The following is a 57,671-nucleotide window of genomic DNA, read 5'->3' on the forward strand; positions in this document are numbered from 1 at the left end:
AGGTAGCGCGGGAACATCGGCATCCGTGAGGAGAGGACGAGGCTCGCCGCCAGCGGGACGAAGATCATGAAAAGGAGGAGGAGCGCCCCGTTCCGGTCCTCGCGCCAGGTATAGGCGACGCCGAGCAGGAAGAGGAGGAGGAAGGGAACCAGGACGGCGATGCTGTGTCCCGATGCCTCGAGAAGGGTCTGGTAGACGACGTCGAGCCCCTGCATGCCGAACGTCGGGTCGGACGACGTTCTCGCGAGAAAGAGGTTCACAGTCACGATGAGCAGAGGGAGGGCGGCAACGACGAAGGCAACGAGCCCGAGGGCAGGGCCGCTCGCGTTCCTGGCGTCTTTTCGGATCTCGCCGGCGCGGGCGACCAGGGCATGGAGGACGAGGACGGCGACCGGCACGATGGCGTAGAAGTGCATCCAGAACGCGACCGCGGAGAAGATCCCGAAGAGGACCCAGGAGCGGGTCTCGTTCGATCTGCTCGCCCGCACGTAGGAGAGCAGGGCGAGGGAGAAGAAGAAGAGCATGGGGGTGTACGCCCGGGCCTCCTGGGAGTAGAATATGTGAAAGGGCGAGAACGCGAGGAGGGCGGCGGCGATGAGCCCGACGTTTCTGTCCTTAAACTCGGAGCCGATGTAGTATACGACCGGGATCGTCAGGACGCCAAGGAGCGCGGGGAGAAACCTGAGCACGAACTCGCTCTCCCCGAAGACGAGTATCCCGTGCTCCAGCCAGTAGAAGAGCGGCGGGTTGAACTCTCCGCCCGCAGTGCTCTCCCAGATGCCGGCAAGCGACTGCCGGGCAAACGAGAGGGTCGCAGCCTCGTCGAGCCAGAGCGAGTTGCCGGCGAGGTTGTAGAACCGCAGCAGGGCACCGATGACGGTCAGGCCCAGGAGGTACCAGAGCGCCGCGCCGTTTTCCTGAGTGCCGTGCCGGGTTTTTGCGCTCATGCCGCCCCGAATAAACGTCCCGGTGTCCCTGTGCTGTACCTCATGCCGCTCCGGTGCTGTCATCGACCGAGCGGTAGAGATACGAGTGCCGATAAAAAGGTTCCCCCGCCCGGAGTGCATGATTGGCTTCTCCCGGGAATGTCGGCGGCTCTCTTTCTCCGCTCCGGTCACGCGTCTTCAGAGATCATGTCGTGAAACCGGCCGGCTTCCAACGACATTTTCTGCCGGTTAATAACTATCGAATAAAATATTTCTTCGAATATGCAAGAGTAAAAACATAAATATCCCCCTGGATAATCCCTCTACGATGAGCAAGGTGTATAAATCGCTCTTTGCAGCTGCGGTGATGATCCTGGTCCTCGCATCCGCCGGGTGCGCGGAGATGCCGGCGGCTAGCGATCCGGGCTGGTCCGGGGACCTTTCGCCGGAAGAGGGCGGAGAGGACGACGACCCCGGATACCTGACCCCGGCAACCCCGTATCCGACTGCAACGAACGGTATGGCCGGCCCCACGCTCAGCAGGCCGACGGAGGTCCCGCCGACGCAGGACCCCTACGTGACGCTCTTTAACAAAACAATAGAGTTCAGTCCCGCTCACCTGAGGGATGCCTACTCCTTCAACCTGACCGCGCCCCCGCTCATCATCGACTTCGACGTTGAGCCCAAGATGGTCACGCGGGAGAAGTATACCACCAGCGATTACGGCAAGAAGAAGGACATCGTCGTCAAACAGGAATATCCGAGCGAGGACTCGTGGTTTACGGTGACCGTCAGGGAGCGTGAGTCCGGCGAGATTGTGGCCGAGGACGGGTTCGGAAAAGGTTTCGGCACGGCGACCGATAAGCGAATCTTCGTGGGCAAGTTCGGGGATTACCTGATCGAGCTCTCCGGGAACGAGGCAAAGGTGCACATAAAGATGCGCGCGGGGGGCATTTAGGCCCCCCGGCCCTCACCGTCGGACGGATTTTTACCGGCCGAACTCCGGCACCTGCGGTCTTTGCCGTGGCGTTCCGATCGCCCGGCGAGCAATCCTTTTTAACCTGGACGACCTAGTTGTTAGGGGTAAGACACATATTCTCGTGTCCCGGTAGGGTAGTGGATATCCTAGAAGCCTGCGGAGCTTTTGACCCGGGTTCAAGTCCCGGCCGGGGCGTTTTTCGCTTTTCATCGTGACCGTAGATCGGTGTCTCGTCCGGCCAGGCGGTGCTCCACTGCATATACCGGACGATGGACGTTACAATTCCAAATAGTCAATATTAATACCCTTTCACACCATCGGATAATTGTATGGAGAATTTTCAGCGCACGGAACGCTCTCCGCCACCAGGGAGCACGTCCTCGCTGATACCAATCCGAACGCAGATATCCGGCTTTTTTGGGCAGGTGATGACGGGATGAGAGGTGCTTCGTGCAGCAGGCCGCTGCCGCGGGGTGCGGGCGCATTGCGACCCCGGGGAGGGGGATAACATGACGATCCGACCCTACGTGCCGGAGCCGCTGCCCCCGTCCGGCATCGACTGGGAGACCCATATCCCCCGGATTGCGTCGGCAAACCGCGCCCTCGCCCGCTACGACGGCATCCTCCAGGCGATCCCGAACCCGGGGCTCCTCCTCTCCCCGCTCCTGACGCAGGAGGCGGTGCTGTCTTCAAGGATCGAGGGGACGCAGGCATCGCTCGAGGACGTCCTGCGGTTCGAGGCGAACCCGAAGGAGCCGGTCGGCGATGCGTCGCTTGCCGACATCCGGGAGATCATCAACTACCGGGAGGCGCTGAATGCTGCGGTGGACGCCCTCAAGGCCGGGCGGCTGGACACCGGCCTCGTCTGCGACCTGCACCGGGTTCTCCTGGCCGGCAGCCGGGGCATGGACCGGGAGCCGGGGTGCATCCGCACGATCCAGAACTTCATCGGGCGGGATGCGCATATCGAGCACGCGATCTTCGTCCCGCCGGCGCCGGCGGATCTTCCCGGGGCGCTCGCGGACTGGGAGGCCTACCTGCACCGCGAGGAGAAAGACGTCCTCGTCCAGCTCTCCGTCCTGAAGGCGCAGTTCGAACTCATCCACCCGTTCTGCGACGGCAACGGCCGTGTCGGCCGGATGCTCGTCCCGCTGATCATGTACGAGAAGGGGCTGATCGGAAGCCCGATGTTCTATATCAGCGCCTACCTCGAGCGGAACCGGCCGGTCTACTACGAGCGGCTGCTCGCGATCTCGGGGGACGGGGACTGGAACGGCTGGATCGGGTTCTTCCTCCACGCTATCGAGGAGCAGGCCGGGGCGAACGGCCGGAAAGCAAAGGCGATCCTCGATCTCTACGACGAGATGAAGCGGACGGTGCCGGAGGTGACCCGCTCGCAGTACGCGACCGCCGCGATCGATGCGCTCTTTAAGACGCCGGTCTTCAGTTCGGCCGAGTTTTACGACCAGGCGGCAATACCGCGGAGGGCGGCGGAGCGGGTCCTCCAGCAGCTCCGGGAACACGGGATCATCGCCGTCCTCGCGGAGGGCGGGGGAAGGCGTGCCGCGACCTACGTCTTTCCGCGCCTGATTGCCATCACCGAGGGGGACCGGTTGTGAATACCCCGGTACCTGCGAGCCGTCCTGTGGATCGATTCGCCATGCAACGTTGTATGCACCGGCGTATTCCATGCCCCGGGGGTTTTAGGGCAACCATGACCCGCAGCGGAATTTGTGCGACACCCATGACCCACAACCGATCTTGTGCGACATAGAACACACTTTTGTGTCGCACAAAAGAGGTAGTGCGACACCGCCGCCGCACAACGATCGGGGCCCGGGGCGGGGCGATCGGGCCGGATCCTGGCACTGGAGGGATGGCGGGCGGAGAAGGTGGGGGAAGAACGACTGGCCGAAGGTGTGACGTTCCTCCGGAATGCGACTGCCCGTAGGGTGCGACGGACAACGTCCGGAGCTTGAGCACCCGCAAGGGTGGGAGCAGGAGCGTGAGCACCGGAGTTTGAGCACCGGAGGTTGCGAGAGAAGAGGAACTCGACGATCAGCGCCGGGGCCGGGGGGGTGGTCGTGAAGGTGCTCGGCGGGGGTGAGGTGCCCTGTGAGATTTGATACTGGAGAGTTCCAGACCGGAGGATCAGTACTTCCGGGAGATATTTTTGTACCCGATCTCGACTACGAATATCACTAGTTTGTTGTCCTCGATTGTCAGGATGCAGCGGTACTGGCCGATTCTGTACGAGTAGAGGGGGACGGCAAACGATCCTTCGAGTTTCCTGACATGGTTGTAGAGGTCCGCCTTGATCTTTTTGAGGGACGTGTGGATTCTCACCGCCATGTCCCGGGGGAGTCCGGCAACGTCTTTTTGCGCACCGGGGGAGTAGATGAGGGCGTACATTACAGGCCCAGGGTTCTATCCATCTCTTCTTCGGTCACGTATCGTCCCGCCTGGAAATCCGCCACGGCCTCCTCTATTCGTCCAAGCGTCTCTTCGGAGAGCGGCTCCGTATCGATGGCCGTCTCGGTCAGGCGCCGGATTACATCGCTGTAGGTCTCGCGGGGATGCCGTTTGAGCGTATTGAGGCGGCGTTTGAGCTCTGTATCGATCTTGATGGTGGCGGTCCGGGGCATACCTAGGTGTATGATGGTATACCAAGATACAGGTGATGGAGGATCGAGGGTGTGTCCGTGGGCGGTGTGGGAGTTACTTCAGCATCCCGTCCCGCCAGAAGAAGGTCTTGCCGGGGTCCCGTTCGTATTTTTCAATTTAGCAGGTAGTGTCATGATCGGGAGAATACTTGGATGACCTCTATTTCCTTAGGATTAAGGATCCAGCCATGACATTTGTCAACTATAGCTGAACTTGTATGATTCTAGCCTCAAGTTCATCCAGTTGCCACCGTTTGACAGGGTTCTGAATCTTTTCGCAGATCATGATACCTTCAGAGGGGCTATAATAGACATGGTAGATGAAATATCTGTCACCGGATTCTTTAGCCAGATCCCACTCATTCTTAGATATCATGAACGCATCTCGTGGTTTAATTGATGATTTCACTTCGATATAGATTTCCTTACCACTTTCAACGACCTTGATATCGTGGCCATATCCTCTATCATTACTTTTACGGGCTTTATTGTGCCAAACAACTTCAATCGCGATATCGCCATTATGAGAGAGGACAAAACCATCTTCGGTGTCGCTCATAGACGCACCAGGATAGCGTTTTTGCATCTTCTGTTTGAGATCCTGGTATACAACTTCCTCACCCCAGTGACCAATCTTGATCCGCTTATCCTCCTTATACCGCTCTGATTCGTGGATCTTTTCTTCAGACCCTGGCCTTTCAGGCAATTTCGTCATCTTCAAATCATTGAGGTTACCCTTTCTTTGGCGAGGAGAGAAGGTGACATGGACTAATCGGACTAATTCCGGGTCTTTGCTAGTTAATATATCTATATTCTCATTTTCCAACTCAAATGAGCGGTCTTCGACATTTCGATGTTTCGATGGCTCTTCGGGGTGCAATAGCGTTCTAGGTTGCCCCGATTGCGATCGGGAGGGGATCCCACCTAAACCGCTATCGTTATCTCTTGAGGGAGGTGCTGGTGGGCTACTAGGACTTGGTGGAATAGACAACGGTTCTACATTATCTGAGTTAGAGGGAATTTCTTCAGGTGACAAGCAGTTTTTTGACGTAGTTCTGGGATTGGATGAAGTATCAGGTTCTCTCTCCAAGGGTTTTTCTGTCGGTTTGACCAACGTTGAGGTATCCTGCACCTGATCTATCGCAGTTAGTGAAGTAAACCATTTGACCTCACTATATGGCAATTGCGGGATCTTTACGGAGTCAAGGAACTTTTCAACGCTCTCTGAATTTGGATGCGTAAACAGATGACATATAAATATATCAAGATCTTTAATAGGACCAAAGAATTTCCCGAACTCGATAGGGATTTGGGATTGATCGATTTTGTCGATGTAGAGAGTGTTTCCATCAAGTAAAACATCTCTGGTAGTTTTTACAGTCCGATTTCTAAGAATGTACTCTACATTGATGCGATCAAGCAACACACATCGAATGTCTTTTAGATTAATCAGTTTATGACCACTCTTTAAACAATCGTAATCCTCTGGGTGTTTATTGTAGAGATATCGCAGAATATAGGGGGTTAAATCCTGTATACGCCGAGTCAATTCTGGTGCATCCTTGTGAGCCAGATGACCGCCATCTGTAAGGACGCATTTCACTGACTCCGACAGTTTTGAGATCTTTGCATGCTTGACGAAATGTTCTAGATCCCGGAGATCTGTGATATCTACTGCCAGGAATGCAATGTCTTCCCATTCGACAAACAGGTCATAGAGCGCAGGATCATCATTAACAAAAATGTCACCATCGTTACGCCAGAACTGCTTTTTGTTAACCCACAACAGGGACTTACCAGTAAAATCCTTCCACCATGAAGCATTTGAATTTCCCGCGTTTTGTTTTAAAAGTCTATTAAATTCTTTGTAGATTGTGATAATCTTTCTTTCATCAACCTCCGCTCGCTCCACGTTTGCTGAAATTTGCTCGAGGGTTGTTACGAGATCCTCGGAGGCAGGACTTACTTTCACAACCAGACCGTCAATAAACAGGCTACGGCACTCCGAATACCAGGTTCTCAATGAGGGTAAGTGTTCTTTGAGATTGTCAAATTGACAGTCCCAGAACACGTCATCCGCAGAGAAATATTTCTGATCAGTTTCAGGGATAAAAATTAAACGTTCTTCCCGAAATGCATGCAGGACTGGAAACGGACTCTGTTTCGGTTGAGGGATTAAGTAACTTCCCGAATACTTTCGTTTAGGGATCAAATCTTGGAGAAGTGAATAGAGATATTTAAACTCTTCAACGTTCTCGGATCCAGAACGCACCATCCTATCAATCACTTCGGTTATCTCGTTGATGCCTACGCTTGTCCGTATCTCTACATCGTTGAGGAATTTAGTATGTTGCTTTAGATCTACATCAAAACCAATGTACTTTACGGAATTTTCAAGAGTCCTCCTAATATCACTGCTATTCAAAAAAAGGCCTTTTAAGGGGGCAAAAGTTCCGTCCGTGGCAGTAACCCATGGGAACGTCTTCAGCTTAAGAAGGAAGGTTGTTTGTGTTTTATCATACTTCCATCCATGCTCACCCAGATAACGGTAGTAATATCTGCATTCAAGGTACCCTCGATAGTCATCCCAGTTATCCAAAAACAGCTTAAATAGCATAAAACTGATGTCTCTCTGCTGTGCTGGAGCAGACTTACAAAAACAGCCAAAAATACGATCTAAATCTGTGCTAATGTAATCGTCCTCGATAAAATATGCCGATTCCGTATTCTTCCATCCACTGGAACTCCATGGTGTGTTTTTAAGATCATACCGATAGATTCTTTTCTTTGTCACCACATTATTGGCCTTCTCTCCACCTTCATAACGTTCTGTCTCAGGATCAAGTGAAACAGAGATGCCCTCATGAACACGAAGGGCCATCACAAATTCCTTCCAAGAGGATTCGACCTCCATCTTTCTTTTACGATAGGGCTCAATTTGTTTCTGGATCTGCGACCGCTTTTTTGCTCTTCTTCCCTTCTTCGGTTTTGACTCCGCCAGGACCTGTTGGATTTTTGCATCGATATTTTTCAAATCGCTCCTGATATAACAGGGATGGAGGGAATTCTCCAGGAAGAAGGTCTCTCCGGCAGCAGCCATAGTAGAAGAGAGATGATATCTGCTTTCGTAGTCATCAGACAGATAGATTTGATCAGGATGTCTGTAGTCACCCTGGCCCTGTTTGCCATTAACTCTAAGATAAATCGCTTTTCCGATGGTTCCAATAAGTCCTTCAACTTTCTGTAGTCGCTCAAAATGATCTTTGATGAAATGGATATGGCCCTGCAGAATTCCAGGAGGTTTCTTTTTCCAAGTCTCTCTATGGTATTGAGGCAAAATATGCTGATTGATGATATTGCTTGGATCGGGATTGACTATGTTTAACTTTTTAAGAAATTCGATGAGATCCTTTGCATCTTCCTCGGCCCTGACAGCATTTCTAATGTCAGCATCAAGCACCCTGAGTGTGCCTTCGAGATCTGACTCAAATCCATATTTTTTCCCGGTCCTTTCAAGATATAAAAAGATTTGACCGTTGTTTGCTGAGCAGTAATCCCCGTTTTCGAGTTTAATGATAGGTAATTGGATGATGTCATCCAAAGTTAAGTTTCCCGACTTTGCCACTTCCAGTTGCTGTGCACAATATCGGTACAGCATTATAAGCCATTCATTGGAATGTTTCTTTACCCATTCTGGATGTTTAAGGCATTCCTCGAGGTGCTTAGGTGTGAAATCCGCGATGCCGAGCAAGTCACGTAATTCTCTTTTCAGATAAAAGGTATTTGCAACATATTCTTTCCCAAAGTTAGATCGAAGTTCATTGTTGGAAACAAGATCTTTAAGGTCATCTTCTGCATAATAGACATCGCAGGGCTTTTTCCACGAACCTGATTCGGTAAGAATGCATTCAACACCACTTAATGCCTGAAATGCTTGATGCATGAGTGGGTTGAAGAACTCATCAGTAATCTCTTCGGGGAGCGAGAGATGTTTGAGGAAACTCGTGCTCAGTTTTTTATCGTGCTTAAACTTCCCAATGGCTTTAATTAAAACATCGGGTATCTTAGAGCGTAACCATTGATTCCACCGTGAATCCTGTAAAATATCTTCCCGGTTTGAAGTGAGAAGAAAATCTGCTTGAACTATAAAATTAAAACCACACTTTTTTACAGGGAGGAATGCAAAAATATCAGGCTTTGACACGTTTTGGATATTAATAGGATGTCCACCCTCACTCACCGGGAATGCGAGGACTATTTCAGTGCTTCTGATATCCTCTCTCCGGGGCTCCTGATCGATTATCTCCTGTGGCACCTTGAATGTAGCACGGATTACCCACCAGTACTGACTCTGGTCCTGGTAATCAATCGTAACAAGACCTTCACTCCCCGATTTCGTTACCGCTTTGAGGTTATCATTGATTTCGTCGATAATTTCTATACGTTGTAATTTGCGCAGGAAGAGAATGAGTGTCGGATCAATCTCGTCAAACAAGTTTAACCGTTCACGAGCGTCAGCACGAAGAGGGAGGATAATATTCGTTACTTTTGGATTTGCGTACTCCGGAATTGAAGGCAACCAATATGGCACAATGTAGCCAAGGTCACCCCCATCTGAACGTCTGAACTCAAACTGGAATCCATTCGAGATGATTTTTGGGGAGTCACTGATTTTAAAAACAGATTTGAAGCCAATGCCCTTCTCACCAATGTATCCCTCACTCTTTTTTTTAGCCTTGATAGTCTGTCCAACGCTGCAAATTCTCTCAACGTCTTCGGCAGTGAATCCAATCTCATTATTATATATAACCAATGTATCTGGTTTTATGGAAAACACAATCGAAGGCTGAACGGCTGGATCGTAGGTATTGTCCTCAGCATTTTGGATGAGTTCCATGACGAAATGGGTTTTCTTTCTATAGAGATCTTCAGATAGTTTTTGCAGGGCACTATCGAGATCCCGGTTTTTTTTGTTCCAAGCATTTTTAGTTCTGCGATTCCTAAGACCTTTTAACCTGTGCCCCGTATTCTCATTATGAATTTGCTCGACAATCCTTTTGACATTCCGAGAAGAATACACACCCGATCACTAAACGAAAGTGTGTGAAGCACCATATAAGGCTTTGCAAACCATCTATGCCCAATCAGAATCAGTCATCACCAACAAGCCTCGTACCTCCTCCAAGAACGATGCAACTAGCAATCTAGTCAGTTTCCAATACCTTTACGAAGATCTTTTTGCGGTTAATCTACGGATGTAATCCTTCTTCAGAGAACAACTTCAGAATCTTTGCAGATGGATATGTGGACAATGAAGCAATCCCATTGGCGAGTTCTATGGGTAGGAGCGCTCCCTCATACCGATTGCTCAAAATTGTCAGGAGCGTGGCAAATATTCTCTCCCATCCGATGAGATCTTCCGATCGGGGGTTTTGAGTGTACAAACCAAATGGGACATTCAGAACCATCATATGGTAATTGTTCAGCTTAACAAAGACTTTTGCACCATAGTTTGTATCCTTCCCATACGGGGCCCCATTTTCTGGGCGGCATTGGATGTGTCTCTTGATGTAGAGGTCTTGCAGGATAAGATAACTCATCGTTGGTGCATCTTTACCTATGAACTGCAGGTGATCGTAGAATGTCCCCGACTTTTCCTGTCCAATGATATGGATAGGATAGCCGTTCTCTTGGGCATAGGCAAGGAATAACCGAATTGGCTCAACGAGTTTTGAATACTGGGCACGAATTGAAAGAGGGCCATCTTTTAGGAAGAGGCACTCTGTCAACAACTCGCGGTGGTTCTCCCAAAACAATCTGATCGCGGTGAATAGAAGAAGTGTCTCATGCAGGATCATATAGGTGGAGGCAATTGTCGGTGAAACTGCTTCTTCGCCCATTTCAAGATGGAAACCAAGAAAGTCAGTAATATACACTTCCTTTCCGCACGTGGGACACCTCCCGCATTCAGCATCGTAAGGTAAAGTGGTCAGATGTTTACTTCCTTCATGCCCATGCGGACATTCAAATTCGGGCAGACTCCTCTTAGTTTCCCCCCATTTCCTGTATGCAAGCCACTTGAGGGTCTCGAGGATTTGACCATTCATTCCAGGGGAGGTATCACAGATAGATTTGTAGATCGTTTGACGAACCGTATCGTAGATATTACTCCCTTCACTCCATGTGTTTCGTAGCGGGAGCAATGTTGCATGGAATATTACCGACTCTCGCAGGATGTCACGTAAAACAAATGGATGTGGGTTTTCCTTATCCACCCTTGCGAGTGCATGAGTATCAAGTTTTATCATGGCTGTTTTGATGAATGCTATGGAGGAGTAAGGAACGGAATCATGGTCAATCCTCTGCAGAGATCCGTCCACTGCAAAGATATACTTGAGTGGTTCTCCAGGATCTAGCATCTCTTGCCATTCCACGGTCAGGCATTCATCAGGCACATACTGGCGTTTGAAACTCTCAAGTAACTCGTTAACCAGCGAGTAATCAAGTATATCCAGGTGACCCAGTCGGCTGGCATGTTCTCCTGGAAGTCGTGATCCCTGCTGATATGGCATTTATGCACACCTTCGTGAAGACGGCTGGGGAGTGAACTTGTTTGCCTGAACAGGTATCACAAAACGGTGCGACCGAGTGAGCATCCGCACATACCCCTGCGTTTTTGTTTGAAGTATATCTTCGATGAGATCTTCGTATGCTACATTCAGATTTGCGAGTTTAGTGACCTCTGGCCTTGAGGAGATATGAGTGACAAAGAAATTCTCTGTTTGTGCAAGAAGATCCCGGCTAATGGTTGACGGAGATTGTGTGGAATATACCATACCGAGGTGATACTTTGCTCCTTCTTTTGCTATTCGGCTGTAAATATCAACAATTTTCTGTTCATCAGCAGGGAACAGATTATGGGCCTCCTCGAAGTATAGTTGAATATAATGATCGTTGAGCGCGTTTGACGAGAACAGATCAACCTGATGGGCAAAGATCTCCTCCGAAAGCCATCGCGAGAAATAGTTCATTACTTCAGGGTGTGCGTTGCTCAAATCAAGAATGACAGTCTGCCCCTGAACGACAAGTCTGATTATCTCGGTCACAAAGTTTGTAGCGTTCGGATCGTGGTAGATCCTATAGCGCTGGATTTTCCTCGGGCCGCTGGCGGACCTGGATCGCGGAGCCAAGAATCCAAGCAGCGCTTCGTCATCGGAGTCAAAGAGGTTGTGATCCCCAGAGGTTGAACGAAGCCTGTCACCTTCGCGATCTTGTTGCGCAAAGAGCTCAAATTCGTGTGCGAGTTCTTCAAGAGTGCTTATCGATGGGGGCGGGGTTTGGTCCACCGATTGATACACAGCGGTTCGTGTCCGTCGTGCAAACCGTGGATTTACGCCCCCTAACTCCCGAATTGTTTCCATGTTCGGGGTGAAACCAGCCCGATGGAGGATTGCCCAGTACATCAGGATCTTTCTTCGAGCACGGATCTGATCTCCTGGGTTCTCCATCCCTTCAATCTGTTCAAATGAGGGGATTTCTACTGAAAGGAAACTGCTGACGTAGTCAGAGGGATGTCGCTCCTGTTCGCGTATAAAGGTGTTGAGGATGTGATGCGAAAGATCGGGATGTGCATAGAAGTCTAATCGAAGCGGGCGTGATGGTGTATTGGCCTTGGGTGTAATGGCATAGATCTGGCAATCGTCAGCATGTGCAGTTGCCAGAGATGCACTGTCGTCCTGAGGGTTATCGTTGGCATACTCACCGTTAATGTCGAAAATGACCTGCCCCACAGTATGTGTCCGAGGGTCTTCCTCTGTGGGTGTCCTTCGGGTTGTTAGGATGACGCTCTCGGCAATGATCTTTACAATATTGCTTTTACCTGTGCGGGTTTTCCCAAACATGGCAGTTCTAGTGCCTTTGAAGTCGTTTGTGGATATTGCCACGGGAACTGTGTGCATAGTCTGCCCCGGCAATGGCAACCGACATTCGGTCAATCGCAGTGTTCCAATATCGCACCTGTTTTCCTGCGGGACCGTAGCGTTTATGATGAGATCGAGGAGTTCATCGCTGGGAGCATATACGAGGTATTTGTGGGCGCTCACGATGTTATTGAGGTCTCCGGAAAGTTCAACCGCATTCGGTCGGTCAGGGTGAGGGTAATACATTCCAAGGACTGCCGTCTTCAATGCACCCCACTGAAGCTCGCTTTGGGTGAATACATCCAGTTCAGGCATGGACTTTTTGTGCAACTCAAAGTAGGTCTGTTGCTTTTCCTGCTTCAGTGGTTCATCCGCTGTTTCAAGAACCCGTAGCAGGGAGAAATGAGGAGGATATTTCTCGTACTCGGCAGGGACCATGATGAGAAGTGAGTTCCGGGGGATGCCACCCACAGCCTTTTTGAAGGCATCCGATGTGATGATGGTTGCCGTAGTGTAGCCGATTTCAAGTACGTATCCCACAAATCGGGAACCCTCATAATCCCCGCTCGTGACCTTTCGTTTTTCTTCCACTAGGAAATCCGAGAGTCTCCGTAGCGGGTGCTCCTGCATTGCCGCACTGCTGCAGAATGCCTGCATATTCATCATGAGGACACCTCGTTTACGTGGTAGATCACCATTTCCCCAGGATCCGTTGTTATCTGTCCGGGGCTCGAACCGGTTCCTCTGTCGAGCCGGTACATAGAGTAGTCGTCGTATAGCGCGAGAATGTCCGGATGAGACGAGTTTGTCATGACCCACTGTACTCCACGCTCTGTAGCCTCACGAAGGCACGATGCAAGCCTCTTGTGATCCTCGAAGTTGAACTCGCCGAACATGTAATGAGCATGCAGCTGTTCACGTTCACCCGGGCGGTATGGGGGGTCAAGGTAGAGAAAATCCCCTTCACGGCATGAGGCAATGGTTTCCTCAAAATCGCAGCAAAGTAGAACTGCGTGCTGGAGTCGCTGTGCCACCGCACAAAGATCATCAGGCCCTATCACCCAACGTCGTTCTTGGCCTCCATATCCCACGTTAAATTCGCCGTTGTTGTTATGACGCCACATGCCTTTGAAGCAGGTTCGGTTCAGGTAGAGGGTTCGTGCGGCTCGCTCCAGAAGGTGAAGGTCATCACGGTTCAGGCTCCTTATTTTATAGTATCCTGCCTTATTTGCCGGATACCTGCTGTAGAGTTCCCAGACGACATCCGGGTTTTTTCTGATACCCAGATACAGATCGATTAACTCTCTATTGATATCAGCAAGGATCGCCTTTTCTGGATTTACATGGAAGAAGACTGAACCGCCCCCTAGAAAGGGTTCGACATATGTCCGGATGGATTGAGGCTCAAGAGGGAGGAGATGAGAGAAGTGACATACATACCTCTGTTTCCCCCCAGGATAGCGTAATAATGAAATATTTTTCTCTATACTGGCTGTCTGGGTTAGCATAAGCAAGGGCTCCTTTTATATGTCATATAGCAAATGTGCTTGACTAATGGTGATTATGTAGAGTCGGCATAAAAAGGATTCGTAACGGCCCCAGCAGATGAATGTGTCGTTATCGAGTGTCCGTTTACGTCTTTGTTGTGCGTATTAGGGTTTTGCAGCGTCCAAGACTGTTTGGTAGTCCTCTTCAGGAATCACCCGCATCGCCTGTCGTATATGCCCGGTCCACATCGTTTTATTGGTAATAAATTTCAGCTTTGGGATGAGCGGCTTGAACTCCACTGGGAGGTCGAAAACGTTTACGGGCTTCAGTTTTATCCGGTATGGGAAGACCTCGTCACCCATCTGCTCGGGTGCGACAAACACCTTCGTTCGCTCCTCATAGGGCTCTGATACTACCTCGAATGCTCCGGTCACAGCGGATGGCAGCAGCGTGTCCCCCTCTTTCTGCTGTGATACATAGATGAGGACCGTGTCGCCAGGCTTCACCCGTTCAATAATGCTCTTATTGCGCTGAGGGACACCCCAGATATTCTTCTTCCGGGTGATCTCCCAGTTTGTCCGGTTGGATATTGCGAGCCAACGTGTCATGCAGAGTGATTGTAAGAAAATGACGTAAATGTTTGGTTTGATAGTTCTCATGAGAGAACGAATTCAAACAACTCACTAATGAAGTTCGATTGATAAAGGGAAAGGACATGGTGCTTCTTCCGCTGCTCTTTCGTTTTGTAAAGAGACGTCTCAGCCACCGTGCCCGGCTGGCTCACGGAGATGATGAAGGAGTCGAGTGATATTCCGCATTCAATGCCTTTATTCCTGTACGTTGCATTGACTTTCCGCTCGATCTCCTTGATATCCTCTGCAAGTTGCACCTTTTCATCTTCAGGCCCGGGACTGAACACCATCCCATGCGGCTCAAGGAAGACGATATGCTGCTTGCTGGCGTCGACCACCCACATGATGAAATCCGGGTAGAACCACGAATATTTGTAAAAACCTACGCCGGTTTTCGGGATGTTGCGAAGCAGATAGATCTTTTTTCCGTCGAAGAGATCTGCATGGTCATTGATGTAGTTCTTAATCCCCTGCACCAGTTTTTCTTCACCCTCATTGAGCCCTTCCGGGGAGATTGCGGCGATTTTACTCGAAGCCTTACTGGTTTTTGCGAGCAGCGGCTGATACAGGTGGTTCTGGAAGAAGACATTGGTGACGAACTTGGTGTTCTCGTCCGCATAGATCCGATCGACCTGCCGGGCAAGCGCATCGATTGCCTCGATTACGTCCGTCTCGTTTTCCCGCATTTTTACGACGTACTCCTTGAACTCGAAATTGCCATGTGACTCCGAAAGGCGCTCGATCCAGATGTTCTCCATCATCCATGCGTTCTTCTGCCGGCTGTACGCAGCCTGGAGCGCCTTTTTCAGGACAAGCACGATGACGTCCTGCAGTTTCTGCACGTCCCCAAATGACTCAGGGTTGATAACATGGTCGGCACAGTACAGGGTGTAGCGCCCGGGGTCTTCTATGGTCTCCCGTAACAGGGTTTTGTCGAAGACCATGTTCTTCCAGCCCTTGCTGCTCTTGTGCTCGAGGAGGGTGAAGTACACCGCGTCCCAGTCAACGAGATCCAGGTAGCGCGGGTCGATTGAGACGGGGTCGGGGCGGGAGTCGGCTTCCAAACCTTCGTAATACACGCTGTCCTCACTCTCCACTTTGGCGAGGAGATCAACCTTTACCGGGACGATGTGATCTCCAGTCAGGACGAACCGTCGTTTCCTCTCGAATCCGGTCTTCTCCCAGTGGGGAATGAGCAGACCTTCGCTGAGGTGATCCTCGCAGACCTTGATTGCAATATGTCGTTCGACGGTCTTGTAATCATCAACGCCTTCGATGGTGAGGAACTCGCGCAGGTAGCCGATGTACTTGGCGTCGACCCCGAAGATGTTGAGCGTCTCCAGGAGCGGGAGATCCAGGGGTTGATCCCCGGCATCGTTGGTGCTGCGTTTGAGGGAATTGTTCCTGCCCTTGAGCCGGACCCCGCGCCCGAAGAGCTGGATGATCTCGGTGCCTTCGCTCTTCCCGATGTTGATGAGCCCCATGCAGGAGACCCGGTAGCAGTCCCAGCCTTCGATGAACTTTTTCGCACCGATGAGCACGTTCACGGTGGAGTCCGGGGCGTCGATGGCGCGGAAAAGTGATGGATGATCGATTCTCTCGATACCAATCTGCGGCTCATGCCCTTCGACAAGTTTTATGAACTTCGTTGCGTCTCCAACGTAGATGTCCCCAAAGAAGTCGCTGTCGCCGCTTTTGAGACCGATTTCCCCATCAGTGCCCTTCAGGAGCACAAGGGTCAGACCAGCGGGTTCGGCGCAGCGGAAGATGCGGCCAAGCATGTCGCCGTAGATCTCCTCCGCGCTCAGCCCACGCTCCCTGAGGTAACGGAGGCGCTGCTCGGGATAGGCCGGACTGAAGATGTCGTGCTTGGTTTTTTCGTGGAGAAGGCCGGATTTTCCCTGGAGGAACTCATCCGTGGTCCGGGTTATCCAGTCCCGTTCGGTGAGAACCTTCTGCAGGAACCGGACGACCGTGAGCACGTCGGACTTGGTGCCGGAGACATTGACCTTGCTCCCCACGAATATCCAGAGCGGGTCGGCGATGTTGTACTCGGCGGTGGCGACGTCCTTGAGATCCTCGAAGACCAGTTTCTGCTCGTAGTAGGTGAGGAGGTTTGCGAGGAGCACCCGGTCCGTTTCGTACGTGGATTTGTTGACGTTGAGGATGCGGTACTCCTTGCCATAGCCGTCGTTGTAGAAGTACGGGTAGGAGTAGTCGAAGAGGATGGTCTTGGCAAATTCGGCGAGGTTGTCGTTATCGCCTCCTGAAGCCGCCGCCTGCCCGAATGTGGCGCTGTACTCGAAGGTGAAGCCTTCGCGGGCAACTTCACGCCGGAACATCTTCCACTTCTCACCGCCGCTGCCCTTATGCGCTTCGTCCACGAAGACGAGGTTCTTCCTGCCGAAGCTCTCGATGTCCACCCGCCTGAGGCCGCCGTCCTGTTTGTCCTCGGTGAACCGGGTGATCTCGATGACGTTCACGGCCTCCTCAGACTGCCGCTGGAAGTAGCCGCCGAGCCCGGTGGCGTCGAACTCGGTACACGGGATGCCACTTTTCTTCATCTCCCGGAGGTGCTGCGCGGTGAGGTCGCTATTAGGGGTGATGAGGAGGATGCGGTCAATGTCCAGCCGATGGGGTCCTTTGTTGTAGTGCTGGAACTGGAGGTAGGCAAGATGGATGAGGAAGGTCTTGCCCGACCCGGTCGCCATCCAGTAGGCGCACTTGCGGAGGTCGTCCATGCCGGGCATGTACCGCTCGTAATACTCATAGGGGTCTAGGACGGATGGAAATGCCTCTTTGATATATTCCTTCACCGCCTCCTCGACCAGGGAGGCGAGTCTCCCGGGGCTCTGGAAGTAGCGGTCCAGGTAGGCCTCGGTGAAAAGGGCGGCAAGCCACTGGTAGTACTTGAGGTTGATGGGAACGTCGCGGTGGACGTTGATGCGGTGCATGTGCCGCACAATATTGTCGTCGTAGTTGCGCAACTCGTCGAGCGTGACGCCGGCGTCTTTCCGGAACCGGGTGTCGCTCTTGAGGACGTGGTAGTAGTGGGTGTGCCCGTCCTCACCCTCGCCCTCCTCGACGCCAGCGAGGGCACCCTGGAAGTCCTGGAAGGACTTCATCCCGAAGAGACGGTACGCAAATGCGCACTTGACCAGCCACGGCCGGAGTCCCTCCTCCTTCGATGATTTCCCGGGCTTTTGCCCTTTCTTTCGTCCCCGCTGTGCCGCCACGCCCTCACGCTCCCATGCACTTCTTGAACTCGGGCTCGATGGGCGTTGCCCGGGGTGCGAAGCAGTGGCCGTTGACGTAGAGCACGCCGGTGTCGGGGAACTCCCTGAGAATCTCGTCGGTGATGAACGCCGCGTCCGCTTCGAGCGCCTGCTCGTGCCCTGCGGGGTTCTTCGGGGAGTTGCGCCAGACGATGGTGGCGACCTTACCATCGGGGAGGGCGCCGTGGACGACCCGGTAGGTGAGACCGCCCTGGTGCCGGACCACCCGGCGCCGGACGTGCAGCCCGAGGAGATAGTTGAAGGTCTCGACAAGGTCCACGGTCACTTCCCGGAACCCGTCCTCGTCGACCGGGACATGGTTGAACCCCACATCGCGGCGGATCCGGAGAGTGTAGGCGAACGGCGTCGCCAGCCGATCCACGTTCAGCCGGCAGAGGCTCTCCCGGGTCTCGACGTCGAGGAAGTAGCGGAGCATGTAGTCGCTCATGCCGAAGATGGTGGCCTGCACGTGGCCGTCCCGGTCAAGGAACTCGATGTTGTTGAGCGTGTCCTCGTATTGCTCGAGTTCCATGTACTTGAAGATGTGGCTCTGGCCGTCGGCGTCCTTGGGGTTGCCGTCTTTCCAGTTGGAGGAGTACATGACTTTCTGGATGCGGGGTTTGATGATAAAGTCTAAATAATCCCCTAATTCGATTAAAACATATTTACGTGTCGATGTTTGTGTTTTATTAATCTCTAACACGGATTGCCCAGTAGTGCCGGATCCTGCAAAAAAATCCAGAATGATATCTTCTTCTCCCGACGAGATGTGAAGGATATCCTTAATTAATTCAGGAGATTTTGGATTATCAAACTGAACCTCTCCCAACAGTTTTTTATATGCATGTGTTCCATAGTCGCTGGAATATTTTGTGTCAAGCCAGATGGATTTTGCTTTTGTACCCTTTTCCTCACCATCTATTAGCAGATAGTCCTTTTGAAAAACGTCGTATTCATCCCGTGTAGATACCTTTTTTATTAAAATTTTTTGGATATTTTCGCGGACGGTTTCTTTTTTCCACCTCCATCGACCATCCGAACCATCTGAAAGTTTTGGTAAAATTTTGATAAAGCTGCCATTTCCCTCTAATGAGATTTCTTTATTACTTGGATTATAGTAAATAGGATAATACAAATTTGGTCTATCTTCTCTTCTAGCACCAGCTCCTCTCTTTCTCAAACCTTGTAAACGATAAGGTCCATTATCGTCCCTTTCAGCATACTCTTGCCGATAATTATCAGGCAGAGGTAAGTCAAATGCTTTAAAATCGTTTCTAATATACATTAGGAGATTTTCATGGGCAGTAGCGATGTTTGCACGATCACTCCTACCTTTTAAATTGTTAACGACTGAAATAGTTGATATAAAATTTAAAGAGCCAAATGTAGAATTCATTAGGGATCTAAGGTTAACTATTTCATGGTCATCAATGCTCGAAAATAGTGCCCCATGATTGGATATTATGGTGTGCGCGAGATTTAACCGATCCCCCATCATACTCAACCAGCTGCTGTGCTGGTAGTTATCCCGGTAGACGAACTCGTCATTCCCCGTATTATACGGCGGATCGATGTAGATGCATTTCACCTGCTCCCGGTACCGTTCCTGCAGGAGGTTCAGGGCCTGCCAGTTCTCGCTCTTGATCATCAGCCCGCCGATGGCCTCGTCGAGGTCCTCCACCGGCGTGCCGTCCGGGTGCTGCAGTTTTTCGAGCAGTCGGTCCGTGAAATCATCATCGAAGAGCGCCGTGTCGATGACGAGATAAGGGTGGCTCTGCAGGAACGCCTCATCGACCCGGTCGCCTGCAAGCGTCTTCTGTCCACTCTTCCCCTCCCCGATACCATAGAGGTTCCGCCACTCCACCAGTTGCCCCCCATTTGCCAGGATCTCGGGGTAGAACTCCTCCGGCACGTGGTCGATCGTCATGCAGTAGCCGGCCCGCAGGACGAACTTCTTCTTCTCCCAGAGCGTCTTCTGGAAGTCCTCCAGCTGCGCCAGGAAGTCGATGATCCGGTGGGCGATGGACTTGAGCACCTTTGCCCGCTTCACGTAGCGCTCCACCGCCACCTCGTTCTCCGTCCCGAGATCGTCGAGCCGGAAGACCTCGTTCTTGATGTAGAAGTCCAGCTCCTGCCCGAAGAACCCGCCGAGATCCTTGTGGATGAAGAAGTCGCTCGTGTTCTCCTTCGTAAAGCTCATCACGTGCTTGTAGAGCCGCGGGTTCCTGTCGGTGTCCCGCTCGTTCGTCTGCAGGGCATCGGCGAGCCCCTTCGGAATGCCATTGCCCCGCAGGATCTCCGCCACCAGACCGCCCACGATGTCGTCCTGGTTCGGCTTCTGGCGCCCGGCCCCGGGCGGGAAGCGACTGAGGAGGTCGTCGTCTGAGAGGGGTACCTGAGCGAACCTTGCGGTGAGCAGGTGCTTCTCATCGTCATACGTCACCGCGTCGTCGCCCGCGAGCACGAAGTACCGGCCCTTGCCGTTGCCGTTCGACTGCCCCTCGACCTGCACCACCTCAAAGAGCACCCGGTATGACCCCACATCGAACCCGTGGCTCTTCAGGAACCGGTCGGTCTTGATGTAGTACTGGTCCTTGTTCGCCCAGTGGAGCAGCACCTCCTCGCCGTTGTAGGGCACCGCGTACTTCTCGTTCGCCGCATACCGCCGGAGCGAGAGGAAGTCACCGTCCTTGTAATAACGGGAGAAGAACTCCTCCAGGTGGGCGAATATCTCTGCTTTCTGCAGGTCGCTCATCGAGGCTTCTTCGGCATCCCCCTGTAACTTCAGCCACTTCTCATGCAGTTCTTTGCCCTTTGCCGCCTTCCGGTACTCCTCCTTCAGGCCATTCGCATCGAGGGCATCGTCTCCGTACGTGTCGCGGATGGTCTGTTCGAGTTCCTTGAATTCTGCTATTATCTGGGTGCGGCTTTCCGTGTCGTACTTCCCAAACTCAGCATCGACAGCCTCGATCAGGTCTTTGTCCATGAACCGCGTGATCTCGTCCCGCTTCTGGTTCATGATCCGGTAAACACCGAAATCAAGGTCCGGCGAGTCTATCTGGAATAGTTCGGTAAGTTTCTGTCTCAACTGCTGCTTATGCCGCTTCAACCGTTCTTCCTGGTGTTTTGCCATCTTTGGATCCATATTTTCACACTCAATTTGCCGCTAAACCCCAATAGTCAAAGCACACTATCTATTCAGACGAATTGGATATAGAATGCATTGGCAATCTGCAGGATAAGCACTTCGATTTCGAAGCGCCACTTAAAAAGTAATTTACATCATATTGCAATCATTACACTTTCAGTCGCATCTTATTGAAGTCCTCCTCAATCCTCTCTGCAATACTTATCACTTTTCTCTTTACGATATTGCGATCTATGTCGTCAACGATAATGTTATATTTGCTCCTCAAAAATCGCTTTATATTGTGATCTCCAAGCGTATAAAGCAACCTTTCGTAATCTGGTTTTGATTCGAAGCCCTTTGCCAGACAAACAAGTGCTTTTTGATAAAAGTAGTCCGCATTTTTCTGATCCCTACGGGCAACACGAGTGTATGCTTGGGTTAAATAATTGTAGTCTATAGCATTGTGATAAAGATCGTCATCATTTTGTGGCTGATCAATAACATTGGCTTCGAATATTTTAATCGCTAATTTTACATATTCATCCGCCATTATAAAATGATCCTGCTTATCAGGGTAATTTGCTAGTTGACCGAGATTTTTTTCAATCTCACCTAATTTTAAGTAAGATGATCCAATATGGTCCCTAACAGTTCTTTTGGATCTTTCGTCAGTGTACAGCAATAAGGCCTTCTTATTATAGCCTATGGAATTTAAGACATATTGGGCAATCTGTTGTTCAGTTCCTCTAAGTTGCTCCCAATATGCAAGTTTCGTGTAAGTAATTGGATTATCGGGATCAAATTCAATCGCCTTCTGGAAGGAGGAACGGGCTTTATCATCATCTTCCAAAAATTTGAACTCAAATTCAGCAAGTTCTCTCCACGCAATAGCGTTTTCAGGGAAGAATTGAATGCACTTTTTATAATAATCGTGGGCATAGGTGATCGAACCTATACGGATGAAGGATTCAGCTTTCTGGATCAATTGCCGCAGATGAATTTCATCAGCATCACAAGGAAATGCGGAATTTTGACTTGAATCCTTAGGTTTTTGATCAAACCCTAGATTGAGAATTCTCCACTGTGTGGCAAATTCCTCCTCTTTGTGAGGATATTCTATTAATTTGTGTTTGACAAATGCGTGAATTGGAGGTAACAGAGACAATACGGAATTTTCTAACTCACTTTGCACGATGAAAGAACGTTGGGTCAATTCTTCCTTTGCAGTTAAGAAATCTGTGTTATCAACAATACTGCACATCTGACGCACTTGAGAGAAACTACACGTACCATTGGCTACAGTTACGGCCATGAGTATATCTTTTGCCAAATCCGAGAGTTCTCTCCACTGGAAGTCGCAAATGAAATTTAAAGCTTGCTCATATGCTTGGATCTCTCCTTTACTCAGTTCTTTGAGTGTGTAGCCTCTTGCTAGAAGTTGAACAACAAAAATGATCAGAAGGGGGGACTTCGCACTTATGTTTGCAATTTGTTTCAGTGCTGACTGATTAGAATAACGATTTAAAAGCCCCAAACGATCTAATTGTTCAGAGATCAATTGCTGAGCTTCATCGTCTTCCATCGATCCAACTGGTATAACATACTGACCAAATGTATAGTCATCAACCCTCGATGTGATTATAAATTTTATCCCACTTTTGACATCGCGAAGAAGAACGTCAAGATAAGCCCATAGAGAATTCTTATCCGCAACCGTTTCAAGATTGTCGATTACCAGCAGAGTTGATTCATAGCAGTTCAAAATTCCGCAGATAAGATTTCTTTTACTTTCCTCTGAGTGATCAATATACTGAATATTGTTTGTGACGTATAAAATGCAATCCAAGAAGTCTTCAAGACTGTGAAATGATGAAGTAAATTCGTTTATCTTCCCTTTCTCAAACAGTGTCTCTTTAGCCGATATCCATATGATAAGATCATAGCATAGACTATCTATTTCCGTTAACTCAGGGTTTGTAACAATATCCCAGACAACTTTCTTTACTAATTCCGTTTTCCCATAGCCTCCCCCTCCGGATAACGATATAGAGAAAGCACGAGGATGTTCTAATCTTTCAAGTAACTCAAGTTCTTTTTTCGGCCTGCCAACATAGTAGTCACAAAGGTCAGGGAAATTATGAATTATTCCTCCATCCTGGCGGATCTGCCCGAATTTTTGTTTCAACGTCAACCTAATGCGATCGTTTTGAGCCTCAACCTGAGACAATGAAAAGACTTCTTCATGACCTTTGAAAGGTATTTTTTCTTCCTTAATTCCACCAGAACGCGGGAGACTGGTAAAGTACGCCGAATGATCACTCTGCATACTCCCATACACATAGATTCTATCTTCTTTATCATCCAAAATTATCAGGTTAGTGGGATTTAAAAAGAGATCTTCCTCATCAGGAAAAGTTACATATGTTTTCGCAAGACACTCTGGTAACAGTGATGTTTCAGCCACCTGCATCCGTGAAAAAGTTCCAGACCGTGAATCCCATTGGTAAGTATTAATGTGTTCTCTCTGAATACTTTCAGGTTTAACAATCTTTATGTCAACATCATTGAAAATATCGGAGACTGTTGCAATAACTGCGTCCTTTATGCCATGTTTTACAAGCGGATCTAACATCGTATTGTTATCCCAATGATGGGCTCTAAAATTTCGTAATTCTTTCATCTTCTCAAGAAACCATGCATACTGAACCCTTCGTGGAAGATTGATAGAACAGGATTTGAGCCCATAAATTTCTGTTACAATTTGCCGTATATTATCAATAGAGTTCTGCGGAAATTGCTTATTTAAGGATTTATTTAGCCTCTCGACAAACGGATCGTTCGTTTGACTGAAAACCAGGTAGCAATTTTGTGCAAGTTTCATCCAACTATCAAACGTCGGTTTTTGGAAATAATCCTGTATTAAGTTGGTGATGTCATTGCAAATTTGGACGTTATTTTCTTTTATGTTCTTTCTATAGCGGATATATAACAGAATGCCTAGCGTCTTGTAGAATTCTTCCGTAAAGCGGTTAATCGCTTCAATAACCTCAATATTACTCTTGGCCTTATTGATTTCCTGAACTGCACCATCCAAATTTATGATTAATCCCATTGAAACATCACCTTGTATCCGTTATTATGCTCGCCACCTGCAAATGCCCTGATAATCGCACCGCTCACAGACCGCTCCCGGACATGCCGTGAAGTCGCCCGAGAGAATCCGTCCGATATCCTCCTCTACACGTGCCATCGTCCCTGCAACGGCCTGCTCGGTCACATCCACAGCGTCCACAGCAGCCTCCTCGAGGAATGCCACCGAACCCCGGGAGACAGTCTCGCCGAGCACGCAGAGGCCACGGGTGTAAAGTTGCACCTGGAGCGCCGAATCCTCGGGTGTTGTCGCCGTGTCGGAGGTCTTGTAGTCGCGCACCTCCACAGCATCCCCATCATGGAGGATGACATCCACCTTCCCGGCCACAATGGCGTTCTGCACCGGGAATTCGACCCTCGTCTCCACTTCCCGGATCCGGAGCATATCGTCGCGGTACTTCTCCGCAAATCTCATTAGATGGTTCTTCGCTGCGCGCTTAATCTTCTCCATTCGTCCCTCGGTCATGAACGGCATGTAGAAGTTCCGGTCCACTGCCGTTGCCACCGCAATCATCGGAGACAGATCCTCGTTCTTCATCAGGTCCGCAGCTTCCCGGAGGCAGAAGTGCAGAGTCTGCCCATATCCAAGGTAATCAGTGAGACCCGGCTCGTATCCCCAGATATGCCGAAGCCTGTAGAAGTAGCCGCACTTCCCGTAGTCCACAATCTCACCGGCAGAGAAGGTACGCAGCTCGTCCGCAGCGCCGCCGGTTGCATAATCATGATCCGGCAGTGTGTCTCTCTGTGAGAGGGGCTCGACGTGAGGCAGATCCTCGATGTCACCCACAAAAGCGCTTCGTCCTTTTCGTCGCCCGTTCATGGACGTGAAGTAACTCACCACGGCCACGTCCTTCGCCCGGGTCAGCGCCACATACATGAGTTTGCGTTCGCTCTCCAGGTCCCCCTCGTACTTCGCCACGTCGAAGAGCTCCGGGGATATGAGCCAGGTTCTCCCCTTGCCCACCATGCTTGACGGGAACCGTTGCCGGACCATGCAGGGCACAAACACCAGCGGCCACTCCAGACCCTTGCTCTGGTGGATCGTCACCAGTTGCACAGCGTCCACGCCACCGATGTCGTCGCCGGTCTGTTCCTCGTACTTTGAGGACGCGTAGGTGTTCAGGTACCAGCACAGCCCTTTCAGATCGGTCTCCCAGTTCCTGCGCCGTCCCCCAAGCATAATTGCTGTCTCGTAATCCGTAAGGAGCGTGTTGAACCTGCCCAGATTCGCCATGATGACCGCATGGCGTACATCGTCAGGATCGAGCCCGTGGTACCCGAGCAGGACGAGCAGTTCCCCGAAGACTTGAGAGAAGTTATCGTAGGTACTGTTCAGCACCGAGTCCTTCCAACGACGAAGGTTCAGTACATCGGAAGCCTCCAGTGCCAGATCTGGAATTCCCTGGTTCCAGTTCACCACTGCCTCTTCGAGCAGATCCTCGCCTCGGAGAGCAGGCAACCTTGACCACTTGCCCTGCTGCCAGAACCCATCTTCCCACAGCCACGCAAACAACTGCCCTATGCCCAGGATCTCCGGGCGGCGGAACAAGCCCACTTTTCCGCCAACGACAAAGGGTATATCGCGGCGCCTGAACTCATCGATGAAGGGGGGCGCCGAGGTGCTCACGCTCCGAAAGAGGAGCGCAATGTCGCTGTAACTGCATTTCTCTTCTCTAACAAGCGCCTGGATCTGATCCGCAATCCAGTCTACCTCGGTTATATCACTCTGCATCTCTGCCAGATACGCCCCGCCCTGCTCACGGCGAACCGGGTCCATGTGGTCGTAGTGCTGGTCCTCAAACGTGTCCGAGAACCCGTTAGCCGTCTCGATCACCGCTACGGTCGAACGGCGGTTCTCGGTTATGTGGATGGTGACTGCCTCCGGGTACCGCGTAGTAAACTCCTCGAAATACTGTTCGTCGGAGCCACGCCACTGGTAAATTGTCTGCCGCGGATCGCCGACAACGAAGATGCTCCCCCCCAGCCCTATCAGCCGGATGAGTTCATCCTGTGCGTGATTAATGTCCTGGTACTCGTCAACAATGAGGTATTTTACGTGTTCGGCCACTTCAGGACGGTGCTGCAGGTTCTCCACTGCAAGCTGCACCATGCGGTTGAAGGTGAGCCGCTTGTGTTGATCCAGTGACGCCTCGTAACGGCGCAGTTTTTCAAGGAATTCTCTGTCTTTCTTTTTCCTTAGACCCTCTTCCGGGATCATCTCGCCGTAGTAGACATTCAGGGCATTGACGAAATCTTCACAGTTGGTAGCGTAATAACCGGATCTTCCGAGCCCCAGAGCCCACCCGACCCGCATAAGGTACGCCATCTCCTGTTTTTCATCAAGCACGCCCCAGTCCCCGTACCCGAAGTGCTCCTCCAGAAGACGATAGCAGTAGCCGTGAATGGTGCCAATGAACATCTCCCCGAGGCGGGCACAGATCTCATCTCCGCCAAGGTGCTTCACACGCTCGTACACACGGCTCTTCATACTCTGTGCTGCTTTTTCCGTGAACGTGAAAGCGACAATTGCAGACGGCTCTACCTGTTGTACGAGGAGGAGGTAGACGATCCGCCGGGTCAGAGTCTCTGTCTTTCCAGCCCCTGCGCCTGCAATAATGCGGATGTGAGTGCGATCGCAGAGGACAGCACGCCGTTGTCGATCAGAAAGAGGCCTGGGTTCGTTGAGGATTTTTTCGGTGAGTTGGTCAGGGGAAAGGGACATAATACGTCGTATGAGGGATAGCCGATTACACTATTTATTCGTGCTGATTTTCATTTCTGAGGCATACTATGCCCTTACTGAGCGATTCGGCGGTTATTGGTTTCCAAAAGAATATGCGTTATATAGTGCTACCTCCTACACTGAATCATGAGTGAGATCACCGGCGTCACCTTCCCGGTCCCCAAACACCTCATGTCTCGCTTCTTCAAGGACGGCAAGACCGTCTTCATCAAGCCCGCCACCGTCTTCAAAGAACTCCGGAGCGGCATGATACTCGTCTTCTACCAGTCTCACGAAGACACCGGCTACGTAGGGGAGGCGACGATCAAGCGGATCGTCATCGACGACGACCCCCTCGCGTTCTTCGAAACCTTCGGCGATGCGGTCTTCCTCACGAAAGAGGAGGTCAAAGCCTACGCTGAGGGGCAGGAGCGGTGGCAGGGGGTCCGGGTCAGGAAGGAGGCGCCCCGAAAGCGGCCCTGGATGGCCCTCGAACTTGAGGGTATCCGGAAGTACGATACGGTGAAGAAACCGGAGCGGTTTGTGCCGGTCGGGGGAAGGTATCTGCGGGAGTGAAACTCATAGAACTCATAGATGATATCCGAAAATCGATATACCGGACTGAGATTAGTTGCAATCTCGCGCTTCTGATCCCACACCTCTAGGGCCTATTCCTTGGCGAGTTTTTTATGAGGCTGCACGGAGTTGTATGCTGCCTCAAATGCAACAAAGTAATCCGCTATCTCGCCTTGCAAGCGCTTGCAAGTTGAGCATCCACAAAACCTGATAGCGAGATCGCCGGTTCCCACACGGTGCATGGCCATATAGCGATAACCAAAGGGTTGTCGTTCGAACTCGCAGGCAAAGATGCTCTCGATGTTTTCGGATTTATGAACTGTTTGTGGAGCCTTAAATTCGATGAATTTTTCAAGGTACGTCAGAATTCGTGGTATGTGGATAAGGTTTCCGCATCCACCACAGAAAAGTCCCCCACCGATATTGCATTCACCGCAATGAGGACATTTTATCGGGTAATGAAAATACCTCTCGCGATCCATAAGGATCAATCATAGTAGGGTCAATATCGATGTTGTGGTTATCTTCACTATCACAGGATTGGATACATCCGACAATACGCCATCGACCGGGAAGGATCTCTCCGCCCCTCGCTCACCACCAAATTTATCGGTTCTCCCTCCCATCCATTATCTATCAGGTGAAGCGGCTATGACCGATGTTACCATCACCGTCCCCCAGGATATCGTACAGGCGCTTCGGCTCCCTCCCGACACCGTTGCCGCCGAGTTGCAGCGGGAGCTCGCCGTGGCGCTCTACCAGCGGGGCATCCTCTCCTCCGGGAAGGCGGCGGCGCTGGCGGAGATGAGCCGGTGGGAGTGGGAGGAACTGCTCGGGGCACGGAAGCTCCCCCGGCATTACGCCGACGAGGACCTCGACCGGGACATTGCCTATGCCGCTCGCAGTTAGCAATTCTTCACCGCTCATCCACCTCTCGCTGATCGGCCGTATCAATTTGCTTCGTCGTTTCTCAGAGGTATTCATCCCTCCTGCGGTCTGGCGGGAGGTCGTGGAACAGGGCGGCAGTCCTTTGAGCAGATCGTCCCGGCTTCGAATAGCCATCCCCCTCGGGTGGCGCCCGGGCCGTTAGGAGAAGGCGTTTCTCCTGACGGATATGAACGAGGAGTGCATCATGAACCGCCATAGAAGATCCGGGGATCACAGAAGAGAAAGCCCGGCGATCGGCAGGGTCTCCACAATATCGTACGAGCAGGGGTGGAACTATGAGCGGAGATGAAAAGAAACTGATACGGAACAGCACGGTTGAATTTTTGCTATTTACCTCGGCCGCCGGTGAAGACTCAATCGAGGTCAGGTACGAGGACGAAACCATCTGGTTAAGCCAGAAGATGATGGCGGCGCTCTTCGATGTGACTGTTCCGACAATAAACGTACACCTGAAAAACATCTACGAAAGCGGCGAGTTGACCCGTGATGCAACTATTAGAAAATATCTAACAGTTCAAATCGAGGGTGATCGTGAAGTTTCACGGACTCTTGACTACTACAACCTTGATGCCATAATCTCGGTTGGGTATCGCGTCAATTCCCGAAGAGCCACCCAGTTCCGTCAGTGGGCGACTCGGGTGTTAACGGAATTTGCCATTAAAGGATATGTACTTGATAAAAAGCGGATGGAGAACGGTACGTTCCTTGGGGAAGACTACTTCGAGCGCTTGCTGGCGGAAATTCGGGAGATACGACTGAGTGAGAGACGATTCTACCAGAAGATCACGGACATATACGCTACAAGCCTCGACTACGACAGGAATGCACCAACAACACGCGAGTTTTTCGCAAACGTTCAGAACAAATTACACTTTGCGATACATGGGAATACTGCGGCTGAACTGATAATGGCGCGTGCCGACAGCAGAAAGAAGCATATGGGCCTTAGCACCTGGGAAAAAGCCCCTGACGGGAAGATACTCAGAACCGACGTATCGGTTGCGAAGAACTATCTGAACGCAACAGAACTTGAATCGCTCGGAAGAATCGTCAGCGCCTGGCTTGACCTTGCTGAAGAGCGTGCCAGAAGAAAGATCCCGATGACTATGGAGGATTGGGCAAAACGCCTTGACCGGTTCATTGAGTTCGATGATCGCAAACTGCTCGAAGACCGTGGAAAGGTCACAAAAGAGATGGCAAAGGAGTTCGCAGAGAGTGAATTTGAGAAGTACCGGGTTGTTCAGGACAGACTTTTTGAGAGCGATTTCGACCGGATGCTAAAGGAGGCCGCCCCGCCCGAAGGAGAGGAACAGGATAACAAAAACAATGAGACTACTGGGGACCTGAAATAAAATATTCCTTGGTGGGCGGCACCGGATAAGAGGAATACTTGATGGGTTATATTCGGAGTGTCCGCTTCCTGATATCAATGTCGGAAATACTGCCGAAGATCTGTATATCCGGATATCTGCCGGCTTATCCGTACTTGATGGGTACTTGATCCCGACCCATGGGATCACCTGCATTCGGTTTCCGATAAACGTTGTCGACGATAGAACAAGGGCATCGTTCTTCTCCTCAAGCCGGATGGTGAAGTCGTAGGCCTCGTCTCTCCAGACGTTACGCAGATCCGGACGTCGAATCTTTCCTATGTCATGATCCCATCACATAACGGCAGAGAGGGGAGGTTTTGTGCATTCCACGCACTAAATCCGTTTAAAATTATTCTGGACCGGTATTATGATCCCACTATGATCTTAACATGATCCCATTGATCCCATCGCGATCCGGCTCTGAGTTCTTGCTATCGCTCTCTCGTTACGTACGTCTGCGAGTGGCCCACGGCCAGCCCGGTCGTTCCCTCTTTGCGAGAATGCCGATCTGAACCATCGCCGTCGTCGAGAGTCAGGAACCTCTCCCCGCAGAGGAGCATCACCCCAACAGGTTCTCTGAGCACTCTCTGCAGCGATCTAATCAGTTCCGCAATCTCGTGCAATGTACCCTGATGTTCGGATCTCCCCACCTAATGTTCGGAGCTCGGCTTCGAACAAATCGCCCCGGCCACCTCCTCATCATCCCCTACCGCCACGTCGCGGACTTCTTCGACGCGACCGACGCCGAGCTCGCCGCCCTCCTCGCCCTCGTCCGGGAGGCGAAAACCCTCCTCGACGACCGGTTCCACCCCGACGGCTACAACATCGGCGTGAACGTGAGAAAAGCCGCCGGCCAGACGGTGATGCACCTGCACCTCCACGTCATCCCGCGGTATGCCGGCGACGTCAAAGACCCCCGGGGCGGGGTGCGGGGAGCAGTCCCGGAGAAGCGGGTGTATTGAAAGAAGAAAAAGATTGTAGAACCCATCACCAGAAATCCGCGAGCGTCGTCACTCGTGAGGGCGGGTGCTGCATCCTCGCAAAGTGCGGGGAGAGGCCGCCGGGGGATTCGACCGGGATCGCCCCGCACGAGACAAGGTGCTGATACCCGGCTACGGCCTTTGCGTCCGAACAGTCAGGCTCCAGGACGTAGACCGGTCGTCCCTGCCGGAACGCCGTCTCCGCCTGCCGGACGGAACCCCCGGATTTGCCGGTCTCGATGACGACCACACCGTCGGAGAGGCCGCTCGTGATGCGGTTCCTCTCAAGGAACCTGCCTTTGTGCATCCCCGCAAGGTGTGTGATTTCACCGAGCAGCGAACCCGAACCGGCGATGCTCGCGGCAAGAGTCCGGTTTTCCCCCGGAACAACAACCGTGACGTCGCCCGGCAGGACCGCCACCGTCTCGCCTCCGCAGTCGATCGCGGCCGTATGAGCGCAGGCATCCGTCCCGAGAGCAAGCCCGCTCACGACCACGTAACCGAGGCGAACCAGAAGATCCACCGTCTCCCGGGCTCTCTCGATACCCGCCCGGGAGATCGTTCTCGTGCCGACGACGGCAACCGCCGGCTTTGCGAGGGTCTCCTCGCGGCCCACCTGGTAGAGGAGAAAAGGGGGATCCCGAATCCCCAGAAGCCTCCCCGGGTATCCGGCATCAAAGACCGGCAGAATCCGGACGCCTTTCTGCCTGTAGCCCGTAAGCGTATCGATATAGAACGCAAGAAGACCTTTCTCCCGGATCTCCTCCGCCCGTGCGATGAGCGGGCCGGGATAGGCCCGACGGGGCTTCGCACCCGGCTCGAAGGTATCAGCGTAGAGGTCGCGGAGAACCGCCGGGTCACGGAAGTATTCGGCGTACCCCTGCCGCTTCAGGGCCTGATTGTCGTTGAGGGCGGCAAGAAAGGCAATCTCCCTGATAGAAAGGTTATCCATTGTAACTCCCGAGAATTTCCAGGTGCTTTCGGTTGACCATCCTCCCGAGGACAAGCGACCAGACCTCACCTGCACCATGCGCCCGCAACACCGCGGCGCACTCCCGCTTTGTCGCCCCGGTGATGCAGGTATCGTCGATCAGGAGAACCGACTCGCCATTGAACCGGTACCGACATCCAACATTCCCTGCGATCTCCTTCTCCTTTTCGAGGTGATCAGAGATACTATGCATTGGGCGATATACTTTACTCTTATACAGGGCGTCCAGATATCGCATCCCATAGCGGGATGCGACGCCTTCTGCCAGGAGCGCCGGGGGACTGTAGCCTCCGGAGCCTGTACCCCGCATAACCGGAACGACAATATCAAACTCCCGGAAGTCCGGGTACTGGTGATCGATCGCATAGAAGAGACATTCCAGGAGCTGCGGGACAAGGGTTTCGTCCGTCTTCAGCCTCCGGATCTCGCTGCTGAGAACGTCATCAGGAAATTCTTCCTCAAAAAGGTATTTTCCGAACGCCCGGACACGGACGGGAGGGTCGTCTCTATCCGGCCTGTTTCTGCATGCCGCACAGCAGGGGAAAGTATCTGCAAAACAGTCAGGGATGGGATTACCGCATACCTGACAATATGGGGGATAGAGGATCTCAAGTTCCATTCCATCGGATCGGAAAAACGTTCTTTTCATATTTCATCCTCCTGAACGTTCCGGGGTGACGATCCATCCCCTTTACAGCAATATCGGGACGGCTCTTTATATACCTGCGGCCTGCGGCCCGAAAGTGCACGCGAGAAGAGGGGCAACCATCAACGGAAGCGATCTCCCGGAGAATAACCTTGATACGGCCCGTAGGACGGTTGCAAGGACGATCCAGAAGACCTACCGCTGGCTACCCGTGCCGGTGCGGGAGCTCGATGCCGGTCGGGTCTCACCCGACATTTACACCGGGGACGTGGCGGACCCCCGGGGGGGTGCGATCCCGGAAAGGAGGAGATATTGATGTTGACCATGCCTATCCTCCCCCAAAAAAAGAGGCATATTGACGACATGAAGGATTAGTAGTGTTTATCAATAACTTTGAGAGTGACAAGAATTATTAAAACAGGAGATGTATAGCTCTCTGTTAATGTGGAGTCAATGTTTGAAGTTGGAATTTCAGCGATTATCGCATTGGTGATCCAATTAACATTGGTGATATCGATGAAGATACAGATCGTAACATATGGAGGACCCTTCAGGGTGGAGGGACGGAAACCTTCGCCTCCAATGTCGCTAATCTGACGTCGATACTTCAAACAGATCCCCACTCTGATCGGTTCGAATGGGGGTTCGAATCCCCCACTCCACTTGAAATCCTTATATATGCAAAGTGAGTTGGGAAACCTCCCTGTGTGTTCCCCCGCTCATATTGTCTTCTCCAGCACCCACCCGACCAGCCCCGCATCCACGACCATCGCGGAAAGCCGCCGGGGCGGGACCAGCACCACCCCCGAGTCCGGGGGCACTTCGTGTGCCGCCAGGGCGTCGTCGGGGGAGTGGACGACGTAAAAGAGCTTCCTGAACTCGTCCCGGTTGAACCGGCCGCTATACTCGCAGAACTCGTCAAGAGACGATCTCGACTTCACCTGAACCTGATAGGACTCAGCGTTGATGGTGTCCTCGAACTCGATGTCCGCAAACTTCATCGTCTCGCCGACGACGCTCCTCCGCCTCCAGCCCGCCCCCGAAAAGACGAGATCGACGAGCACCTCGAAGTCCTTCCAGTGCAGGTGCCGGATCAGGGCTTCAGTCCGGCAGACAAGTTCCTCCCGTGCATCAACGACCGCGATGAACTCGGAGGTATGTTCGCCGTTGATCAGGCGCCTGAGGGTATCGAACGGCCTGACCGTGCAGGACGTGGCCCGGTAGGCCTGCAACTGGGCGATGTTGCCGGGCAGAGTATTTGTCAGGAGCACCTTTCCCTGAATGTTCCTATCGTGCCAGCCGCCGTCGGCCAGGCGGTATTTGGATACCTCGTCCTCGAGGATCGGGCCGTCCTCGAGCCGGCACCACCAGAACTTCGAGTCGTAGAACGTGATCCAGACGTCGCCGTGGTTCGAGTTGTGGATTGTTTTCAGGGAGTTGAAGTCGTGGGTGGCAGATCCGGTATTCTTCACCTTATATCGGATCGCCCTCTCGATGGTCTCCCAGTTCCCCCGGAGGATATCCTCGAGGTCGACGTTGGTCCAGCCGATCCGCATCTTCCCCTCTTCGATGCTCGACTGCTCCCACTTCCCCCTCTCTCCCAGCTTGATGTAGTAGGCACGATCGAACTCGATCCTCTCCATGGCCTTCCTCCCCGGAATACGAAACGCCAATGGAACCCGACGCTTAAAAACGTGATGTTCCGCTCTCCCGCGGGACGATCGCCGATGGTAAGAAGAGCGGGAAGTCAAATGCATTCACGGGCGATACGTATACGACACCTAAAAATCCCTGTGCGTTGGATAATCCCGTTTAAGAACAGACAAAATCCATTATTTAAAATGGATACACTTATCCGTTCATTCATCTCCATATCGCTTCTATGGAACCCGATCTCGAAGAGAGGATCAATTACTCTTTCAAGCAAAAAGATCTCCTCCAGCGTGCCCTGCTCCATCGGTCGCGTTCGAATGAAGAGCGACAGAAGCAGAAAATCTGCGAGGACCAGGACGCCCTCCGGACGCTGGGCGACGCGGTCCTGAAAACAATATTGTGCGATCTCCTCATGCGTTCGGGGTACGAGACGAAAGGCGAGATCACCATAAAGAAAAGCACCATTGAACGCCGGCCGTTTCTTGCCGAACTCGGGAGGCGGTTTGATCTGCAGGATAAAATCCTTGTCGGAGAAGGCGCCAGAATGCAGAAGCATAACGAAGAGCCCAACGTCATTGCCGAGACGCTCGAGGCGATCATCGGGGCGATGTACCTGGACGGCGGATACGAGTCGGCAAAGAAGGCCGTCTCCGGATGGTACGAGCCCTACCGGGAAGAGATGCTGAAAGGGTAGATACCAGAGGAACGGCAGGTGGATGGGAAGGGTTCATCCCGATCTTCTCCGATCCGCAGGTAACGGGTGTCGATGTGACGCGGCATCCCCGGGCCGTCGGCCGGAACCCGGCAGACGGTCTGATGACGGCCCACACCCCCGAGTCTTCTCTCCCCCGCACCCCGCCGCCCTATCCTTCCCGGATCGGAATCTCGACCCCCTGCTCTTCTAAAACCTTCCTCAGCCGCACCGCCAGCACGCCGTTCCTGAGGGCAGCCGCCGCACCCTCGTCCGTGACCTCCGCGGGAAGGTTCACGACCCGGGTCATCTCGCCGGACAGCCGCTCCCTGACGGCGTAGCCTTCCCGTTCTTCCTCCCTCTGTCGGACGGTGATCCGCAGCGTCCGGGGGCCGGTGAGCCGTACCGCGACGTCGCCGCTCGCCACCCCCGGGAGGTCGGCGACGACCGCGACCTCGTCCTCGAGATCCCGGATATCGACCGGTATCCCCGCACCGCGGATCACGGGCATCATCCGCTGCCCGGGCGCCGCCATCATCTCGTGGAGCCGCCGGTGCATCCCGCACATCTCCGGGCCGAACGCCCTCCGAAACGGGCACGAGAATTCTTTCTGTTCCATACTCTCAACTCCTCCAGGTGTCGTGCAGCCTACATCCTCCCGCTCATATAAGTTCTGGGGTCTCCTCCCGGAACCATCGAGGAAGGGCCTCGTCTCCAGGTTCCCCGGCACGTATTCACGGGCGCCGCATGAACAACCTTTTTCCCAATCACTCCCAACACTTCATCATTCTGCCCGGAGAGCAAGGAGTTGCGAGAGCGTATGGAGGAGTTCACCGTCGAGGAAGTCGTCGGCTACCAGGTCGAGATCATCCGGGCCAGCGGCGTCAAGACCGGGGCCTCGAGGGGCGGCTGCTCAACCCGGGAAACCTCGACTTCGTCATCGCCGCGAGCAACCACATTCCCGATCCGTTCGAGAGGGCCGCGTTCGTGCTCCACGGTATTGCAACAGGGCATCCGTTCAGGGAAATAAACGGATCGCGTTTCTGCTCGCAGGACTCATCCTGAAGAGGACGCCGGAACGGTATGTCATCGCAAGCTCCGATGCCGGGTGTGCTTGACGATACCTCATCCCGGACTATTGACACCATCAGTCCACAGGTATATTTAAGTGGACAAATTATAAATCCAATTTATAATATGTCCACAGCAGTACAGGGAATGATCCGGCGGGATGCGGAGGCACAGATCCGATCGCTCGCTCTCGGCTTTCCGGCAGTAGCCGTCATCGGCCCCCGCCAGTCGGGAAAGACGACGCTCGTCCGGTCGGTATTCCCGCAGCTGCCCTACATCTTGCTCGAGGATCCCGACACCCGCGCCTTCGCAGAGGAGGATCCCCGCAGCTTTCTCGCACAGTACGAAAAGACCGGGGCGGTCCTCGACGAGGTCCAGAGAGTCCCGGAGCTCTTCTCATACCTCCAGGGAGTCCTTGATACGAACCGGAGGCCGGGACGGTTCATCCTCACCGGATCCCAGAACTTCCTGATGATGGAACGGATATCCCAGTCGCTTGCCGGCCGGGTCGGGATCGTCAAACTCCTCCCCCTCTCGATGGGAGAACTTGTCCATGCCGGGATAGGGATTGAACGCTACGAGGATCTCCTCTATGCCGGCCTCTTCCCCCGCCCCTACAGCAGCAGCATTCACCCGCGAGACTTCTATTCATCGTATATCCAGACCTACATCGAGCGCGATCTCCGCCTTCTCAAGCAGGTGCAGAACCTCTCGGCGTTCCAGACGTTCATGAAGATGTGCGCCTACCGGTCCGGCCAGGTGGTGAACTACTCGTCCCTCGCCCATGACTGCGGCATCACCTACAACACGGCAAAAGAGTGGCTCTCCCTCCTGGAGACGTCGATGCTGGTCGTCCAGGTCAGGCCGCATCACAAAAACTTCAACAAACGGCTTGTGAAGATGCCGAAGCTCTACTTCACAGACCCCGGCCTTGCCGCACACCTGGCCGGGATACAGGGTGCCGACGACCTCGGTTACCACCCCCTCAAAGGAGGGCTCTTTGAATCGCTCATCATAACGGAGTTCCTGAAGTTCCGGCTTAACCGGGGCAAAGAGCCCAACCTCTACTTCTGGCGGGACAAACTCGGGCATGAGATCGACTGCATCATCGAGTATCAGGGGTGGGATCCCGTCCCGGTCGAGATCAAGTCGGGCAGAACGGCAAGTGCCGACTTCTTTGACGAGATCACGTACTGGAACGGGCTCTCCGGCAACGCCCCGGATCGCTCGTTCGTGGTCTACGGGGGCGACCAGTCCCAGCGCCGGGCGGCAGGGCAACTGATCGGGTACCGAGATCTAGAGCCGATCCTGCAGTATCTGGAGTGAACGGCACCCCACCGGATCACTCTTTACCCCCCGGTTCCATACCCTCTCCAATGCCAGACGACCCCGAGATCATCAGGGCGGCCATCCGAAAGGCGCATGAACTCGGCGCAGACGTAGCGGGCACCGTCCCGGCAAAGAGGCTCGTCGACTGCCCCTCGGCCATCGCGGAAAAACGCCCGGGCTCGCAGGACCGCGGCACCTACATCGTCCTCGGCCTCTCCCACGACCCGGAGCACCCCGAACTCGACCTCTGGGAAGCGGGCCGGGGGACGCCCGGCGACCGGATCCTCGCGAGGATCGGCAAAGACCTCGTCCGCTGGCTGCAGGAAGATTACGGAGTCCGCGCCCGCCTCATCCCCTACCGGCTCGAGGACGGCGGGATCTACCTCAAGGACGCGGCCTCTCTGGCGGGGATCGGGCGGATGGGAAGAAACAACCTCGTCCTCGTCCCGGGCTACGGGCCGCGGGTTCGGTTCCGGGCGGTATGGGCGGATATGGACTGCCCCGAAGAACCATCACCAGAGGGAGAAGCCCCCTGCGCCGGCTGCGAGGAGTACTGCATCCGCGCCTGCCCGATGGATGCTTTCCCCACCGGCAAATTCAGCCGGGAGCGGTGCCTGGCGCGGATGGACGCCGACAAGGCCACCGGGAGGGAACGGATCGACCACTGCCGGGCCTGCGAACTCGCCTGCCCCGCCGGAGGGTAGACGAGCGGAAGGAAAACGCTCCGGGAACCGCCTTCCCGGCCGCATCCACGCCGGAAAGAGGGCATAACCGGACGCTCTAGAAGGTTACCATGAACGTGCTCGTGAGAACCCCGGACGGGGTTGAAGAAGTCAGGGAAGTCGACTCCGAATGGGTCATCCCCGGCGACGTCCTGGACGACGGCTCGGTCGTCCTCGAACTCCGGGACGAACTCTCCGACGACGACTACCTGGCGATCGGGCTGTACGACTGAGCGGCGAGGCCGCGATGCGGCTCGTTCACGGCACATCTCTTTCGAATTCGCGAAGACACCGCTCCCGCCGTCAAAGACCTTCCTCCTCGATCCCGCTGATCGCACGGGAAATCTCGGCAAAGACCAGATCCTCGTCCACCTCGATCTCCGCCCAGCGGTCGGCATCGACGAAATAGAGGTAGGGCGTGACCGGAGCGCTGAGGATCTGGGCGGCGGCGCGATGATAGACCGCCATCTGGATCGCATACTCCCCGGCGTCCCCCGGCGTCCCGGTCTTGTAGTCGATGAGCATCCAGGTGCCGTTCACCCGCTGCACCAGCCGGTCGATGACCCCCCTGAACGCAAACCCGTTCACCCGGGCCGAAAACGGCACCTCGCGGTGGTCGCGGACGATCCCCCGCATCAGGGGCGATGCAAGGAACCGGACGTAGAGTTCCTGGTACTCCACAGCCCCGGCAGGGTCCAGCCCGTACCGCCGCAGCACCGCGGCGGGATCGCGGCCGCGGAAGACCTCGTGGACGACGAGGCCGCGGGTCAGCGCATCCTCCCCGGCGGCGAACACCGGCAACCGTGACTCCGCCGGGCCGCGGAGGTACGCCTCAAGCTCGCTTGCCGAGTAGACCCGCTCCTTCTTCCCATTGGAAGGAATGCCCGCCGGGACGGGCGCCGCGGGGACGTCGTCGGGCACCGGCAGGCAGACCGGGACGGTCTCCTGCACGTCGACCGGGATCGCCGCGGGGTCGAGGGTGATCGGGATGCGGAGCGTCCCGAGGACGGCTTCGCCCCGGGCGTAGACCTCGTCGCAGAGCCCGAGGCAGTGCGCGAGCCAGGCCATCCGGGTCCTGGCGTCGCGGAGGCTCTCCGGGACCGCGACCGGCATCTCCCCGCAGAGGATGAGGTGATCCTCTGCCCGGGTGACCGCGACGTAGAAGAGCCGTTTGCGCTCCGCCTCCTCCTTCTGCCGGTATTCGTCCTTGAGAAGCCGGAGGACGGGCGTCTCCTCGCGCTCGTGGTCGTTTGCCGGGTTCGGTATCGAGACGCCGAGCAGCAGCCCGTCCTCCACCATGATGGTGCCCCCGCCGGACCGCGGCGTCTCCGCAAGGTCGGGGACGACGACGACCGGGAACTCGAGCCCCTTCGCGGCGTGCACCGTCATGATCGAGACCGAGTCCGCGGATGCAAGGTCGAGAGGAGCATCCCCCTCCCGGTCTCCGGCGTCGATGGAGCGGCCGAGTTCCGCGACAAAACCGGCGAGCGTGGAGCAGTCGGCATCTCTCGCGAGGGCGATCAGCTTTTCGACGTTCGCCGCGGCCTGCTCGCCCCCGGCCATCCCGCCGAAGACGACGAAGATCCCCGACTCGTCGACGATCCGGCGGAGGAGGCGGGCGGGCGGGAGCCTGCGGGAGAGCGAGAGCCACTCACGGAGGGTCGCCGCCGCGGGCTCCGCCGCGGCCTGCAGCCGCTCCCAGAGGGAAGCCCCGGGCGCCCGGGCGATATGGAAGAGCCGGGCGTCGGAGAACCCGAAGTAGGGTGAGCGCAGCACGCCGTAGAGCGCCGCGTCGTCCAGGTTGTTTGCGAGGAACCGGAGGATGTTGTAGAGGTCGTAGACCTCCTGGCGCTCGTAGAACCCGAGACCGGCATGGACGTGGTAGGGAACGCCGTAGCGGGCGAGCGCCCACTCGTAGTAGGCGAGGTTCGTCCGCCGCTCGAGCAGGACGGCGACGTCGCCGTAGCCTGCCGGCCGGACCTCCCCGTCGCGGGAGACCCGCTTCTCTCCCCGCTCGACGAGAGAACGGATCTTCCTTGCCGCCATCTCCGCCTCGGCCCGGCGGCCGGCCGCACGGTCCCTGATCTTCTGGCAGAGGAGGAGTTCGACCGAACCGGCGTCGTCCCGGCGGAACGCATGCAGCGGTTCGTAGAGGAACTCCCAGGGCCGTCCGGCCTCCGCCATCAGGGCGGAAAAGACGGCGTTCGTGAACCCGACGACCTCGGGCGTGCTCCGGAAGTTGACGTCGAGCGCGACCGTCTCCCCGCCGAGGTCACGCTCGATCAGGTCGCGGGTATGCGAAAACTGCGTCACGTCGGCCTCCCGGAAGAGGTAGATGGACTGTTTCGGGTCGCCGACGACGAACAGGTTCGCGGAATCGCCGAGGAGGGTGCGGATGATGGCGATCTGGACGGGATCGGTATCCTGGAACTCGTCGACCAGGATAAACCGGAACCGGCTCCTAAAATGCGTCTCGACGATGTCCCCCCGGTCGCGAAAGAGCCGGTGGGTGCGGTTCACCAGGTCGTCGAAGTCGAGGGCGTTCATCCGCCGCTTCTCCGCCTCGACCGAGTCGAGGAAGGCCTTAAAGACCACCCCGAGGTCGCGGAGGAAGTCGAGCGTCGCCCGGGTGAAGGGGTCGGCCGCATCAAGGGTGAGCGAGCAGGCACCCGCGTGATCGGTGAGGCACTGCCTGAGGACGCCGTAGGCCGCCCGGAGGTTGTCGAGGTCGTCCCCCTCCCAGTTCTTCTTCTGCCCCATGTTCTTGCGGAACCCCGAATTGTCGTGAACCGCGGCAAGTTCGGCGACCGCGATCTCGCCGGCGAGGCAGGGTTCGACCGCCCGGAGGTAGGCCCCGGCCGGGTCGCGCTCGCCCGGGTAGCGGGCGGCAAGGTCACGAAGCGTCTCGATAGAGGGGGCGGCCCGCGAGAGGAAGGCCTCCAGGGCTTCCGTTTGGCACCGCTCCAGGGCCGTCCGCCAGGCGTCGAGCACCTCCTCCTCGCTCTCCGCGAGCGCGGCAAAGAACGCTTCCGCAGCCCCGCGGCGGGAGTACAGCGCCTCGAGGTAGTTCTTCAGTTCGTAGGCCCCGACGGCCCGGAGAGCGCCGATCACCGCGTCCCGGCACGCCGTGGGCGGATCACCGTGGATGAGGTCGTCGATCGCCTCCTCGCGGAGCCGGAACGCCTCCCCCTCGTCGAGGACGGCAAAGGACGGCCCCACGCCGGCCCCGATGGAAAACTCCCGGAGAACCGAGGCGCAGAAGGAGTGGAAGGTCGATACCTTCGCCCACAAAAACTCGTCGCGGATCGCGTCCCACCGCTCGCCCTCCTTCTCCGCAATCGCCCGGCGGACCCGGATCTTCATCTCGCCGGCCGCCTTCTCGGTGAAGGTGAGCGCGAGGATATTGCCGACGCCGACACCGGATTCGAGCAGGCTGAGGTACTTCTGCACCAGGACGTGCGTCTTCCCCGTCCCCGCACCGGCGGTGACGCACTTGCTCGTCGAGTGGTCGAGCGCGGCCCGCGCCTGGCGTTCAGTCAGTCCCATCGGGCATCACCTCCGCGTTGAGCAGCCGCAGGGCGTCGAACCGGCAGACGGTCTTGAACCCGCAGTACGCCGGGCAGGGGCCGGCGTCCGACCGGGGCGGGAAGCGCCCGCCGCGTATCCCGGCGAGGTAGCGCTTCGTCCAGAAGAGAGCGGTCTTTACCACCTCGCGGACATCCTCGACGCTGCTCCGTTGCGAGCCGGGGAAGCAGGAGAAGCAGTCCTTTAGCCCCGCGTCCCAGAAGACCGGTTTGTTCGTGACTTCACCGCGCCGGAGGATGTAGTAGGTGCCCGCGACCCCCTCCCTCCCGGTCAGGGTCTCGACCGCCCGGAGGTAGAGGGGGAGCTGGAGCGCTTTTCCGGCCTCGATATCCCTGAGCCGGGGATGCGAGGACCCGGTCTTGTAGTCGGTGATCATGAACCGCCCATCGGTCAGCACGTCGACCCGGTCGACCCTGCCCCGCAGGCGGATGGTCTCCTCGCCGAGCGGGATCGCGACCGCGTCGGGTATCGATACCGCGTCGACCTCCCCCGGCACCAGCGGGAGGCCGAACGAGACCTCGAAGGCGTGCGGGACGAAGCGGGAGGCCGCGACTTCGGCCTCGTGCCGGAGGAACCGCTCGAGCACCCCCTTTCCCGCCGCAGGCGACCCGAGAAGATGCTCTTTATCCGCGGCCCATGCCGGGGTCTCGAACGTAAACCGGTCCGCCTCCTCCCGGCCGGCGTCGAGGATCCGTCGGAGGGCGTCCGCGTAGCACGCCCCGGTGACCGGGCCGTTGCCGTCGCACGTCCAGCCGGAGTAGAACCGGTAGGCGATCCGGTGGACGAGGCTCCCCCGCTCCTGTGCCGTCAGGTCGGGATCCGCCTCGGGCAGCGGCGCAAGACCGAGAACCCGCTCCAGGTAGAACCGGAACGGACAGTCGGCGTAGGTCTCGAGCGCCGTCGGGGAGAAGACCGCCCCCTCGCCGAACCGTTCGGCGAGCGCCGCGAGGATCGCCGGGTCGTCATCGAGCATGCCGTCGTAGGGAGAGTCGTAGCCGGCTTTCCGGTGGTAGTTCTCGATGTTGAGCCGGCGGACGGCCTCGCGGACGGGGATGGGGCACGGCATCCCGACGGGGAACTCCCCGCGGGCGAGGAGGGCCCCGGCCCGCCGGGCTGCAGCGAGCCCGGAGTCCGGGAAATCATTGCTCCCCCACGTCTCCGGGGAGAACGCTTCGCGAACGGCGTCCACGAAGCCGGAGTGCACCAGCGGCGTTGCTCCTTCGGCCGCGGGATAACTCAGGTAGACCCGGGTGCGGGCGGAGAGCAGGGCGGCGGTGAAGTAATACCGCTCCTCCCGGAGGATATCCTCTCTCGACCGGGTTCCAAGGCGCCGGGTCTCGGCGTCGGTGGTGAACGGGAGCCGGGTGGTCAGCCGCGGCATCGTACCCTCGACGAGACCCCCGACGAAGAGGTAGGGGACGGCGAGGTGCGCAACCTCCCGGACGCCGACCACCCGGACGCCGCCGTTGCTCCGCCGACGGCCTGTCCGGGTTCCGGCGGCAACCTGCGCGAGCAGGGAGGAGAACTCCGCAAGGGACATCTTCTCGTCCGGCAGCAGCCGGGCGAGGCGTTCGAGCGCCGCGAGGATGCCGGAGAACCCCCCGAGATTCCGTGCTTCGTCCTCGAGGAGATCGGGATCGCCGTCCTCCGGCATGGCCGGAGCCTGCCACCGCTCGAGGACGGATCGGTAGGCGGCGATATGGCCGGCAAGCGTCTTCGTCGCTTCGAGCGCCGAGAGATCGGCGAAGAGCTCCCGGACGGTCTTCCGTGCCGACTCGATGGCGGCGACCTTTTCGGCGAGCCGGGACTTTGCCGATTCCGGGGTGTCCGGCCGTCCTCGCTCCTCACCGGCAGCGCGGGCGAGCGCGGCGAGCCGCTCGTCCCAATTCCCGGCGGTTATCCGGGCCTCCCGGGAGAAGATGTCGAGCTCGCAGCCGCCGGTGAACGGCAGGTAGGGGGAGGTCGCGAGAGCGACGACGTCCTCCCGCCGGTAACCGCGGGCGGGAACCATAGCGACGTCGAGCAGCGCCCGGACAAGCGGCGATGCGGAGAGCGCCCGGCCATCGGACGCGGCGTACGGAACCCCGAAGTCGGGGAAGACCTCCTCCACGTAAGGCAGCGCTGATGCGAAGTCGGGGAACGCGACCGCGATCTCGTCCGGCCGCACGCCGGCGGCGACCAGATCGCGGATCTCCTGCGCTATCGCCCGGACCTCGCCCTCCCGGTCACGCCGCTCTGCGAGACGGACGAACCCGCAGCAGTCAACGGGCTCAGACCGGGAGAAGAGGGCGGCGAGGCGTGAGCGGCGGGTGTCCGGCGCATCCCCGGATATGACCGCATCCGGGTGCAGCCACTCGCCGTCGTCGGTAAAGATCGCCGGATTTCCGGTGTAGGGGATCGAGTAGTGAAACTCCTCCGCAGACTCCCGCAGAGAGAAAAGAAGGTCGCGTTCGAGCGGCATCGGCTCGAAGAGGCCATAGACGAAGACCGTTCGGGGGGGTCGGGCATAATGGCTGCCGCCCGCCCGCGGCATCGGCCCGAAGAGACCGTAGATGTAGACCGTCCGGAACCAGCCCGTATCGGCGAGCAGCCGAACCGTACGGGCAAAGAGCGTGCTCTCGTCGACGAGGTCGTGCTCGTCGAGGAACCGGCGGTAGGCATCGAAGAGACGGGCGATCTCGATGCTTTTGGCGGTCGCGAGATCGCCGAGGGCGGCCGGGTAATCGACCTTCCGCATGAGGATGACATCAAAAAGGGTCGCGAGGTCGTCGACCGCCCCGGTGCAAAGAAGCGGGTACCTGCCGGCGGCGAGGATGCGGGCGAGGACGAGCCGGGATTCGGCCCCGGAGATCAGCGTCTCCGACGTCGCATAGTCGAGAAAGACCTTCCGGGCGAACCCGGGAAGGGTCGTGACCGCATCGGCGACGACCGGGACGCCTTCTTCCCCGAGGCGGCGGACGATCTCCCGGGCAAGGTGAGAGGTCGGGACGATGAAGACGGTGCCGAACGGGTCGCGGGCGGCGGCTTTCCGGAACTCCGCGATGAACGCGTCGAGACCTTCTCCGGGCAACTGGCGGTACAGAACGGCGGGGGACATCCGGTGATCTTCCTGAGGAGAGTTTGGGGGTGGAGGAGGGATGAGTGTTGTTATTTGGGTCTGAGAGGAGACCGGGATCGCCCGGATACCCGCGCGGTTTAAGTGCGGGTACAGAGACCTACTGAACGCTCATGGACACGAACTTCTGCCGCCGCTACACCGGCGACGGCACGCCGCCGTCGAACCGCTGCTGCAGGACATGCCCGGAGGTCGCCTGCGACCGGCTGTGGCGTCGGGTCCTCGATCTTGCGGAGTCAAACGGCGGAGATCCGGTTCCACTCCCACCGACGCGTGCAGTGCTCTTTCCGAACCCGAAAAACCCGGATTTCGTCCGGCTGCAGGTCAACTGCCGGTGGGGTCTCCCGAAGGAGGACTTTCTGCACTACGTCGCCACCGGCCACGCGAAGATGGGGCGGCGAGGGCAGCGCAGCGATCCCCGCGCATCCCCGAGCTGCACCCGCCAGGAGCCGTACGTGCAGGCGATCGTCGAACTGCTCGGTGGGATGGAGATACCGGAGATACGAGCGGTGCGAGAGGTGCAGAAGGGTGAACCGGGGTACGGCGCCGTCCCCTCAGCCCCAGCCGAACCCGTAAGCCAGCGCCGCGACCAGCAGAACCATGATCCCATTCCGGAGCATCGTCGAGACGAGCATGATCTCTGTTCCCGTCCGCATCCCGAAAATGGCGACGTAAGAAGAGCCGAGCCAGCGGATGCTCCGCGTCACGCTCGTAAGCACATTGCCGACGAGGAGCGTGAGGACGATCTGCTGCCAGGTCATATCCCCCGCGGCGAGCAGGGTGGAGGCGACGCTCGCGCCCGCGACGAAACTGCCGAACTGCGCCGCGATGATGGCGAACCCCTCCGGCGGCACGGGGAATACCGCACCCGCACCCTGCATCAACCCGGCAAGTCGGTCAAAGACGCCGGCGTTGATGAGGAACGCGACGAGGACGATGGTGGGGACGGTGATCGAGAGCAGGCGCACGAGGGTCTTTTTTGAGGACGTACACGCCGTCCGTAGCGCCTCCCGGAGCGTGACGACCGGCTCCTCCGCCATTATGACCGGAGTGCATTGGGGGGGAGTGAGGATGGTTCGGCCGATGACCATGATGAACGCGGTCTTTGCAAGGCCGACAAGCAGCAGCAGGCCGAAGTAGATGAGGCCGGGGATGCCGAGAAGAGGGATGTAGACCGGGAGAAGATAGCGCCAGTGCATCACGACCGTCGGAAACGAGTTCATGACGGCCGCGATGATCAGCTCCTTGCGGCTGATGATCTCCTTTGTGTGGTAGTCCACCAGCATGGCGCTCGCAGCAGGAGGAGAGACGAAGGCCATGAGGAAACTGGTGCCGCACTCCTCCCGCAGGCAGGCGAACGAGGTGAGCGGACGGGAGAGAGCAGCAATCCGCCCGGCGATATTCAGGGCGACGAGCACCTCGGCGAGGAAGACCCCGGCGATCATCATCGGGACCATCTCGCCGAGCAGGCCGGCAGCGAGTGTCACTGTCTGAACGATACCGTCGTACATGGCTCCCCCGGGACCGCCCCCTGCGGTAAGAAGAACCTGCGCCTGTACTCTAATAAATAATTGGATTCTTGCCTGGAAATTCCACTAAATATGATTTATAACAACATGGGTAGCACTCACGCACGGGGATGCCGCCAGGGACACCATGCCCCCGGCCGGGACTCGCGACCGCGGTTGCGTGGAGATGAGCTCCACGCGGTTGATATCGTGGACTCGAAGGGCCTGCCCTATGAGGGCACGACCGCCAAAACTGCCGACCGAAAAGAAACCGTATTCAACCCCGGAACAACAGACGTGTATCATGAACGAAGAGATGGCCGCGATGCTCGATTACGTCAGGGCGGCGCTCCCGGAATCGGGGGCGCACGGGTTCGACCATACGGAGAGGGTCGTGCGCCTCTGCGAGCGGATCGGCGCTCAGGAGGGAGCGGATATGGCGATCCTCATCCCGGCCGCTCTCTTCCACGATATCGCCCGGCCCCTCGAGGAGGAGACGGGCGTCCCCCACGAAGAAGAGGGAGCACGGATAGCGGAGTCCTACCTCCGCTCCGTCCGTTATCCCGAGGATTGCATCCCGGCCATCATCCACGCCATCCGTGCGCACCGGTACTCCTCGGGTATCGCTCCCGAAACCCCGGAGGCCCGAGTGCTCTCCGACGCGGATAACCTCGACGCGATGGGCACGATCGGGATCGCGAGGACGTTTATCCGGGCCGGAGAGCACGGAGGGGGCATCGCGGACGCAACCGGCCACTTCCATGACAAACTGCTGAACCTGAGAGACCGCATGTACACAACGACCGCCCGGAGCATCGCCGAAGAGAGGCACGCGCTCCTTGTTGCGTTCATTGAAACCCTTGAAGGCGAGATGGGCGCCCGAATCCCGCCGGAATCGTGATTGCAGAAAGGGCCTCCGGACAACGAGGAGGCTCCCCCCTATTCTCCGGACAACGTCCCGATTCGCGTAGCCTGCGAGAGGGATACCGTTCGGGCCGGCACGGGCTCCCTCACGCATCCGAACAGAACCGCAGCCCCACGATCCCCGATACGATCAGGAGGATGCAGAGGAGGCGGAAGACGCTCCTTGATTCGCCGAAGAGCACGATCCCGGCGATGACCGTTCCGACCGCCCCGATGCCCGTCCAGACGGCATACGCTGTCCCGAGCGGAAGGCCGGAGAGCGATCGCGAGAGGAGGTAGATGCTCCCGGCCATCACGGCGAGGGTCGCCACCGACGGCCAGACCTTTGTGAACCCTTCGGTATACTTGAGGCCGAGCGCCCAGCCGGTCTCCAGGAGCCCGGCAAAAAACAGGGTAATCCAGGCGGTATTCTGCATGATTCTTCTCTCATTTGGCCCGGAAAACGTTATACTTTGTCCGGCCGGAAAACCATACAGACCGTCCGCCTCCGTCACGTTTAACATGGAAGAATGCCCTCCCGGAGATCCAGAGGAGGTATGAAGAGTGGTGAAAGTTACCATCGACAGGCCGGGATGCACCAGCTGCGAGTCGTGCTGGACGCTCTGCCCGGACGTCTTTGAAGAGGATCCAAACGACGGCCTGAGCTCGATTACGGAGAAGTACCGGGTCGACGGCAACCCCGCGGAGGGTGAGGTGCCCGACGACCTCGCCGACTGCGCACTGGAGGCCGCCGACGCGTGCCCGGTCGCGGTCATCATCGTGGAAGACTGAGATCATCTGGAGGGCGGATAAAGCCGGCCTGGGCCATAGAACACATGACAGTTATTATTCGTGCACCGAGATAAAAATATATACTTTCAGCGCTACGGGGGATCTTGCCTGAGAGTGAGGTCAACCAGAAGGCACACCATCACATGGTGCAGCGGGTTCACAGGTCAGAACGGTTACGGCCTGCGAACACAAAAAAACACTGCACCATGAACCGAAATGTGCCCGGGCGTAAGGCCTTGCCTCTCGGGCACCCTGTTTTCACCGGCCCGTTACCTGCGTGGCCGCGCCACATCGACGAGTGATCCCATGCCGTCGCTCTTCTGAAGCACCGAGAGGTTCCCGTTCGTCTCGAGGACGATTGCGTGCACGCCCTCGAGGGAGGCGACGCCCTCCGACCGCAGCGCCTGACGGATCTCGCTCTCGGCAATCCGCTCCCGCCGCATCGCGCCGTGCAGGAACTCTCCCGCGTGGAAGAGGAGGCGGGGCTCCGACTTGACCGCTTTCTGCACCCCCTCCGACCGGACGGACGACCAGGAGACGGCGTACTGCAGCACGACCAGGATGCCGAGGGCGAGCACCCCCTCTGCAAGCGAGACGTCTCTTGAGACGATCGTCGAGGCAAGGATCGAGCCGACGGCCACGTTCACGATGAAGTCGAAGGCGTTCATCGACGAGAGCGTCCGCTTCCCCGAGAGGCGAACGATGATCACGAGAGCCACATACGCGCATACCCCGACGATCAGGACGCGTACCAGGAAAGCAGGGTCGCCAAAAAGGATCTCCTGCAGGAATCCGTCGCTCATACCCCGCACTGCACGGGGGACGGTATAGCACTTTCTGCAGGGGAATGGTCAAAAAAAGAGGGTTATTCAGAGCGCAGGTTTGCCCTTCAGCGCCTCGACGAGGAGCCGGACCCCCGCCTCGACGTCGGCGGCATCGACCACCTCGACCGGGGAGTGGATGTAGCGGGCGGCGATCGAGAGCGGGATGCTCGGGATACCGCCCCGCTCCAGGTGGATGATCGTCGCGTCGGTGTTGCCGCCGGTGCCGACCTCGAGCTGGCAGGGGATGTCGTTCTTCTCCGCGGTCTCGCGGAGCCACGCGGTCATCCTCGGATCGGCCATCAGCCCGCGCCCGCTCGCGCTGACGAGAACCAGGACCGGGCCCTTGCCCATCTCGACGCTCGCGTCCTTCTTCTCGATCCCGGGGTGGTCGCCGGGAATGGTGACGTCGGTCGCGATCGCGCAGTCGGGGTTTAAGGAGTAGGCGCTCACCTTCGCGCCTTTGAGCCCCAGCTCCTCCTGGACGGTGAAGACGCCGTAGATCGTGTGCGGGGAGTCCGCCTGCTGCAGCGCCCGGATGAGCATCGCGACACCGACCCGGTTATCGAGCGCTTTGCCCGTGACGCGGGTGCCGGCAAGGTCCGTGAACTCGCGGTCGATGGTGATCGGGGTGCCGATCTCGATCCCGAGGTTCTTCACCTCCTCCTCGCTCGTCGCGCCCACGTCGACGAACAGATTCTCGATCTTGATCTCTTTCTTGCGCTCCTCCTCCTTCATGACGTGGGGGGGCTTTGCGCCGAGGACGCCCGGGACCGGGCCGTTCTTCCCGTGCAGCACCACCCGCTGGCAGTAGAGCACCGGCCCGTACCAGCCCCCGATGGGGACGACCCGGATGAACCCCTTCTCGTCGATGTACTGCACCATCAGGCCGATCTCGTCCATGTGGGCGGCAATCATGATGGAGAAGTCGTCGCCGCGCTTCACGGCAACCAGGTTCCCCATCGTGTCCTCGCGGAACTCGTCGACCACCCCTGCAAGTTCCGCCCTGACGATATCCCTTATGTTTCCTTCGCTGCTCGAGACGCCGTGGGCGTCGGATAGCTTCCTGAGTAACTCTTTCACCATGCTTCTCTCACCCCATCAGTTCCCCGAGCCGCCCGACCGCACGGGAGAGGTTCTCCCGGGAGGTCGCGTAGCTGAAGCGTGCATATTCGGGTGCCCTCGTGCCGAACGCCAAACCCGGCACGATGATGACGCCCGCATCGATGGCCTTCTCGATAAGGTTTCGCCCCATCGGGACGAACATGTAGAACGCACCTTCCGGCCGGGGGAAATCGAACCCGAGACCGGTCAGCCCGTCGTAGAGGAGGTCGCGCCGGGCGCGGTACTCGTTACGCATCCGCACGACCGGGTCCTGGTCACCGGTGTACGCGGCGAGCGCGGCATACTGCGATATCGAGGTCGCGCACGCCTGGGCGTACTGGTGCACCTTGAGGAACTCCGGGATGTAGTCCCCGGGTGCCGCAAGGTAGCCGACCCGCCACCCGGTCATGGCGTAGGTCTTGCTCGCGGCATTGACGGTGATGACGTCGTCGCCGAACCGGGCCGCGCTGACGTGCTCTTTCTCGTAGATGAAGTGCTCGTAGACCTCGTCGGAGACGACGGTGACGTTACGATCGTTCGCGTACTCCACGAGGGCGCGGATCGACTCCTCGCTCTCGACGGCGCCCGTCGGGTTCGCGGGAGAGTTCAGGACGAAGAGCCGTGCACCATCCACCTGCTCCTTCGCCCGCTCGACGTCGATGTGCAGGGACGCGTCGAGCCCGACGCCCTCGGGCTTTCCGCCGGCAATGGTTGCAAGGGCGGCGTAGGAGACGAAACCCGGGTCGGTGAAGAGGACGCGGTCACCCGGGTCGACGAGCGCCTCCATCACGAGATGGAGCGCCTCGCTTCCCCCCGCCGTGACCAGGATCTGGTCGGGCCGGCAGGTGAGGCTGTTCTCGCGCGCGAGTTTATCGCAGATAGCCTCCCGGAGTTCCACTATTCCGGTGTTCGGGGTGTACCCCGTTCTTCCCTCCCTGATGGCGGCGATCGCGGCCATCTTGATGTGGTCGGGGGTATCGAAGTCCGGCTGCCCGATGCCGAGGTTGATCGCGTCCGGCCCTCCGGCTTCGAAGAGCTTGCGGATACCCGACATCTCCACCCCTTTGACCCGGTCGGCATACCTGTGTTTGTTCATGATTATCTCACTCAATGTTTGCGTGGCGGCACTGGAGGTCTTCGGGCCGGCACTGGGTGATCTCCATCAGCCGGGATATGATCGCGTCCGCAAAGACCATCGCGGTCGTCTCGAAGATGGTGCCGAGCGGTGCGAACGATTTGTGCTCGCCCATCATCTGCCGGATCTCGAACTCCGCAGACTCGTCGGCCACCTTATCCCGCTGGCTCTCGATGATGACGATACAGTCGGCGATGCGGCCGATCCTCGAGTCTTTCTTCGAGGTGATGAGGCAGATCCTCCCGCCGATCTCTTTTGCGGTCTCGGAGATATCCGCAACCGTCTTGGTCGCGCCGGACCCGGAGAAGACGATAATGACGTCTCCCGGCTTCATGGCCGGGGTCACGGTCTCTCCGACGACGAATGCGGAAAGCCCGAGGTGCATCAGGCGCATGGCAAACGATTTCGCTACGAGCCCGGAGCGCCCGGCGCCCATGGTGTAGATACGGTTCGCGTTCAGGATCTCGGCGAGGAGCGTATCGATCTCGTCGTCGGACATCACGTCCGCGATCGTCCGGATCTTGGTCGCCATCAACCGCATCATGTTCTTAACCGGGTGATTTGTCATCGTAGTTCCGCTGTTAGGTTTTACCAGATCATACATTAGAATATCCCAGACGCTCCGGGACGGGGGTGGCCGCCCTCTTCCCCCCGGGTTTGCCGGGACCCGGCACAGGAGGGGACGATGATTACCGAAAATGGGGACTACAACCATTATCCCGCAGAGAGGGGATCGCGGTTTTCACCCGGCCGCCCGGCGGATTAGATATCGGCGAAATAGGGCAATAAATCAAATATGGGCGCAATAAATCCGCAATATATCATCCATCCACCACGGCAGATCGCTTCTGGAGATGCAAAAGGCTATTTTGGATGATCGCAAAATACATACAAAATTCGGCGCGACGCTCCGGCCGCAACAGGGGCATTATGGCTGTCAGAAATCATTTCTGCAGCACCATATTCCAAATTAGACGCATCATAGCGCAGATGTCGGTAAATTCTCCCAGACAAGGAGCGGATCAGGGATTACGCGGGCCTGCCGTTCCCCGCATCGTTATGCGGGAGGGCGCACGGCGGGACCCCGGGGACAACAAGAGGTAACAGGATGGAGAAGCGGCCGGAAAGGCATTCGAACGAGGAGATCCTCGGTCTCCTCGACGAGAACGTACGGGAATGGTGCATACGAAGACTGGACGGGCGGCTCACCCCGCCGCAACGGATGGCGGTCCCGCTCATCCACGAGAGAAAGAACGTCCTCATCTGTTCGCCGACCGGATCGGGAAAGACGCTCTCGGCGTTTCTTGCAATCATCGACGACCTCTTCGTCCGGGCACGGGCGGGAGCGCTCGAAGACAGCGTCTACTGCCTTTATGTCTCGCCGCTCAAGTCGCTTGCAAACGACATCCACAAGAACCTCAGCCAGCCGCTCGACGGAATCGCCGGGATCGCCCGCGAGCGGGGGATCGATCACACGCCGCTCCGACACGCGATCCGGCACGGGGACGTCTCGCGGGCGGATAAGACGAAGATGGCGCGAAAACCCCCACACATCCTCAACATCACCCCAGAGACCCTCGGGATCCTCTTAAACTCCCCGAAGTTCCGCGAGAGCCTCCGGACGGTCCGGTGGGTCGTCGTCGACGAGATCCACTCCCTCGCGGGCTCGAAGCGCGGCGTCCACCTCTCGGTGAGCCTCGAGCGGCTCGAGGAACTGGTGAAGGAGAACGACGGCGGCTTCACCCGGATCGGGTGCTCGGCGACGATCGAGCCTCTCGCCGAGGTCGGCCGGTTCCTGGTCGGCGCCGGGCGCGAGGTGGAGATCGTCGATACCCGGTTCGCGCGGGAGTTCGACCTACAGCTCCTCTGCCCGGTCCCCGATCTCATCGAAACCACCCCCGAAGACCTCGCGCGGCACCTTTACGTGACCATCCACCGTCTCGTCCAGGAGCACAGCAACACGCTCGTCTTCACGAACACCCGGAACGGCGCCGAACGGATCCTCTACAACCTCCGCGCCCGTTACCCCGAATGGTATACGGAGGAGAACACGGGCTGCCACCACGGCTCGATGGGGACGGACGGGAGGCTCTCCGTCGAAGAGCGGCTCAAGTCCGGGAGGGTGAAGGTGGTGACGACCTCGACGTCGCTCGAACTCGGGGTCGACATGCCTCACGTCGATCTCGTCCTCCAGGTGGGGTCGCCGAAGTCCGTCGCGGCGCTCCTCCAGCGGGTCGGGCGGGCCGGCCACCGCCTCGGTGAGGTGGTGAAGGGACGGATCGTCGTCCTCGACCGCGACGAACTCGTGGAGTGCGCGGTGATGCTCCGGGAGGGGCAGAACGGGTTCGTGGACCGGATCCACATCCCGGAGAACTGTCTCGACGTTCTCGCGCAGCATGTCTTCGGGATGGCGCTCGATGGGGAGACGCGGATCCAGGGGATGCTCGAGGTGGTCCGCCGGTCGTACTGCTACCGGGACCTCGAGGAGGAGGACCTGATGAGCGTCGTCCGCTACCTCGCCGGGGAGTACGCGGGACTCGAGGAGCGCCGGATCTACGCGAAGATCTGGCACGACGAGGAGGAAGGGACGGTTCGAAAGCGGGGGCGGAACGCCCGGATGATCTACTTCCAGAACTCCGGGACGATCCCGGACGAGTTCTCCTGCGACGTTCTCACCCGGGACGGGGTCTTTGCCGGCAACCTGGACGAGAAGTACCTCGAGCGGATGAACAAGGGCGACGTCTTCGTCCTCGGCGGGCGGCGCTACCGGTTCGCCTACCGCCGGGGCGGGAAACTCTACGTCGACCCGACGACCGACCGGCCGACGATCCCGAGCTGGTTCTCCGAAAAACTCCCGCTCTCGTTCGACCTCGGTCTGCACGTCCTCCGGTTCAAGGAGATGATGCTTCGCGCGATGGAGACGGCGGTAACGGAAGAGATCGTCGTGAACCTCCTCGCCGATTATCCCATCGACGAGAACAGCGCACGGAGCATCTGCGCGATCTTCGAGCAGCAGGTGCTCTATATGGGCGACGAAGCCGTCCCGACGTTGAAGCGGATCGTCGTCGAGGAGCAAGTCGACCGGGAGAACCATCGCCGGCTCTACTACTTCATGACCAACTACGGGTTGCGGTTCAACGACGGGTTCTCCCGGATCGTCGCCTTCACGATCGCCCGGGACGTGACGACGAACGTCTCGGTCGGGATCAGCGATACCGGGTTTCTGGTCTCGATCCCGCTCGAGAAGCAGGCCGACCCCGCACGCATCCTCCGGGGTATCCGGGCCGACGAGTGCAACGAGATCCTCAAGGAGGCCGTCGGGGATACCCAGCTCCTGAAGAGAGTCTTCCGGATCAACGCCGCACGGTCGTTCATGATCCTCCGTAACTACATGGGCAGGCGGAGAAGCGCCCGGCGCCAGCAGGTGAGCGCCGATATGCTGATCTCGTTTGCCAAACGGCTCGACGGCTTCGCCGTGATGCGGGAGACCTACCGGGAGGTGATCGATGACCGGTTCGAGGCGGAGAACATCCGGCGGATCGTCGACGGGATCGGTGCCGGTGAGATCGAGGTCGTCCTGACCCGCGCCGCGTCCCCGAGCCCGCTCGCGTTCGGGATCGCGACGCTCGGCGTCTCCGACGCGGTCTACGCGCAGGACAAACTCTCGATGCTCCGCGAGTTCCAGCGCCGGGTGATGAGCAGCATCGACGGCGAGGCGGCGGCATGAACGCGGTCACGGAGGCCGATCTCCTCTCCCGGTTCGGCTTCTATAAGGGCGCGCTCTACGTCAGGGAGCAGTCTCTCTGCGTTGTCTCCGACGTCCATATCGGACTTTCCGAGGCGCTCTACCGGCAGGGGCTTCACTTCCCGCTCCACGAGGAGGAGACGCTCCTCGAACGGTTCGAGGCTATCCTCAGCCGGTTCAAGCCTGAGATCTTCGTCCTCGACGGGGACATCTTCCACGCCTTCGACCGGGTGAGCCGGGACGTAAAGGAGTCGTTTGAGACGATCCTCGCGACGCTCAAGGCCGGGTGCGAGGTCGTCCTCGTCCGGGGATCGCACGACGTCATGCTGCCGGCAATCAAAGGAGGGACGGTCGAGCGCTACGACCGCGGCGGCTACACGGTGGTTCATGGCGATCAGGCGGTCGACGACCACGGGACGCTCGTCATCGGCCACGATCACCCGGCGATCGAGATCGATATGGCCCGGTTCCCCTGCTTCCTCTACGGGGAGGGCGTGGTGCGCGGGAACGACATCATCGTATTGCCGGCCTTCAACCCGCTCTCCCCGGGGGTCATGATCAACTACGCAAAGAGCCGGGACTTCCTCTCCCCCATCCTCCGCCGCGTGGACGCAGGAAGCCTGCAGCCGGTGGTGGAGGTCGACGGCGAGGCGGTCGTCCTCCCGCCGCTCGCCGGCATCCGGCGGTTTGCGTGAGTAAACCCTATATACCCTCCCCGCCACCCGGAGTCCGGAGATGACTTGTGTCACGCCGGACCGTTATCATCCTTGCCGCCGTTGCGGTGATTGCCCTTCTCGGCATCGCCGTGGCCGTCGTGATGCCGCCGGGCGGCACCACGGGCACCCTGCCGCTCGACACGATCACCCTTCCCGCGGGGTTTGCGATCGACGTCTACGCCGGAAACGTTACCGGGGCGCGGTCGATGACCCTCTCGCCGAACGGGACGCTCTTTGTCGGGAGCCGCGGCCCGGGAAACGTCTACGCCATCCCCGACCGCGACGGCGACGGGAGAGGCGATGAGGTGATCACGATCGCAAGCGGTCTCGACTCCCCGAACGGCGTCGCGTTCCGTAACGGCTCCCTCTACGTCGCCGAGATCAGCCGCATCCTCCGCTACGACGGGATCGAGGCGAACCTCGATAACCCGCCGGAGCCGGCGGTGGTGAGCGACGCCTTCCCGGACGACGCATCGCACGGGTGGAAGTTCATCGCGTTCGGCCCCGACGGGAACCTCTACATCCCCGTGGGCGCCCCCTGCAACGTCTGCGACCCCGAAGACGAGCGGTTCGGCACCATCTTCCGGATGAGCCCGGACGGAACCGATCTTGAGATCTATGCCCGGGGCATCCGGAACACCGTGGGGTTCGACTGGCACCCCGGGACCGGGGATCTCTGGTTCACCGACAACGGCCGCGACTGGCTCGGCGACGACATCCCGCCGGACGAACTCAACCGGGCGCCGGAGAGCGGGATGCACTTCGGGTTCCCCTACTGTCACGGCGCGGCGATCCCCGACCCGGAGTTCGGGGAGGAGCAGCCGTGCAGTGAATTCACGCCGCCCGAGCAGGAACTCGGCCCGCACGTCGCCGCGCTCGGGATGCGGTTCTATGACGGCGAGCAGTTCCCGGAAGACTACCGGGAGAGGATCTTCATCGCCGAGCACGGCTCCTGGAACCGGGCGGAGCCGATCGGCTACCGGGTGACGATGGTCGAACTCGAGAACAACACGCCCGTCTCCTATGAGGTCTTCGCGGAGGGGTGGCTCCAGGGAGGTGACGCCTGGGGGAGGCCGGTGGACGTCGAGGTCGCGAACGACGGCTCAATCCTGGTCTCGGACGACCGGGCAAACGCCGTCTACCGGATAACCTACGGAGAGGTCACTTCCCCCGCCGGATGACCCTCCCGAAGGAGAACGGTGTCGGGCCCGGCACGGTGACCGGGAACGTCCCCTCCGCCGCCCGCCGGATGTCCTCGACCGAGTAGAACGCCTTGGGGTTGAACTCGTGGATGGCGTCTTCGACGTCGCGCATGTTTTTGCGCTTGACCACCGAGAAGATGACCTTGCCCGGCCCCTGTTTTCCATGGGCGTCGAGGACGGTCACCCCGTAGCCTGCGGCGCGGAGGTAGTCGATGAGGTTCGTCGCGTCGCGCTGGGTGATGATCCGGATGAGCGCGAGCCCCATCGCCAGCCGTTCCTCGACGAGCATCCCGATGTAGTTTCCCGTGGCGAACCCGGCCGCGTAGGCGAAGTAGTTGAGAGGGTTCGTGAGGTTCTGAAAGATCTGGCCGACGGCGACGATCCAGATGAAGATCTCGAAGAATCCAAGGAGCGGCGCGATCACCTTCATCCCGCGGGAGACGAAGATGATCCGCATCGTCCCGATGGTGACGTCGCAGATACGCGCGAGAAAGATGAAGACCGGGACGACGACCAGAGAGAAGAACTCCGGGTCGATATCCGGGACGACGCCGAGCATGGATCATGGTTGACGAGCAGGTGATATATTATTATCCATACTCAAATATATGTCGGACGAAAAAAATCTCATAAAAGCGATCTTTTAGGATATTCGGCGGAATAACCCGGAAAACAGGGAACTGTGGTACGCAGATCGCACGCAAGGCCGCGGTATCCGGATCTTCGCCCGTTTCCAAAAAGAATTCCCGCGCCCGGGGTGAGCCGGAAGCGGCCGGAGACCGGCCCGCCATCCGTACGGGCGCATGTGCATCACGAGATCGTCTCTAACCGAATTCCAACCGCGTTTATGGACGTTTTCAACCAGCAGCCCGGGCTATGGCCGGAATCACCATGAGATAGCCTTATGGTATTAGGGCCCAATCAGGCACAGTGTGGTGATATACCATGTCGAAATGCTACAGTTGCGGAGCGGAGATCAACCCGAAGAAGACGCGTTGTCCCAAGTGCGGAGCAAAAGTCGAAGCCGGGACTGGAAAACAACCGGAGGCCGGAGTTGCAAGGGGGCGGCGATAAAGACTCTCCAAACCCCCTCATCGGACCTTTTTTTATATCATTCCTGTTCTTCTTCCACCCGGTAGCGCGGGGATGTGCGCCACCAGTAGTAGACCTCGTAGGCCAGC

43 protein-coding genes and 1 tRNA gene (2 of these 44 running past the window's edge) are annotated in these 57,671 nt (G+C 57.0%); 17 read left to right on the top strand and 27 right to left on the bottom strand.

Translation table 11 applies throughout. The features are described 5' to 3' along the window. A protein-coding gene (locus MEMAR_RS07195; RefSeq protein WP_245526566.1) for a glycosyltransferase family 39 protein crosses the window boundary here: on the bottom strand, positions 1-947 show its 5' portion. The gene continues 475 nt to the left of window position 1, outside the view; 947 of the gene's 1,422 nt are visible here — the first part of the coding sequence; its start codon is at positions 945-947; the stop codon falls past the left edge of the window. Positions 948-1,254: 307 nt separating this feature from the next. Between MEMAR_RS07195 and MEMAR_RS07200 the strand changes: the two genes are divergently transcribed. The 3 genes from MEMAR_RS07200 to MEMAR_RS07210 all read left to right on the top strand — a co-directional run bounded on the left by MEMAR_RS07200 (position 1,255) and on the right by MEMAR_RS07210 (position 3,524). Beyond that, positions 1,255-1,884 (top strand): hypothetical protein, encoded by a 630-nt coding sequence (locus tag MEMAR_RS07200; RefSeq protein WP_011844310.1) that lies wholly within the window; start codon positions 1,255-1,257, stop codon positions 1,882-1,884. A gap of 144 nt (positions 1,885-2,028) precedes the next feature. Continuing rightward, positions 2,029-2,100, top strand: a tRNA-Arg gene (locus MEMAR_RS07205). A 314-nt stretch (positions 2,101-2,414) separates the two neighbouring features. Further along, positions 2,415-3,524 carry a Fic family protein gene (locus MEMAR_RS07210; RefSeq protein ID WP_011844311.1) on the top strand — a complete coding sequence of 370 codons (1,110 nt, stop codon included), beginning with the start codon at positions 2,415-2,417 and terminating at the stop codon, positions 3,522-3,524. Between the two features lie 532 nt (positions 3,525-4,056). On the opposite strand, the gene MEMAR_RS07215 is transcribed toward MEMAR_RS07210, so the two are convergent. The 11 genes from MEMAR_RS07215 to MEMAR_RS07265 form a co-directional block, all read right to left on the bottom strand. Next, entirely contained in the window at positions 4,057-4,317 is a 261-nt protein-coding gene (locus tag MEMAR_RS07215; protein ID WP_011844312.1) for a type II toxin-antitoxin system RelE family toxin, read from the bottom strand. Continuing rightward, the gene (locus tag MEMAR_RS07220; RefSeq protein WP_011844313.1) at positions 4,317-4,550 is read right to left on the bottom strand and encodes a DUF7557 family protein; all 234 of its coding nucleotides are present in this window, start codon (positions 4,548-4,550) and stop codon (positions 4,317-4,319) included. Before MEMAR_RS07220 ends, MEMAR_RS07215 begins: the two co-directional genes overlap by 1 nt. Positions 4,551-4,770: 220 nt before the next feature. Continuing rightward, positions 4,771-9,648, bottom strand: coding sequence for a DUF3883 domain-containing protein (locus MEMAR_RS07225; RefSeq protein ID WP_011844314.1), 4,878 nt, complete (start codon positions 9,646-9,648; stop codon positions 4,771-4,773). A gap of 169 nt (positions 9,649-9,817) precedes the next feature. Then, a complete protein-coding gene (locus MEMAR_RS07230; RefSeq protein ID WP_011844315.1) occupies positions 9,818-11,140 on the bottom strand; it encodes a hypothetical protein in 1,323 nt (440 codons plus the stop codon). Further along, positions 11,141-13,153, bottom strand: a complete 2,013-nt coding sequence (locus MEMAR_RS07235; protein ID WP_011844316.1) for an ATP-binding protein — start codon at positions 13,151-13,153, stop codon at positions 11,141-11,143. Further along, positions 13,150-13,995, bottom strand: coding sequence for a DNA adenine methylase (locus MEMAR_RS07240; RefSeq protein WP_048063793.1), 846 nt, complete (start codon positions 13,993-13,995; stop codon positions 13,150-13,152). The genes MEMAR_RS07235 and MEMAR_RS07240 overlap by 4 nt, the downstream gene beginning before the upstream one ends. A gap of 144 nt (positions 13,996-14,139) precedes the next feature. Beyond that, positions 14,140-14,583 carry an EVE domain-containing protein gene (locus MEMAR_RS07245; protein WP_048063968.1) on the bottom strand — a complete coding sequence of 148 codons (444 nt, stop codon included), beginning with the start codon at positions 14,581-14,583 and terminating at the stop codon, positions 14,140-14,142. Between the two features lie 47 nt (positions 14,584-14,630). Beyond that, on the bottom strand, positions 14,631-17,843 hold the full coding sequence (locus MEMAR_RS07250; protein ID WP_011844319.1) for a DEAD/DEAH box helicase family protein: 3,213 nt from the start codon (positions 17,841-17,843) through the stop codon (positions 14,631-14,633). Between the two features lie 4 nt (positions 17,844-17,847). Further along, complete coding sequence (locus MEMAR_RS07255; protein WP_048063794.1) at positions 17,848-21,027, bottom strand: site-specific DNA-methyltransferase; 3,180 nt, start codon at positions 21,025-21,027, stop codon at positions 17,848-17,850. A 151-nt stretch (positions 21,028-21,178) separates the two neighbouring features. Then, positions 21,179-24,124: an NB-ARC domain-containing protein gene (locus tag MEMAR_RS07260; RefSeq protein WP_011844321.1), complete on the bottom strand. Its 2,946-nt coding sequence runs from the start codon at positions 24,122-24,124 to the stop codon at positions 21,179-21,181. 24 nt (positions 24,125-24,148) lie between these two features. Beyond that, on the bottom strand, positions 24,149-26,884 hold the full coding sequence (locus MEMAR_RS07265) for an ATP-dependent helicase (RefSeq protein WP_011844322.1): 2,736 nt from the start codon (positions 26,882-26,884) through the stop codon (positions 24,149-24,151). 147 nt (positions 26,885-27,031) lie between these two features. On the opposite strand from MEMAR_RS07265, the gene MEMAR_RS07270 reads away from it, so the two are divergent. Continuing rightward, positions 27,032-27,460 (top strand): DUF365 domain-containing protein, encoded by a 429-nt coding sequence (locus MEMAR_RS07270; RefSeq protein WP_011844323.1) that lies wholly within the window; start codon positions 27,032-27,034, stop codon positions 27,458-27,460. A gap of 92 nt (positions 27,461-27,552) precedes the next feature. On the opposite strand, the gene MEMAR_RS12970 is transcribed toward MEMAR_RS07270, so the two are convergent. Beyond that, a complete protein-coding gene (locus MEMAR_RS12970; protein WP_143706352.1) occupies positions 27,553-27,942 on the bottom strand; it encodes a hypothetical protein in 390 nt (129 codons plus the stop codon). 169 nt (positions 27,943-28,111) lie between these two features. Here MEMAR_RS12970 and MEMAR_RS07275 point away from each other — a divergent pair, with 169 nt between their 5' ends. From MEMAR_RS07275 to MEMAR_RS07285, 3 genes are all read left to right on the top strand, one after another. After that, entirely contained in the window at positions 28,112-28,369 is a 258-nt protein-coding gene (locus MEMAR_RS07275) for a UPF0175 family protein (RefSeq protein WP_011844325.1), read from the top strand. A 314-nt stretch (positions 28,370-28,683) separates the two neighbouring features. Then, the gene (locus tag MEMAR_RS07280; RefSeq protein ID WP_011844327.1) at positions 28,684-29,760 is read left to right on the top strand and encodes a virulence RhuM family protein; all 1,077 of its coding nucleotides are present in this window, start codon (positions 28,684-28,686) and stop codon (positions 29,758-29,760) included. Positions 29,761-30,434: 674 nt separating this feature from the next. Beyond that, positions 30,435-30,743 carry an HIT family protein gene (locus MEMAR_RS07285; RefSeq protein WP_245526567.1) on the top strand — a complete coding sequence of 103 codons (309 nt, stop codon included), beginning with the start codon at positions 30,435-30,437 and terminating at the stop codon, positions 30,741-30,743. A gap of 25 nt (positions 30,744-30,768) precedes the next feature. Here MEMAR_RS07285 and MEMAR_RS07290 read toward each other — a convergent pair whose 3' ends face one another. The 3 genes from MEMAR_RS07290 to MEMAR_RS12465 form a co-directional block, all read right to left on the bottom strand. After that, positions 30,769-31,713 carry a DNA-processing protein DprA gene (locus tag MEMAR_RS07290; protein WP_011844329.1) on the bottom strand — a complete coding sequence of 315 codons (945 nt, stop codon included), beginning with the start codon at positions 31,711-31,713 and terminating at the stop codon, positions 30,769-30,771. Continuing rightward, positions 31,706-32,371, bottom strand: a complete 666-nt coding sequence (locus MEMAR_RS07295) for a ComF family protein (protein WP_011844330.1) — start codon at positions 32,369-32,371, stop codon at positions 31,706-31,708. The genes MEMAR_RS07290 and MEMAR_RS07295 overlap by 8 nt, the downstream gene beginning before the upstream one ends. Before the next feature lie 746 nt (positions 32,372-33,117). Beyond that, positions 33,118-34,041: a hypothetical protein gene (locus MEMAR_RS12465; RefSeq protein ID WP_011844332.1), complete on the bottom strand. Its 924-nt coding sequence runs from the start codon at positions 34,039-34,041 to the stop codon at positions 33,118-33,120. Between the two features lie 239 nt (positions 34,042-34,280). Between MEMAR_RS12465 and MEMAR_RS07310 the strand changes: the two genes are divergently transcribed. Beyond that, complete coding sequence (locus tag MEMAR_RS07310; protein WP_011844333.1) at positions 34,281-34,745, top strand: ribonuclease III domain-containing protein; 465 nt, start codon at positions 34,281-34,283, stop codon at positions 34,743-34,745. Between the two features lie 169 nt (positions 34,746-34,914). Here the strand turns inward: MEMAR_RS07310 and MEMAR_RS07315 are convergent, their stop codons facing one another. Further along, positions 34,915-35,361: an Hsp20/alpha crystallin family protein gene (locus tag MEMAR_RS07315; protein ID WP_011844334.1), complete on the bottom strand. Its 447-nt coding sequence runs from the start codon at positions 35,359-35,361 to the stop codon at positions 34,915-34,917. A gap of 128 nt (positions 35,362-35,489) precedes the next feature. On the opposite strand from MEMAR_RS07315, the gene MEMAR_RS13380 reads away from it, so the two are divergent. The 4 genes from MEMAR_RS13380 to MEMAR_RS13145 all read left to right on the top strand — a co-directional run bounded on the left by MEMAR_RS13380 (position 35,490) and on the right by MEMAR_RS13145 (position 38,097). Then, a complete protein-coding gene (locus MEMAR_RS13380; RefSeq protein ID WP_143706354.1) occupies positions 35,490-35,807 on the top strand; it encodes a Fic family protein in 318 nt (105 codons plus the stop codon). A gap of 153 nt (positions 35,808-35,960) precedes the next feature. Next, positions 35,961-37,139 carry an ATP-binding protein gene (locus tag MEMAR_RS07320; RefSeq protein ID WP_011844335.1) on the top strand — a complete coding sequence of 393 codons (1,179 nt, stop codon included), beginning with the start codon at positions 35,961-35,963 and terminating at the stop codon, positions 37,137-37,139. A 50-nt stretch (positions 37,140-37,189) separates the two neighbouring features. Next, positions 37,190-37,846, top strand: coding sequence for a hypothetical protein (locus MEMAR_RS07325; protein ID WP_011844336.1), 657 nt, complete (start codon positions 37,190-37,192; stop codon positions 37,844-37,846). A gap of 89 nt (positions 37,847-37,935) precedes the next feature. Next, the gene (locus MEMAR_RS13145) at positions 37,936-38,097 is read left to right on the top strand and encodes a hypothetical protein (RefSeq protein ID WP_011844337.1); all 162 of its coding nucleotides are present in this window, start codon (positions 37,936-37,938) and stop codon (positions 38,095-38,097) included. Between the two features lie 70 nt (positions 38,098-38,167). Here MEMAR_RS13145 and MEMAR_RS07330 read toward each other — a convergent pair whose 3' ends face one another. The 3 genes from MEMAR_RS07330 to MEMAR_RS07340 form a co-directional block, all read right to left on the bottom strand. Then, complete coding sequence (locus tag MEMAR_RS07330; protein WP_011844338.1) at positions 38,168-41,410, bottom strand: UvrD-helicase domain-containing protein; 3,243 nt, start codon at positions 41,408-41,410, stop codon at positions 38,168-38,170. Continuing rightward, on the bottom strand, positions 41,397-44,546 hold the full coding sequence (locus tag MEMAR_RS07335) for a PD-(D/E)XK nuclease family protein (protein WP_011844339.1): 3,150 nt from the start codon (positions 44,544-44,546) through the stop codon (positions 41,397-41,399). The genes MEMAR_RS07330 and MEMAR_RS07335 overlap by 14 nt, the downstream gene beginning before the upstream one ends. 572 nt (positions 44,547-45,118) lie before the next feature. Next, the gene (locus MEMAR_RS07340) at positions 45,119-46,075 is read right to left on the bottom strand and encodes a nucleoside recognition protein (RefSeq protein ID WP_011844340.1); all 957 of its coding nucleotides are present in this window, start codon (positions 46,073-46,075) and stop codon (positions 45,119-45,121) included. Between the two features lie 301 nt (positions 46,076-46,376). Between MEMAR_RS07340 and MEMAR_RS07345 the strand changes: the two genes are divergently transcribed. Then, a complete protein-coding gene (locus MEMAR_RS07345; RefSeq protein WP_011844341.1) occupies positions 46,377-46,973 on the top strand; it encodes an HD domain-containing protein in 597 nt (198 codons plus the stop codon). Positions 46,974-47,082: 109 nt separating this feature from the next. Here the strand turns inward: MEMAR_RS07345 and MEMAR_RS07350 are convergent, their stop codons facing one another. Beyond that, on the bottom strand, positions 47,083-47,412 hold the full coding sequence (locus tag MEMAR_RS07350; protein WP_011844342.1) for a DMT family transporter: 330 nt from the start codon (positions 47,410-47,412) through the stop codon (positions 47,083-47,085). Positions 47,413-47,539: 127 nt separating this feature from the next. On the opposite strand from MEMAR_RS07350, the gene MEMAR_RS07355 reads away from it, so the two are divergent. Further along, the gene (locus tag MEMAR_RS07355) at positions 47,540-47,767 is read left to right on the top strand and encodes a ferredoxin (RefSeq protein ID WP_011844343.1); all 228 of its coding nucleotides are present in this window, start codon (positions 47,540-47,542) and stop codon (positions 47,765-47,767) included. 269 nt (positions 47,768-48,036) lie between these two features. Here the strand turns inward: MEMAR_RS07355 and MEMAR_RS07360 are convergent, their stop codons facing one another. The 4 genes from MEMAR_RS07360 to hxlB all read right to left on the bottom strand — a co-directional run bounded on the left by MEMAR_RS07360 (position 48,037) and on the right by hxlB (position 51,395). Continuing rightward, positions 48,037-48,570 (bottom strand): DUF421 domain-containing protein, encoded by a 534-nt coding sequence (locus MEMAR_RS07360; RefSeq protein ID WP_011844344.1) that lies wholly within the window; start codon positions 48,568-48,570, stop codon positions 48,037-48,039. A gap of 66 nt (positions 48,571-48,636) precedes the next feature. Next, complete coding sequence (locus MEMAR_RS07365) at positions 48,637-49,674, bottom strand: M42 family metallopeptidase (protein WP_011844345.1); 1,038 nt, start codon at positions 49,672-49,674, stop codon at positions 48,637-48,639. Between the two features lie 7 nt (positions 49,675-49,681). Next, entirely contained in the window at positions 49,682-50,788 is a 1,107-nt protein-coding gene (locus MEMAR_RS07370) for a pyridoxal phosphate-dependent aminotransferase (protein WP_011844346.1), read from the bottom strand. Between the two features lie 7 nt (positions 50,789-50,795). Next, positions 50,796-51,395, bottom strand: coding sequence for a 6-phospho-3-hexuloisomerase (gene hxlB / locus MEMAR_RS07375; protein WP_048063795.1), 600 nt, complete (start codon positions 51,393-51,395; stop codon positions 50,796-50,798). 540 nt (positions 51,396-51,935) lie between these two features. Here hxlB and MEMAR_RS07380 point away from each other — a divergent pair. Genes MEMAR_RS07380 through MEMAR_RS07390 form a run of 3 tightly spaced genes read left to right on the top strand, consistent with a single transcriptional unit; the run spans position 51,936 to position 56,469 of the window. After that, positions 51,936-54,554 carry an ATP-dependent helicase gene (locus MEMAR_RS07380; protein WP_011844348.1) on the top strand — a complete coding sequence of 873 codons (2,619 nt, stop codon included), beginning with the start codon at positions 51,936-51,938 and terminating at the stop codon, positions 54,552-54,554. Then, positions 54,551-55,267, top strand: a complete 717-nt coding sequence (locus MEMAR_RS07385; protein WP_011844349.1) for a metallophosphoesterase — start codon at positions 54,551-54,553, stop codon at positions 55,265-55,267. The genes MEMAR_RS07380 and MEMAR_RS07385 overlap by 4 nt, the downstream gene beginning before the upstream one ends. 47 nt (positions 55,268-55,314) lie before the next feature. Continuing rightward, a complete protein-coding gene (locus tag MEMAR_RS07390) occupies positions 55,315-56,469 on the top strand; it encodes a PQQ-dependent sugar dehydrogenase (protein WP_011844350.1) in 1,155 nt (384 codons plus the stop codon). Here MEMAR_RS07390 and MEMAR_RS07395 read toward each other — a convergent pair. Together MEMAR_RS07395 and MEMAR_RS07400 are read right to left on the bottom strand one after the other, a co-directional pair. After that, on the bottom strand, positions 56,450-57,049 hold the full coding sequence (locus MEMAR_RS07395) for a DUF2179 domain-containing protein (RefSeq protein WP_011844351.1): 600 nt from the start codon (positions 57,047-57,049) through the stop codon (positions 56,450-56,452). The two genes, MEMAR_RS07390 and MEMAR_RS07395, sit on opposite strands and share 20 nt — an antisense overlap. A gap of 552 nt (positions 57,050-57,601) precedes the next feature. Further along, positions 57,602-57,671, bottom strand: partial view of an ArsR/SmtB family transcription factor gene (locus MEMAR_RS07400; protein ID WP_011844352.1) — the 3' portion only. 578 nt of this gene lie beyond the right edge of the window; the window shows 70 of its 648 coding nt (coding positions 579-648); its start codon lies off the right edge, out of view; the stop codon is at positions 57,602-57,604.

The sequence above is a fragment of the Methanoculleus marisnigri JR1 genome, assembly GCF_000015825.1.
GTDB classification, from domain to species: Archaea; Halobacteriota; Methanomicrobia; order Methanomicrobiales; family Methanoculleaceae; genus Methanoculleus; species Methanoculleus marisnigri.

Excerpts from the sequence above, each read along its gene's own strand:
- MEMAR_RS07325 (WP_011844336.1), top strand. The coding sequence starts at position 37,190 with ATGCCAGACGACCCCGAGATCATCAGGGCGGCCATCCGAAAGGCGCAT.
- MEMAR_RS07215 (WP_011844312.1), bottom strand. The coding sequence starts at position 4,317 with ATGTACGCCCTCATCTACTCCCCCGGTGCGCAAAAAGACGTTGCCGGA.
- MEMAR_RS07315 (WP_011844334.1), bottom strand. The coding sequence starts at position 35,361 with ATGGAACAGAAAGAATTCTCGTGCCCGTTTCGGAGGGCGTTCGGCCCG.
- MEMAR_RS07200 (WP_011844310.1), top strand. The coding sequence starts at position 1,255 with ATGAGCAAGGTGTATAAATCGCTCTTTGCAGCTGCGGTGATGATCCTG.
- MEMAR_RS07270 (WP_011844323.1), top strand. The coding sequence starts at position 27,032 with ATGAGTGAGATCACCGGCGTCACCTTCCCGGTCCCCAAACACCTCATG.
- MEMAR_RS07385 (WP_011844349.1), top strand. The coding sequence starts at position 54,551 with ATGAACGCGGTCACGGAGGCCGATCTCCTCTCCCGGTTCGGCTTCTAT.
- MEMAR_RS07220 (WP_011844313.1), bottom strand. The coding sequence starts at position 4,550 with ATGCCCCGGACCGCCACCATCAAGATCGATACAGAGCTCAAACGCCGC.
- MEMAR_RS07335 (WP_011844339.1), bottom strand. The coding sequence starts at position 44,546 with ATGTCCCCCGCCGTTCTGTACCGCCAGTTGCCCGGAGAAGGTCTCGAC.
- MEMAR_RS07280 (WP_011844327.1), top strand. The coding sequence starts at position 28,684 with ATGAGCGGAGATGAAAAGAAACTGATACGGAACAGCACGGTTGAATTT.
- MEMAR_RS07310 (WP_011844333.1), top strand. The coding sequence starts at position 34,281 with ATGGAACCCGATCTCGAAGAGAGGATCAATTACTCTTTCAAGCAAAAA.
- MEMAR_RS07360 (WP_011844344.1), bottom strand. The coding sequence starts at position 48,570 with ATGAGCGACGGATTCCTGCAGGAGATCCTTTTTGGCGACCCTGCTTTC.
- MEMAR_RS07295 (WP_011844330.1), bottom strand. The coding sequence starts at position 32,371 with ATGGAACTTGAGATCCTCTATCCCCCATATTGTCAGGTATGCGGTAAT.
- MEMAR_RS07285 (WP_245526567.1), top strand. The coding sequence starts at position 30,435 with ATGTTCGGAGCTCGGCTTCGAACAAATCGCCCCGGCCACCTCCTCATC.
- MEMAR_RS07340 (WP_011844340.1), bottom strand. The coding sequence starts at position 46,075 with ATGTACGACGGTATCGTTCAGACAGTGACACTCGCTGCCGGCCTGCTC.
- MEMAR_RS07380 (WP_011844348.1), top strand. The coding sequence starts at position 51,936 with ATGGAGAAGCGGCCGGAAAGGCATTCGAACGAGGAGATCCTCGGTCTC.
- MEMAR_RS07240 (WP_048063793.1), bottom strand. The coding sequence starts at position 13,995 with ATGCTAACCCAGACAGCCAGTATAGAGAAAAATATTTCATTATTACGC.
- MEMAR_RS07365 (WP_011844345.1), bottom strand. The coding sequence starts at position 49,674 with ATGGTGAAAGAGTTACTCAGGAAGCTATCCGACGCCCACGGCGTCTCG.
- hxlB (WP_048063795.1), bottom strand. The coding sequence starts at position 51,395 with ATGACAAATCACCCGGTTAAGAACATGATGCGGTTGATGGCGACCAAG.
- MEMAR_RS07320 (WP_011844335.1), top strand. The coding sequence starts at position 35,961 with ATGATCCGGCGGGATGCGGAGGCACAGATCCGATCGCTCGCTCTCGGC.
- MEMAR_RS07255 (WP_048063794.1), bottom strand. The coding sequence starts at position 21,027 with ATGGATCCAAAGATGGCAAAACACCAGGAAGAACGGTTGAAGCGGCAT.
- MEMAR_RS07235 (WP_011844316.1), bottom strand. The coding sequence starts at position 13,153 with ATGATGAATATGCAGGCATTCTGCAGCAGTGCGGCAATGCAGGAGCAC.
- MEMAR_RS07370 (WP_011844346.1), bottom strand. The coding sequence starts at position 50,788 with ATGAACAAACACAGGTATGCCGACCGGGTCAAAGGGGTGGAGATGTCG.
- MEMAR_RS07350 (WP_011844342.1), bottom strand. The coding sequence starts at position 47,412 with ATGCAGAATACCGCCTGGATTACCCTGTTTTTTGCCGGGCTCCTGGAG.
- MEMAR_RS07395 (WP_011844351.1), bottom strand. The coding sequence starts at position 57,049 with ATGCTCGGCGTCGTCCCGGATATCGACCCGGAGTTCTTCTCTCTGGTC.
- MEMAR_RS07245 (WP_048063968.1), bottom strand. The coding sequence starts at position 14,583 with ATGACACGTTGGCTCGCAATATCCAACCGGACAAACTGGGAGATCACC.
- MEMAR_RS07210 (WP_011844311.1), top strand. The coding sequence starts at position 2,415 with ATGACGATCCGACCCTACGTGCCGGAGCCGCTGCCCCCGTCCGGCATC.
- MEMAR_RS12970 (WP_143706352.1), bottom strand. The coding sequence starts at position 27,942 with ATGGATCGCGAGAGGTATTTTCATTACCCGATAAAATGTCCTCATTGC.
- MEMAR_RS07230 (WP_011844315.1), bottom strand. The coding sequence starts at position 11,140 with ATGCCATATCAGCAGGGATCACGACTTCCAGGAGAACATGCCAGCCGA.
- MEMAR_RS07265 (WP_011844322.1), bottom strand. The coding sequence starts at position 26,884 with ATGTCCCTTTCCCCTGACCAACTCACCGAAAAAATCCTCAACGAACCC.
- MEMAR_RS12465 (WP_011844332.1), bottom strand. The coding sequence starts at position 34,041 with ATGGAGAGGATCGAGTTCGATCGTGCCTACTACATCAAGCTGGGAGAG.
- MEMAR_RS13380 (WP_143706354.1), top strand. The coding sequence starts at position 35,490 with ATGAACAACCTTTTTCCCAATCACTCCCAACACTTCATCATTCTGCCC.
- MEMAR_RS07330 (WP_011844338.1), bottom strand. The coding sequence starts at position 41,410 with ATGGGACTGACTGAACGCCAGGCGCGGGCCGCGCTCGACCACTCGACG.
- MEMAR_RS07345 (WP_011844341.1), top strand. The coding sequence starts at position 46,377 with ATGAACGAAGAGATGGCCGCGATGCTCGATTACGTCAGGGCGGCGCTC.
- MEMAR_RS07260 (WP_011844321.1), bottom strand. The coding sequence starts at position 24,124 with ATGGGATTAATCATAAATTTGGATGGTGCAGTTCAGGAAATCAATAAG.
- MEMAR_RS13145 (WP_011844337.1), top strand. The coding sequence starts at position 37,936 with ATGAACGTGCTCGTGAGAACCCCGGACGGGGTTGAAGAAGTCAGGGAA.
- MEMAR_RS07275 (WP_011844325.1), top strand. The coding sequence starts at position 28,112 with ATGACCGATGTTACCATCACCGTCCCCCAGGATATCGTACAGGCGCTT.
- MEMAR_RS07290 (WP_011844329.1), bottom strand. The coding sequence starts at position 31,713 with ATGGATAACCTTTCTATCAGGGAGATTGCCTTTCTTGCCGCCCTCAAC.